Origin of the sequence: Streptomyces chumphonensis, from assembly GCF_014779715.1 — a bacterium.
Classification (GTDB): Bacteria; Actinomycetota; Actinomycetes; order Streptomycetales; family Streptomycetaceae; genus Streptomyces; species Streptomyces chumphonensis.
In genome coordinates this window covers 1-57,671 of sequence record NZ_JACXYU010000020.1, presented here as the reverse complement: position 1 = coordinate 57,671, position 57,671 = coordinate 1, and the positions used below count along the sequence as shown (strand labels likewise).

The window sequence follows — 57,671 nt, the reverse complement described above, 5'->3', positions numbered from 1 at the left end:
GGCACGCTGCACCACCTCTTCGACGGTGGCTGGATGTGGGTCATCCCCTTCGACAACCACCCCCGGGCCACCAACCCGCTGTGCAGCGTCGGGCTCAACCTCGACCCGCGCAAGCACCCCCGGCCGGACTGCTCCCCGGAGGAGGAGTTCCGCCGCTTCATCGCCAAGTACCCGGACATCGAGCCGCAGTTCAGGGAAGCCCGCGCGGTGCGCGACTGGGTGAGCACCGGCCGGCTCCAGTACTCGTCCAAGCAGACCGTCGGCTACCGCTGGTGCCTCACCTCGCACGCCGCCGGGTTCGTGGACGCGCTGTTCTCCCGGGGCCTGTCCAACACGATGGAGATCATCCACGCCCTCGGCTGGCGGCTGCTGGACGCCATCAAGGACGACGACTTCTCCGTCGAGCGCTTCGCGTACGTCCAGGAGCTGGAGCAGGGCCTGCTGGACTTCAACGACGACCTCGTCGCCAACGCGTACACCTCGTTCAGCGACTGGCACCTGTGGAACGCCTGGTTCCGGATCTGGTCCCTGGGGCAGATCCTCGCCACCTTCGAGATCAACCGCGCCTACGCCCGCTTCCTGGACAGCCACGACCCCTCGGTCCTCGCCCGGCTGGAGCGGCAGGCACCCGACGGCGCCATCCCCGACTACGCGCCCGCCCGCGAACTGCTCAAGCGGGTCAGCGAGCTGACGCGGTCCGTGCACGCCGGTGACCTCCCCGCACGCGCCGCCGCCCACGAGATGATGGAGATGCTGCGCGCGGCGGACTTCGTCCCGCCCGCCTTCGGCCTCGCCGACCCGGACAACCACTGGACCGACGCCTCCACGATGAAGATCGTCGACACCCTCAAATGGGCGAAGCGGAACGCGCCGGTGGAGATCGGCGAACTCGTCCACGAAGGGCTCACCCTCTTCATCCGCAAGCGGTTCGACCGCGAGGAGTTCGACCTCGCCGAGGAGCTCAAGCACATCGTCGCGCGCTGGCCGGTCATCGGTAGGCCGCTGCGGGTGCCCCTGCCCAAGTGACCCGGCGCCCCCACCGGACCACTCCCGCCCCCGCGCGGACACGGCACCCGCCACCACCGACCGACCGGACGGCTCCAAGGAGACCCCCGTGCACGAGCAACCGAACCCCGACCCCGCACAGCCCTTCGACGTCGCCATCCTCGGCTCCGGTATCGCCGGTTCCATGCTGGGGGCGATCCTCGCCCGCAACGGCGCCAAGGTGCTGCTCATCGATGCGGCCTCGCACCCGAAGTTCGCCATCGGCGAGTCCACCATCCCCTACACCCTCGTGGCCCTGCGCACGATCTCCGAGCGCTACGACGTGCCCGAGATCAAGACGCTCGCCACCTTCACCAACAGCACCAAGGTCCTCGGCCCCAAGTTCGGGGTGAAGAAGCACTTCGGCTTCCTCCTCCACCACGAGGGCCGGCCCCAGGACCCGCGCGAGGTGAACCAGTTCGACACCCCGGGTCTGCTGCACGAGGCCAGCCACCTCTACCGCCAGGACATCGACGCGTACATGTACCACACGGCCGTGAAGTACGGCTGCGTGCCGCGCGTCAACTTCCGCGTGGAGGACGTCGACTTCGACGGCGGCGGCGTCACGCTCAGCTCCGCGGCCGGGGAGCAGTACCGGGCCCGCTACGTCGTCGACGCCAGCGGCTACCGCTCACCGCTGGCGGAGAAGTTCGGGCTGCGTGAGGAGACCTGCCGCTTCAAGCACCACTCGCGGTCGATCTGGAACCACATGATCGACGTCCCGCCCACCGACACCCTGTTCCACCACTCCCCGGAGAACACCCCGCCGGTGCCCTGGTACGAGGGCACCGTCCACCACATGTTCCGGCGCGGCTGGTTCTGGGTCATCGGCTTCGACAACCACCCGTGGTCGAGGAACCCGCTGTGCAGCGTCGGGCTCACGCTCGACCCGCGCACGTACCCCAAGGCCGGGAACATGACGCCGGAGGAGGAGTTCCACCACTACGCGCAGCGCTTCCCGGACGTCGCCCGGCAGTTCGAGGGTGCCAAGCCGATGCGCGAGTGGGTCTCCACCGGACGGCTGCAGTACTCCTCCACGCGCTGCTCGGGCGACCGGTGGTTCCTCCTCTCGCACGCGGCCGGATTCATCGACCCCCTCTTCTCCCGCGGCCTGTCCAACACGGCCGAGGCCATCAACACGCTGTCCTGGCGCCTGCTGGACGCCGTCAAGGACGACGACTTCTCCCAGGAGCGCTTCGACTACGTCGACCGCCTCCAGCAGGGCCTGTTCGACTACAACGACAGCCTCGTCAACGCCGCGTACATCTCGTGGGACGACTACGACCTGTGGACCGCCGTCTTCCGGGTCTGGGCCTGGGGTGCCAACGCGGGCACCTTCCACCTCCAGTCGGCGCTCACCAAGTACCTCAAGGACGGCCGCGACGAGCACTTCAAGCACGCCGAGGACGTCCCCCACCTGGGCCTGTACTGGCCGAACCACGACGGCTACAAGAGCCTGTACGACGAGATGGTCGAGCGGTGCGACGCCTTCGAGTCGGGCAAGAGCACGGCTCGAGAGGCGGCCGACACCATCTACGACCACATCGCCCGGGCACCGTACGTGCCCAAGCACTTCGGGTTCGCCGAACGCGACCAGCGCTTCCTGCACCCCACGCCGAAGGTCCTCCGCAAGACCATCGGCTGGGCGCGCAGGGAGGGCGACCCGGCGGTGCGGCGACTGATGTTCGGCACCGGCATCGAGGCGCTGAAGGCGAAGGCGAAGGGCCGCCGCATCTTCTAGGGCGTCCTCTCGGCGCGTTCCGTGGGCGCGCCACCGGGCCCGGCAGGGCCCACCCGGGGCGACCCGGCCCGAGCAGGCGGAGGGCGCCGCGTCCCCGAGCGGGTGCGCGGCGCCGCCCCGGCAACGCGAAAGGAATGGAAGATGAGTGTCTCCACCGGGCCCGGGCCGACGCGTCCCCCGGCCCCCGACACCGCACCGGCGCCCGACGCCGCGCAGGGCCAGGCACCGCCGGTCCCGGGCCGCTGGCTGATCCTCGTGATCGTGCTGTCCGCCGTGTTCATGCAGCTGCTGGACACCACCATCACGATCGTGGCGATCCCCTCGATCCAGGCGGACCTCGGGGCCTCGTTCGCCGACGTCCAGCTCGTCGTCGCCGTGTACGCCCTCGCCTTCGCCTGCATGCTGATCACCGGCGGCCGACTGGGCGACATCTACGGCCGCAAGCGGATGTTCCTCATCGGCATGCTGGGCTTCACCTGCGCCTCCGTCATGTGCGGGGCGGCCACCAGCGCCGACTTCCTGGTCCTCTCCCGGGTCCTCCAGGGACTCTTCTCCGGACTGATGTTCCCGCAGGTCCTGTCGATCATCCAGGTCACGTTCTTCGGCAGGGAGAAGCCCAAGGCGCTCGCCTTCTACGGCGCCTCCATCGGCCTGGCCACCGTCCTCGGACCGGTCCTGGGCGGCTGGCTCATCGAGCTGGACATCGCCGGCAGCGACTGGCGGTCCATCTTCTACGTCAACGTGCCCATCGGCCTGCTCGCCCTCGGGCTGGGCGCCGCCCGCCTGCGGGAGTCCTCCGCCGAGACCAGGACGCGGCTGGACGTCACCGGTGCGCTGATCGTCACCGCCGGGCTCTTCCTGCTCATCCTGCCCCTGGTCGTGGGCCGCGAGCACGACTGGCCGGCCTGGAGCCTGGCCATGCTGGCGGCCGGGCCGTTCGTCCTGGCCTGGTTCGCGTGGGTGGAGAGGCGCCGGACGGCCGACCCCGACGCGTCGCCGCTGGTGCCCGTCACGCTCTTCAAGGAGCGGTCCTTCACCGTCGGTCTGCTGATCAGCCTGGTCTTCTTCACCGGCATCCCGTCGTTCTTCATGACGCTGTTCATCACCCTGCAGATCGGCTTCGCGTACAGCGCCGTCTCCGCGGGCGCGGTCACGCTGGCCTTCGCCCTGCTCATCGCCATCGGCTCGGCGCGCTCGAACGTCGTCGTGCGCAAGCTCGGCACCTGGACGCTGGCCCTGGGCACCGCGCTCCTCGTGACCGGCATGGGCGGCGTCATCCTGACGCTCCACTGGGCCGGCACCGACCTGCGGGGCTGGTACCTCGTCCCGGCGCTCATGGTCGGCGGCGCCGGCACCGGCCTGGTCGTCGCGCCGATCACCGGCATCATCCTGGAGGGCATCAGGTCCGGCGACGCGGGCTCCGCCTCCGGCGTCATCGCCACGACGCAGCAGGTCGGCATCGCCGTCGGCATCGCGGTCATCGGCATCCTCTTCGCCAACCTCATCGCCGGAAACGCCGGGGACTCCCTGGCCACGGTGGAGCCGCGGCTACGGCAGGACCTGGCCGCCGCCGGACTGCCGCCGGAACGCTCGGAACAGGTCGTCGCCGGCTTCGAGACCTGCTTCGAGGACCGCACGAACCAGAAGGACCTCACGGCCGTCCCGCCGAGCTGCGAGCGGGTCGAACGGGAGGCCGAACAGCTGCCGCTGCCGCCCGAGGTGACGGAACAGGTGCGCACGGCGGTCCTCGTGGAGGCCGCGCCGGAGGCCCGCAAGGAGAACTTCAGCCGGAGCTTCCAGGGCGCCCTGGGCTGGCAGCTGGGAGTCTTCACCCTCTGCTTCCTGCTGGTCCTCGCCCTGCCGAAGGTCAAGCCCGCGCGGATCACGCCCGGCGGCGCCTGACCCGGCGCTCCGCCCGCAGCCCCTGCCCCGGTCACCGCCGACCGGGGCAGGGGCGCGTTCCAGCCACCGTCGAGGCCGCCCCGACCCCCGGCGCCTAGCGTCATCCACGGGCCCGCCCCGCGGCCCACGCGGCGATCGCGGCGGGCGGCCCGTGACCGCCGCAGCCGCATGCCGGAAGGACACAGGCGATGACTCCTGCACCCCCGACCGACGCCGGCCGGGCCGCCGATCCCGCCGAACGGTACGACGTCGCCGTGCTCGGCGGGACGCTCGCCGCCGGTCTGCTGGGCGCGGTGCTGGCCCGGCAGGGCGTGCGCGTGCTGCTCGTCGGCGCGGAGGACGACCGCCGCGCTCCCTCCGGCGAGACGACCGTGCCCTACACGGCCGAGGTCTTCCTGCTGCTCGCCAAGCGCTTCGACGTCCCCGAGATCGCCGCGTTCGGCCTCTTCTCCGACCTGCCGGAGGAGGTGCGGCGGACCAGTGGCGTCAAGAAGAGTTTGGGCTTCCTCCACCACCACGCCGGGCGCCGCCACGACCCGGCCGAGAGCGTCCAGTTCAACGTGCCCGGCGAGCACGCCGAGTGGCACCCGTACCGCCCGGAGGTGGACGCCCACGCGCTGCGGATCGCCGCCCGGCACGGTGCGGCCCTCGTCCCGCGCGGCGTCACCCTCACCGACGCCGAGGCCGGACCCGACGGGGGAGAGGTCCGGGCCTCCGACGGCCGCACGTACCGCGCCCGCTACCTCGTGGACTGCTCCGGCGACGCCTCGCCGCTGGTGCGCCGCGCGGGCGGTGACGACGCCGAGCCCCGGCTCACCCACCGCTCGGTGAGCTACACGGCGCACCTGCGGGGCGTGACGCCCTTCGAGGACGTCGTCCCCCCGCACCGGCACCCGAAGGCGACCCCCTGGTCCGAGGGCACCGTCCACCACCTCTTCGACGGCGGCTGGCTCCAGCTGGCGCACTTCGGCAACCACCGGGCCGGGGAGAACCCGCTGACGTCCGTCACGCTCAGCGTCGACCCCGAGGTCGCCGCCGAGCTGCCCGACGACCCGGAGAAGGCCTTCCGCTCCGTCGTCGAGCGCTACCCCGACCTGGCGCGCCAGTTCGACACCGCGTCCCCGGTGCGGCCGTGGACGGCCCACGTGCCGACGCAGCGCACCGCCGCCCGCACGCACGGGGAGCGCTGGTTCGCGCTCGAACGCTCCGCCGCGCGCACCGACCTGTTCCTCTCCCGCGACGTGACGACGGCGGCCGAGCTGGTCCACGCGCTGGCCGGCCCGCTGATCACGGCCGTGCGCCGGGACGACTTCGCCCCCGAGCCGTTCGCCCGGGTGGCCCGCTTCCAGGAGGAGCTCGGCGCGTGGAACGACCGGCTGCTGGCCGCCGCCCGCACCGCCTGCCGCGACTTCCGGCTGTGGAACGCCTTCTCCCGCGTGTGGCTGCTGTGGCAGATCCTCGCCGACCTGTCGCTCAAGCGCGCCCGCCTCGACTGCGAGCAGTCCGGGAGCTGGGCACCCGTCGAGCGCTTCGAGCTGGGCGGCATCTGGTTCCACGCCCCCGAGGGCCTGCGCGAACTGGTCGGCCGGAGCCTGGAGACGATCGCCCAGGTGCGCGAGGGCCGCCGGGACGCCGCCACCGCCGCTGCGGCGATCTTCGCGGACCTGCGCCGGGCCCCGTTCGTGCCGCCGCTGTACGCCTTCGGCGACCCCGCGGCCCGCGTCTACCACTTCACCTTCCCCAAGCGGTTGCGGATGCTGCTGTGGGTGAAGACGAAGGCGCCCGCGGACTTCCGGCGCCTGCTCACCCGCGACAACGTCACCTCCGTCACCTCGGCCTCCAGCCGCTGAGCCGCCGCACCGCACCGCACGCACCGACCGCGCACGGAGGGGTGGAGCATGCCCGTCCACGCCGAGGACGGCGGGGACGGCCGCCCGCGTGGCGGCCGCCGGGAGCAGCCGGCCCCTGCGACGCCCGCCCCGCCCCGGGCCGCCGCAACGAGAGGAGACACCGCATGGACGTGCAGCAGACCCCGCCGGCGCAGGAGAGCGCGCGGCACCCGGTCACCGAGGAGGCCGTGCTGGAGTGGCTCGTCGCCCGGGTCGCCCACCTGCTCGACGTCCCCGCCGAGCAGGTGCCCGTCGACCGCCACCTCGACGAACTCGACATCGACTCGGTGGACGCCGTCGTGCTGGCGGGCGAGTTGGAGGCGTGGCTCGGCCAGGAACTCGGCCGGGAGATGCTGCGCCACCGCGCCGGCCTGGCCGAGCTGGGCGCGTACCTGGCGCGCCGGTACGCGCTGGCGCCCTACGGCGTCGCCCTCTGAGCGGCCCCACCGCGTGCGGGGAGGGCGCCACCCGGCCGGGTGGCGCCCTCCCCGCACGTCCCGCCGTCCCCCGGGGCCCGGAAGGCCGGGTCGCGGAGGACGGCGTCCCCGCGTCGGCTACACCGCGACCGGGTGGGTCGTCCGGGCGCCGGGGGCCAGTCGCGCGTAGTCGCTGCGCCAGTAGGTCAGCGGGAGGGTGTCGACGCCCGCGTCACCGGCCACGACCCGGCCGAGCAGCAGGGTGTGGTCACCGGCCCGTACGACGCTGTCCAGCTCGCACTCGGCGTGCGCGGTGGTGCCCAGCAGCACCGGCATTCCGGTCGTCGCGCCCGGCTCCCACCGCACCCGGCTGAACTTGTCCTGGGTGCCGGAGGCGAAGACCTGAGAGGTCTTCTCGTCCCGCGCGCTGAGGATGTTCACCGCGAACCGGCCGCGCTCCAGTATCGCCTGGAGCGAGCCGCTGCGGCTGGCGATGCTGGACAGCAGCAGCGGCGGGTCGACGGAGACGCTGCAGAACGCCGAGCAGGTGAGCCCACGCGGGGTGCCCGCGCCGTCCACCGTGGTGACGACGGTGATGCCACTGGCGAACGAGGCCATGACCTGGCGGAACGTCTGGAGGTCGACGGAGGCCAGCTCTTCGGCGACCAGCTCTTCGGTCATCAGGTTCTGGGCGTTCATCACAGCTCCCCGGACTCGATCTGGGTGGTCATCAGCGGACGGTCGAGCTTCCCGTTGGCGGTTCGCGGGAGGTCTTCCTGGAGGTGGAGCCTGTCGATGATCATGTAGGTCGGCAACCTTTCCGCGCAGCAGCGCTTGACGTGGAGCAGGGACGGGCGTTCGCCGGGGGCGGGCACCACCACCGCGTGCAACTCGGCCTCCAGGCCCACGCCGACCACCAGCACCGCCACGTCGGCGACGGTGTCCAGCGAACCGACGGCCGCCTCGATCTCACCGAGCTCGATCCGGTGACCGCGGATCTTGACCATCTGGTCCCGGCGGCCGACGTAGCTCAGCTGTCCGTCCGCGTCCCGGCGGGCGAGATCGCCGGTGCGGTAGAGGCCCCGGTGCGGCTCGCGGCCCCAGTAGCCGAGCATCACCGTCGGGCCGCTCACGACGACCTCGCCCTCCTCGGCCCCCGGCGGGTCGAGCAGCACCTCGTCACCGGAGCACGCGGCACCGATGGGGAGCGCGCCGGTGCGCTCCAGGTCGGCGTCGGTGACCTCGTAGGAGGTGCAGACGTTGGTCTCGGTGGGCCCGTACCAGTTGAGCAGCCGCACCTTCGGCCAGCCGGCCCGCAGTTCCCGCACGTGGTGCGGGGCGAACGGCTCACCGGCGAAGAGACACGCCCGCAGCGCGGCGGGCGGCTCCCCCTCCAGCAGCCCGCCCTCGCGGATCATCAGGCTCAGGGCCGAGGGAACGGAGTACCAGACGGTGATCTCCCGCTCGTGGAGGAACCGGACGAGCTGGGCGGGCGCGTAGGCCATCTCCTGCGGCACCAGGTGCACCGAGGCGCCGGCCGCGAAGGCACCGTACAGGTCGAAGACGGAGAGGTCGAAGGTGAACGGCGCGTGCTGGGACAGCCGGTCGTCGGCCCCGAGGGCCAGCTCCGCCACGGCCCACTCCACGAAGGCCAGGGCGTTGCGGTGGCTGATGCACACACCCTTCGGCTCCCCGGTCGATCCGGAGGTGTAGAGGATGTACGCCGGCTCGTCCGGGCCGGCGTCGTACGGGGTGACGCGGGCGCCCTCCCGGGCCTCGGCGAGCAGCTCGGAGAAGGTCACCAGCGGGGTGTCGTCCCCGTCGGGACGGGGTCGCCGCGCCGCCTCCTCGTCCGCGACGACCAGCGCGGGCCGCGCGCTCGCGGTGATGCGCGCCAGGCGTGCGGGCGGGTTGGAGCCGGTCACCGGGACGTAGACGGCGCCCGTGCGCAGCGCCGCCTGCATGAGGGCGATCGTCCGGACGCCCTTGTGGCTCCACAGGACGACTCGATCGCCGGGGCGCACGCCCCGGGCCGTCAGGGCGGCGGCGAAGCGGTCGGCCAACGCGTCCAGTGCGCCGTAGCGCACCGGCCCCTCGGGGCCGTGCACGGCCACGGCCTCCGGGTTCCGCCGGGCCGAGGCCGTCAGGAGAGCGTGCAGTGTCATAGGCCCAGTTCCCTCGCGATGAGTTCCCGCTGGATGTCGGAGGTGCCGGAGAAGAGCACCGAGGGCACCGCGTCCCGCAGGGCCGCCTCGATCCCCCCGGCCGTCAGGTAGCCGCGCCCCCCGAAGGTGCGCACGGCGTCCAGCGCCGCCTGGACGACGCCCTCGGAGACGGCGAGCTTCGACAGGGCGACGGAGAGGGTCGCCGGGCGGCCCCGCTCCATCTCCCAGCAGGCGCGGTACAGCAGCAACCGGGCCGCTTCCACCCGCAGCTTCATGTCGGCGATCCGGTGCGAGACGGCCTGGAACTCCGCCAGGCGCCGGCCGAACTGCCGCCGGGCGCGGACGTGCTCGACGCACCGCTCGACCAGCCGGTCGGCCAGGCCGACGTAGCCCGCGAACAGGCACGCCCGCTCCCAGCCCATGGAGTGCTGGAAGACGGCCCCGCCCTGGCCCGGCTCCCCGAGGACGGCGGCGTCCGGCACGAAGCAGTCGGTGAACTCCACCGTCCCGGCCGGGCACTGGGTGAGCCCCATCTTGCCCATCGGCCCGCTCGCGCTCACCCCGGCGGCCGTGCGGTCCACGACGAACCCGGTCACCCCCAGATGTCCCGCCCGGGGGTCGGTGGTGGCGTAGGTGACGTAGAGGTCGGCCGCCGGGCCGTTGCTGACGAAGCTCTTGGCGCCGTTCAGCACCCAGCCGCCCTCGACCGGCCGGGCGGTGACGGCGAGCCGGGAGACGTCCGACCCGGCGCCGTCCTCGGTCATCGCGTTCCCCGCGATGAGCTCGCCCCGGCAGATGCCGGGCAGGACGCGCTCCCTGAGCTCCTCGGAGCCGAAGTCGACGACGGGCATGGCGCAGGCGAACAGGTGCGCGCTCGCGCCGAAGACCAGTCCCGTGCGGTGGCAGCCGCGCCCGAACGCCTCCACCCGGAGCGCGGTGTCCAGGGCCCCGAGCCCCTCGCCGCCGTACCGGGTCGGCACGGACAGGCCGAGGAGGCCCAGCCGGCCGAGCAGCAGCCAGTCCTTGCGGTCGTAGGTCGCCGAGGCCGCCCCGGCCGCTGTCCCGTCCTCCGGGAAGGCGTCCCGTACGGCCGTCAAGGTGTCGTGGTAGCGGGCACGTTGCCGCTCGGACCAGTCGAACTCCACGGTCTCTCCTCCGCTGCGTTCAGGGGGTGCGCTGGGAGCCGGACGGCCCGCCGCCGACGAGGGAGGCCGCGCCCGCCGGGGGGCCCGGCGGCGCCGGGAGCGGCACCGGCGCCCCACCGGCCGTCGGACCGCCGGCACCGACGCGGCGCAGCAGCCACGACAGCAGGGGAGCGGTCATGGCCGTGGTGACCAGCGCCATCATCACCATGGCCGTGAACAGTTCGGTGCTCAGCAGACCGAGGGACAGCCCCACGTTGAGGATCACCAGCTCCGTCAGCCCCCGGGTGTTCATCAGGAGGCCGAGCACGGTCGACTCCCGCCACTTCATGCCGGTCATCCGGGCCGACAGGAGCACACCGCCGAGCTTGCCGACGCAGGCCACCACGATGATCAGCACCATGTGGACCGCGCCCTGCCCCGTCATGGCCGTCAGGTCCACCGACAACCCCGTGACCACGAAGAACAGCGGCAGCAGCAGCTTGCTCACGTGCTCCAGCGGCAGGAGGGTGGTGCGCCGCAGCAGCAGCTGCGGGTCCTTGCGCGGCATGACGAGGCCGAAGAAGAACGCGCCGAAGATCGCGTGCAGCCCGATGTTCGAGGTGACGTAGGCCGAGCCCAGCGCCCCGGCGGCGGCGAGCATGGCCAGCCAGGGTGCCGCCGAGGCGGTGGCCCGCGCCGCGAGGGCCGCCAGGACCGGCCGCACGAGCGCGAGCATGACGACGACGTACAGGGCTCCCCAGCCGAGCACGCCGAGGAACCCGGCCGCGCCCGAGGCGGTGATCAGGGCGACGACCACGGCCAGCAGGCACCAGGCGAGCACGTCGTCCAGCGCGGCCAGGGCCAGGGCCAGGTTGCCCACCCGGCTCAGGTGCAGCCGCTGGTCGGTGATGATCCGGGCCAGGACCGGGAAGGCGGCGATCGAGACGGCCGTGCCCAGGAACAGGGCGAAGTCCAGGAACCGGACGCTCTCGCCGTTCACGGTGTCGTGCGCGCCGAAGAGGAGGGCGGCCAGGCCCACGCCCAGCGCCATCGGCAGGAGGGCGCCGCCCAGCCACACCGTCCCGGTCGTGCGACGGCGGTCGCGCAGGGAGGTGTGGTCGAACTCCCAGCCGATGGTGAACATGAACAGCAGCAGGCCCACTTGAGCGACGACGCCGAGATAGGGGCGCACGTCGACCGGGAAGAACAGCGCCGGCAGGTCGCCGGGGAGCAGCCCGAGGACGCTCGGGCCGAGACAGATCCCGGCGGTGATCTCGCCGATGACGGCCGGCTGTCCGAGTCGGCGCGCCAGCGCCGCGAAGCCCGCCCCCACGGCCAGCACGAGGGCGATCCCCCCGAGGGCGGTGGCGGCGATCCACTCCGCGTGTTCCGGACTGCTCACGGCTGTCCTCCGTCGTTCAGGCGTGACGCGATGCTCCGGAGCAGCTTGGGCGAGCACGCTAGAAGCCCGGTGGACGGCCAGTGCAGGTGACGCGAGCCGCGCCGGCACGCCGAGGGCCCGGTCCGGGGCACCCCCGGACCGGGCCCTCGGCCCACGCGGCGCCGGCCGCTACTGCCCGCCCCGCCGGGGCGCGGCCAGCTCGCGGCGGCCGGCCCAGTACGCGCCCGCGACCCCCAGCAGGGCGAACGCGCCGCCCCACGCCCACTGGCCGGCGGTGTAGGAACCGGCGAAGTCGTGCAGCACCGGGTTGCTCCACTCGAAGACCCGCGACGGCGGCCACCACTGCGCGATGGTCCGGGCCGTCGGGGGCATGCCGGGAACGCTGACGAACCCGCCGCCCACGAAGAACGTGGCGATGGCCACGAGGATGACCGGAGGCTGGACCGCGCGGTGCTGGCGCAGGAGCTGGGCCAGCAGGACGCCGAGCCCGGCCGCCGCGACCAGCAGCGGCAGCATGAACAGCAGGACGAGGACGAGGGAGCCCACGTCCGGGGTGAACCCGAACAGCAGCAGCCCCGTCAGATAGGTCGGTACCGCGCTCAGGTAGGCCAGCAGCGTGGCGGTGAGCACGCACCCCAGGGCCGCCGGCGCGGCCCCGAAGGGCGACATGAGCAGTTCCTTGGCCGTGCGCCCCTCCTCCTCGACGGCGAACACGTTGGCCGCCAGCAGCATCGAGCCGAGCAGCAGCGCGAGGAGCAGCACGCCGCCCGCGATGAACGCGGCCCGGGTGACGTCCTCCTCGGCGACGGTCCGCAGGTCCACGGTGGCCGGCAGCGCCCCGCGCACCTCGTCGTGGATGTTGAGCGCGTCGTCCACCCGGAAGCGCAGGTTCTTCGTCGCGTCGGTGTTCACGTTGTACGTGGAGATCCGCACCTCGTTGGTCGTGGCCACGTCCTCCGGAATGGTGATCACCAGCTGGAGGCGGCCGTCCTCCAGCATCTCCCGAGCGGCGCGCGGGTCGTCCTCGATCGTCTCGAAGTACAGATCGACGTTGGACCGGGACTGCGCCAGGGAGTCCGTGATGGCCGCGGACCTCGCGTCGTCCGCCCGGTCGATCACACCCACCGGCCAGCGGTCGCCCCAGGAGCCGAAGAGAATGGCGCACAGGACCAGCACCACCAGCGGGACGAGGACGCCCTGCGCCACCAGGTCGGGCCGGCGGCGCAGCAGCCTCACGTTGCGCCGGTGGGCGGCCAGCGCGCCCCGGATCATCTCGTTCATCACAGCCTCCGTCGTTCCTCTCACTGGCCTTGGGTGAAGCGCAGTTGACGCCGCATCCGCACCACCGCGAGCAGAGTCAGCAGTGCCGCGATCCCGGCGGTGCCGCCCAGCGCGGCCCAGTCCGTGCCGCCGTCGCCGAGTCCGGTCGCGTCCAGCCGGAGGTCCTGGGTCAGGCCCGCCGTCGGCCACCAGTGGGTGCTCGCCCACAGCCACTCGACCGCGCCGCCGTGCGCGAAGCCGCGCAGGTAGGACTCGTAGCCGCTGAGGAAGAAGTGGACGATCGCCAGCACGACGCAGAGCGGTACGAGCGGCAGCGAGCGGCGCAGCGTGACGCCCAGGAGCGTTCCGAGCGCGCTGCCGTAGGCGAAGAGCACGAACAGGCCGAGCCAGCTGGCGGCGCCGAGCGAGAGCGCGGGGAAGTCCAGCAGCCAGGCGAGCCCGGCCAGGACGAGCACCGTCCCGGCCAGCGTCTGGACGCCGGCGCTGAGCCACTTCCCGCCCAGGAGGGGGGCGTTGCCCACCGGGGAGAGCACCAGCGGCTTGGCCGTCCGGTCCTCCCACTCGCGGGCGACGAGTGTCCCGGTGTTGACCATCGAGGCGTACAGGACGGCGAACACGAGCAGGGCCGTGCCCAGGTAGGCGCTGGTGCCCATGTCCTCGCGGAAGTGGCTGTTCTCGCGGACCGCCGTGACGGGCACCCCTCCGCCCGTGTCCCGGGCGAACTCCCGTACCGCGCCCTCCGCGCGCAGTTCGAAGTTCTTCGTGCCGTCGGCGTTGATGTTGTACACGCGCAGGGGCACCTCGACGGGCACCCCGGCCGACACCCGGTCGTCGAAGTCGGCGGGGATCGTCAGCACGGCGCCGACCTCCCCGGCGGCGAACATCGCGCGTGCATCCCCGGGGTCCGTCGTGCGGATCTCGAACAGTTCCCCGTCGGTGTTGTGCATGGTTCGCAGGATCTGCAGGAGACGTTCGCTGTGCGGCCCGCCGCCCTCTTGGGCGACGGCGACGGGGGAGGTGGTGGAGACGGTGACGAGCAGCGCGTACAGCGAGACGAAGACCAGCGGTACGAGCACGGTGATGACGACGAAGACGGGGCTTCTGCGGGAGAGGGTGAGGTCCTTGCGCACCATGGCGCGGATCGCACTCCACATGGGTCCTCCAGGTTCTCGGTTCGGCGGCCGGTTCGCTGCTCAGTCGCGCAGGTCGCGGCCGGTGAAGTGGAGGAAGACGTCCTGGAGGCCCGGTTCGCTGAACCGGAAGCCGACGAGCGTCGGCCCGCCGTCCAGCCGGTCGAGCGCCGACCGCACGAACGCCACGTGGTCGGCGTCCTCGGGCACCTCGACGAGGAGTTGGTGCGCGTGCGCGCCCACCTGGTAGCCGTCGCGCAGCAGCGGTTCGGCGGCCTCGGCGGCCTCGGCGGAGGCGTAGGTCAGCTCCAGTCGCCGCCGCCGCGTCAGGGCCTTGAGCTCGTCGGGGGTGCCCGTGACGACGCGGCGGCCCCGGTCGATGATGCACACCCGCTGGCCGAGGCGTTCGGCCTCCTCCATGTAGTTGGTGGTCAGCAGCACGCTGCGGCCCTCGGCGGCCAGGCCCCGGACGCGGTCCCAGATGGACTCGCGCGACTGGACGTCCACGCCCAGCGTCGGTTCGTCGAGGAACAGCAGGTCGGGCTCGGTCAGCAGGGCGCGGGCCAGCGTCAGCCTGCGCTGCATGCCGCCGGAGAACGTGCCCACCCGGTGCCCGGCCCGCTCGGTGAGCGAGACGAGCTCCAGCACGGTGTCGATGCGCCGCCGCGCCGAGGCCCTGGGCACCCCGTAGTAGGCGGCGTGGAACTCGAGGTTCTCGCGGCCCGTCAGGTCCGCGTACAGGGCGGTCTCCTGCGGGGCGAGCGCGATACGCCGCAGCAGCCTGCTCCGCTCTCGGGACGGGTCCATGCCGAGGACGCGCACCCGCCCGTCGGTCGGTCCGAGCAGGCCGCTGAGCAGGTTGATCACCGTCGTCTTGCCGGAGCCGTTGGGTCCGAGCAGGCAGAAGACCGTCCCGGGTTCGATGCGCAGGCTCAGGTCGGTGATGGCCTGGAACGGCTCGGCTCCACGCCGCTTGAACACCAGGTCGACGTGTTCCAGTTCGGCGACGGGCGCACCGGAGGCGAGCGTCGCCGCCGGCTCCGGACTGGGGGTGGTGGCCGTGGTCATGGGGTCTCCTCTTCCGTCACCGCTGCCGGTCGGGCACTGCCGCGAAACAGCCGTGCGGCACGGCGATCCGTCTCGTCGCGGGTTCGGACGGTCGGGCCGGTCCGCGTTCCGGTTCTGTTGTCGCAAGAACTCTACAACTGTAGAGTTCATTACGTGATGAGTTACCGACATGGTCGACCACACCGGGGGATCAGTTCAAGAGAGGAGTGCCGACATGGCCACGGGAAGTGACTACGAGGTCGTCATCGCGGGGGCCGGTCCCACCGGTCTGTGCCTCGCGGGCGAGCTGGCCCTCGCCGGCGTGCGCTGCAAGGTCGTCGAGCGCCGCACGCACCGCACCGAGGAGTCCCGGGCGCTCGGCCTGCACGGCCGCACCATGGAGGTGCTCCGCGCGCGCGGCATGGCCGACACCGTCCTGGAGCGGGCCAACCCCGTCAAGCAGGTCCGGGTCAGCCTGGGCAACTCCCTGCTCAACCTCCGCCGCCTGCCCAGCGACTACGGCCAGCTCACGATCATCCCGCAGGGCGAGACCGAGGCGATCCTCGAAGAACGCGCCCGCGACCTCGGCGTGACCATCGAGCGCGGCGTGAAGCTGACGGGCTGCCGGCAGGAGGGCGAGGAGGTCGTCTACCGGCTGGAGTCCGAGGAGCGCCGGTGGGAGGAGCGCACGCCCTGGCTCGTCGGCTGCGACGGCGCGCACAGCGCGGTGCGCCACGCCATGGGCGCCGCCTTCGAGGGCGAGATGTACCCGTACACGATCATCGTGGCGGACGTGAAGCTCGGCGTGCCGCTCGACGAGCAACTGCTCATCCACGTCGGCCGGGCCGGTCTCGTCGTCTGCACCGACTTCGGCAACGGCTGGTACCGACTGGGCGTCATCGACCGCGGCAAGTCCTGGTCGGACGACCCCGTCACGCTCCAGGAGGTCCGCGAGACCCTCGTGCGCCTCTTCGGCAAGGACCTGCGCCCCAGCGAACCCCTGTGGACCTCCCGCTTCCGCATCCAGGAACGGCAGGCCGAGACCTACCGCAGGGGCCGCATGATCATCGCCGGTGACGCCGCACACGTCCACTCGCCCCTCGGCGGACAGGGCCTCAACCTCGGGATCCAGGACGCCGTGAACCTCGGCTGGAAGCTGGCCGCCGTGGCCTCGGGACGGGGCTCGGACCGGCTGATCGACACCTACCAGGAGGAGCGCCGCCGCGTCTCCCAGGGCGTCATCAAGGTCACCGACCTGGCCACCCGCATGATGACCTCCGACGCCCTGCCCGCCCGCGTCGCCCGGCTCGTCGGCGTCTCCACGGCCACCCGCGTCCCCAGGGGCCACCGACTCGCCGTCGGCCACCTCTCCGGCATCGCCACCGCCTACCCCACCACCGCCGACTCCCGCAGCCCCAAGGGCACCGCGGGCCACCGCGTCCCGGACCTCTCCTTCCGCACCGGCCCGGCCCAGGGCGACCGGCTCTTCGAGAACATGCGCGCGGGCACCTTCGTCCTCGTCGACCAGAGCGGCAACCAGCCCTCCGGCCTGCTCGACCCGTGGGGAGACCTCGTGACGGAGATGCGGGGCAGGATCGGCGGCGTCAAGGGGCCCTGGATGGACGCGGAGATGATCCTCGTCCGGCCCGACGGCTACTGCGCCTGGGCCGGCGGCCGCGAACGCGCCACCGTCGAACTGCCCGCCGCCATGCGACGCTGGGCCGGGGCGCCCACCGTCCCCGCGACGTCCCCCGCGGACGGCTGACCCGCCCCGCCGACCCCCGCCCGGCGGCCCGCCGGCGTCCCGAGCGGCCCGGGACCCCGGCCGGGGCGCCGGCCGGCCGCACCGCGGCCCGTGCCCCCAGTAGGCTCTGACCATGGCAGACGTGGAGGTGGGACCACTCGACCTGGCCGCCCGGGTGGACGAGGCGCTGGCCGTCCAGGCGCTGGCGTTCGGCCTCAACGACGAGGAGATCGGCATCCGCCGCCCCATCGTCCTGCGCCACCTCACCGTGCCCGGTGCCCGCGCCCTCGGGGCGACCACCCGCGAGGGCCGTCTCGTCGGCTTCGTGTACGGCCTGCCCAACGACCGGACCCAGTGGTGGTCCACCGTCGTGGAGCCCTACCTGACCCGCGCGGGCACCGACGCCTGGCTCGACCACGCCTTCACCATCACGGAGTTGCACGTCCACCCCGCCCACCAGCGGCACGGCCTCGGGGTGCGGCTCATCACCGCCCTCACCGACGACGCCCCGCAGTCGCACTCGATCCTGTCCGCCGTCGACACCGAGAGCCCGGCGCGCGCCCTCTACCGGCGGCTGGGCTACCACGACCTCGCGCGCGGCGTCCTCTTCCCCAGCGCACCACAGCCCTACGCCGTCATGGGCGCGCCGCTGCCGCTGCGCCGGCTGCGGCGCTGAGCACCCCCGTCACAGCCAGGCCGCGAACTCCAGCAGCAGCTCGCCGTCCTCCCGGTCCCCGGCCAGGACGTGCCGCACGCCCGACTCCACGGCCCGGTACAGCGCCCAGCCGCGCAGCCGCTCCCGGTCCACGTCCAACGAGTCGGCCAGCCGCTGCACGCGCCGCCGCGTGGCCGCCGCCGCACCGGGGGAGGCCACCAGATCGTGCAGCCGGTCGCGGGCGAGCCGGGCCAGGTCGAACGCCGGCTCGCCGACCAGCGGTTCCGGACCGACGGCCAGCCACGGCGAGCGGTCGGCGTCCGACGCCAGCACCGCGCCCTGCCGGAAGTCACCGTGCAGCAGCACGCCCTCCGGGGCGTCGGCCAGCAGTTCGTCCCGCACCGCCAGCGCCGCGTCCACCAGCGGACGGACGTCGTCCGGCGCCCGGCCGAGGACCCGCTCCACCTCCGCGCCGGTGTGCTCGGCCACCGTGGTGAACGCGAACCCGCCCGCCTCGGGCGGCACCCACAGCCGCCGGACCGCCGAGCTCGACTCCAGCATCGCCTTGTCCTCGGGCAGCGACCGCAGCGAGACCTCCCCGTGCAGCCGCTCCAGCAGCAGGGCCCCCGCCGCCGTGTCGGAGCGCAGCGACCGGACCGCTCCCAGGCCGTCCCAACGGGTCAGCGCCGCGGCCTCCGCACGGGCCCCCGCGCCGCTCGGCGCACACAGCTTCAGCGCCGCCGGACGGCCGTCGGCCTGCCGCACCAGCACCACCACACTGGTCCGGCCCCCCGGCAGCACCGTCCGCTCCGGCGTCAGCTCCCACTGCTCCAGCAGCCGTTGCGACAGCGCCGGAAGTCCGGCGAGCCAGGGGTGGTCCGGGCCCAGGGCGCGGACCAGCCGCTGTGGCGGGGGCGGGGGAAGAACGGAGGCCATGTGCTGGCGGTGCCTTTCCGTCGGTCGTCGAATCGCCCGTCGCCGGGCCACCGCGGGGTGGTCACCGGCCGCCGTCCGCACCGCCCCCGCTCCGGGCGTCGGCCGTGCGTTCGGCAAGACCAGGGAAGGCTACGCCGCCACCGCGCCAGCGCGCCGCCCGGAGGGCCGCTTCGCGCAGCGCCCCGGCGGCCTCCCGCCGCCGCTCCCCGGTTCCCGCACGCACCAGATCCGCGTACACCCCGGCGACCCGGTCCTCCAACTCGGCGGCGAACCGCGCCGCCGTCGCCGCGTCCGGCACCGCGTACGGCAGGACGTACCCGGCCGCCGCCGCCGTCGGTGTCCCGCCCAGCTCCCGCACGGCCCGGGCCAGCGCGTCGCGGCGGGCCCGGTGCGCGGTGTGCGCCTCCCGCGCCGCCCGGCGTCCGTCCGCGTCCGTCCGCGCGCCCACCACGCCGTAGCCGTACACCGCCGCGTGCTCGGCCGCCAGCGCCGCCTGGAGCGCCGCCAGCACGCCCGCGTGCTCCTTCTCCGACCGCCGCGTCTCCGTCATCAGGCGCCCCCGCCCGTCGCCTCGCCCAGCAGGAACGCGTGCACCTCGCCGGACGCCGCCACGGACGCCAGCAGTCTGGCCAGCTCCGGCGGGGCGTCCGCCAGGGCCCGCATCCGCTCCCGCGCGGTGCGGCGTTCGGCACCCGCCAGCTCCGCGAGCGCCGCCGCCCGCTCCTTGGGCACCTCCGCGCCGGGCGGGGGACTCGCGTCCGGGCCGCCCCGCCGCCCGTCGCCGAACGCCTCGGCGTGCCGCAGGACGTCCGCCCGCAGCGGCGCCAACCGTGCGGCGAGGTCGGGGTGGGCGGCGCTCGTCGCGTCGTACCGGCGCAGCAGGACGGCGCTGTCCGCCGCCGCCGCGCGCCGCAGCCGGGCACCGCGTTCGGCCGCCCGACGTTCCCGCTCCGCGCGGTCCCCGCCCGAGCAGCCGGTGGTGAGGGCGAGCGCCCCCACCGCACCGAGGCCGGTCAGACCGGCGGCGCCGGTGCGCAGGAGGCTGCGTCTGGAGGGCGGTCCGGGCGGAAGCGGCACCACGTGACACCCCACAGGCAAGATCGTCGGCAGGAGGAGCGGGACCAGAACAGTTGATCACCGTGCCGTGAGCGTACCCGGCGCCCCCACCGGCTCCGACCGGCCTCCCCGGCGTGCCCCCGGCAGGCACCCGAGCGGCGGCGGGGCGGGCACCCGACCGGCGCCGGGCGTCCGGCACGGTCGACGCGACGCGCTAGGCTGTAGCCGGACACGCCGAGAGGCGCGCGGCGGTCGGCCCGGCCGTCACGGCGGCGTTCGACCGTCACCGAGCGTCCCCCGAGCGTCACCGAACCACCCCTGACAACAGCACACGCGGCCGAGGAGTCACCCGGATGAGCACCACCCAGATCGATCGGCTGCGCGGGCTGCTGGAGCCGCTCGTCACCGAGCGCGGGCTGGATCTCGAAGAACTCACCGTCACGCCGGCCGGCAAGCGCCGCGTCCTGCGCGTCGTCGTGGACTCCGACGCAGGCGTCCGACTCGACGCCTGCGCCGAACTGAGCCGGGCCGCCTCCGCCGCCCTGGACGAGGACGACCCGATGGGCTCGGCCCCCTACGTCCTCGAAGTCACCTCCCCCGGCGCCGACCGTCCGCTGACCGAGCCGCGGCACTACCGCCGCGCCGTCGGCCGACTGATCACCGCCCGGCTGCACGAAGGCGGCGACCTCACGGCCCGCCTGCTGGCCGTCGACGCGAGCGGCCTCGACCTGGAGGTGCCCGGAGTGAAGGGGCGCAAGCCCACCCGGCGGCGCGTGGAGTTCGGCGAGATCGCCAGGGCGCGGGTCGAGATCGAGTTCAACCGCCCCGCCGCCCCCGAGGACGCGGCACGGGGCGGCAACGACAGCAACGACAGCAACGACAACGAGAGTGACGGGGAGGCGTAGCCGTGGACATCGACATGAGCGCCCTGCGGGGACTGGTCCGGGAGAAGGAGGTCTCCTTCGACCTGCTGGTCGAGGCGATCGAGGCGGCGCTGCTCATCGCCTACCACCGCACCGAGGGCAGCCGTCGGCACGCCCGCGTCGAGCTGAACCGCGACAGCGGCCACGTGACGGTGTGGGCCAAGGAGGACGCGGCCGACCTCGCCGAGGGCCAGGAGCCCCGCGAGTTCGACGACACCCCGACGGGCTTCGGCCGGATCGCCGCCACGACCGCCAAGCAGGTCATCCTCCAGCGCCTGCGGGACGCGGAGGAGGAGGTCACCTTCGGCGAGTACGCCGGGCGCGAGGGCGACATCGTGACCGGCGTCGTCCAGCAGGGCAAGGACCCCAAGAGCGTCCTGGTCGACATCGGGAAGATGGAGGCCATCCTGCCGCCGCAGGAGCAGGTGCCCGGTGAGGTCTACCGGCACGGCACCCGGCTGCGGTCCTACGTCGTGCGGGTGGCCAAGGGCGTGCGCGGGGCCTCCGTCACCCTCTCGCGCACCCACCCCAACCTCGTGCGCAAGCTGTTCGCGCTGGAGGTGCCGGAGATCGCCGACGGCTCGGTGGAGATCGCGGCCATCGCCCGCGAGGCCGGCCACCGCACCAAGATCGCGGTGCGTTCCACCCGTGCGGGACTCAACGCCAAGGGCGCCTGCATCGGACCCATGGGCGGCCGGGTGCGCAACGTCATGGCCGAGTTGCACGGCGAGAAGATCGACATCGTCGACTGGTCGGACGACCCCGCCGAGCTGGTCGCCAACGCGCTGTCGCCCGCTCGCGTGAGCCGCGTCGAGGTCGTCGACGAGGTTGCGCGGTCGGCCCGGGTCACCGTGCCCGACTACCAGCTCTCGCTGGCCATCGGCAAGGAGGGGCAGAACGCCCGGCTCGCCGCCCGCCTCACCGGCTGGCGCATCGACATCCGCCCCGACCGGACGCCCGGCGAGGAGTCCGGTGAGGACTCCGGCACGGCTCCGGGGGAGGCGGCCGGCGTCTGACGCCGCCCCGCCGACCGGGCCGCCCCGCCGAGCGCGGAGGCGGTCCGGCAGGGCCCGGCGGCGGGGAACACTCCGCCGTCCGTATCCGCTATCGCGTCGTCACCCCCCGCCAAGGGGAACCGCACGCGGGGAGGTAGACTGAGACGGTGTCTGGCCGCACACGTGACCCAGCCTGCCCCGAGCGCACCTGCGTGGGGTGCCGGGGACGATCGGCCAAGGCCGACCTGCTGCGTGTGGTGGTGATCGAGGGCGAATGCGTCCCCGATCTTCGCGGTACGCTGCCCGGCCGGGGTGCGTACCTGCATCCCAGCCTCGCCTGCTGCGATCTGGCGCTCCGGCGCCGGGCGTTCCCGCGGGCCTTCCGGGTCACGGGAGGTCCCGGTCCGCTCGGAACGGAGCAACTGCGCCGGTACGTGGAGCGGGCGTCCCGGGAGGCCGGGGACACCGAGCACAACGCAACACCGTAAGAACGTAAAAGGTCCGCGCGGACGGTCGTGCGGACGAGGTACCTCGCGAGTCGGAAGTAGGTCGAGATTGCGATGAGCACTCGATGAGTACGCGATGAGTACGCCCATGCATAAGTAGCGAAGGTCCGGCGGACGACCACCCCGGACCGTCTAAGGAGCGAAGTGGCTAAGGTCCGGGTATACGAGCTCGCCAAAGAGCTTGGAGTGGAAAGCAAGGTCGTCATGGCCAAGCTCCAAGAACTCGGTGAATTCGTCCGTTCGGCGTCCTCGACGATCGAGGCGCCGGTGGTGCGCAGGCTGACCGACGCGTTGGACGCGTCCGGCGGCGGCGCCAGGAAGTCGCAGAAGCCCGCCGCGAAGCCGGCGGCCCCCACATCAGCGGCACCCAAGCCGGGTGCCCCCAAGCCGGGTGCCCGTCCGGGCGCCCCGAAGCCGGGTGCCCCGCGCCCCGGCGCCCCGAAGCCCGGCCCGGAGCCGGTCAAGCCCGCCGAGGCCGCCAAGCCGGCCGAGGAGGCCGTGCGCCCCAGCGCCGAGGCCACCCGCCCGGCCGCGGACGCGGGCCGTCCCGCCGCGCCCCGGCCCGGCACGGCGCCCAAGCCCGGCGGTGCCCGCCCCGGCGCCCCGAAGCCGGCGCCGTCGCGCCCCGAGTTCACCGCGCCCCCGGCGGGTCAGACGCCGCCGAAGCCCGGTGGCGCCCGTCCCGGCGCGCCCAAGCCCGGCGCCCCGAAGCCGGCGGCCTCGGGCCCCAAGTCGGGCGGACGCTCGACCGGTCCCCGTCCGGGCAACAACCCCTTCACCTCCGGCAGCAACACCGGCATGGCCCGCCCGCAGGCTCCCCGCCCCGGCGGCGGCGCCCCGAAGCCCGGTGGCGCCCGTCCCGGCCCCGGCGGCCAGGCGGGCCCGCGCCCGCAGGCCCCCGGCGGCGGCCGTGCGACCCCCGGCAACATGCCCCGTCCGCAGGGTGCCGGCCAGGGCGGTCCCCGTCCCGGCGGCCCGCGTCCCAACCCGGGCATGATGCCGCAGCGTCCCGCTGCCGGCCCGCGTCCCGGCCCCGGTCGCGGCGGTCCCGGCGGCGGTCGTCCCGGCGGCGGTCCCGGCGGTCGTCCCGGCGGCGGCGGTCGCCCCGGTGGCGGCGGCTTCGCCGGTCGTCCCGGCGGTCCCGGTGGCGGTGGCGGCGGCTTCGCCGGTCGTCCCGGCGGCGGTGGCCGTCCCGGCTTCGCCGGTCGTCCCGGCGGCCCCGGCGGCCGTGGCGGCACGCAGGGCGCGTTCGGCCGTCCCGGCGGTCCGGCGCGTCGCGGCCGCAAGTCGAAGCGGCAGAGGCGCCAGGAGTACGAGCAGATGCAGGCGCCCTCGATCGGCGGCGTGATGCTGCCGCGCGGCAAGGGCGAGACCGTCCGGCTGTCGCGTGGTGCCTCTCTCACGGACTTCGCGGAGAAGATCAACGCCAACCCGGCGTCGCTGGTCCAGGTCATGTTCAACCTGGGCGAGATGGTCACCGCCACGCAGTCCGTCCCCGACGAGACGCTCGCGCTCCTCGGCGAGGAGATGAACTACGTCGTCCAGATCGTCAGCCCGGAGGAGGAGGACCGCGAGCTGCTCGAGTCCTTCGACATCGAGTTCGGCGAGGACGAGGGCGGCGAAGAGGCCCTGGTCTCCCGTCCGCCGGTGGTGACCGTCATGGGTCACGTCGACCACGGCAAGACCCGCCTGCTCGACGCGATCCGCAAGACGAACGTCATCGAGGGCGAGGCCGGCGGCATCACCCAGCACATCGGCGCCTACCAGGCGGCGACGGAGGTCAACGGCGAGGACCGCCGGATCACCTTCATCGACACCCCCGGTCACGAGGCGTTCACCGCCATGCGTGCCCGCGGTGCGAAGTCCACGGACATCGCGATCCTGGTCGTCGCCGCGAACGACGGCGTGATGCCGCAGACCATCGAGGCGCTCAACCACGCCAAGGCGGCCGACGTCCCGATCGTCGTCGCGGTCAACAAGATCGACGTCGAGGGCGCCGACCCGACCAAGGTGCGCGGCCAGCTCACCGAGTACGGGCTGGTGGCCGAGGAGTACGGCGGCGACACGATGTTCGTCGACATCTCCGCCAAGCAGGGTCTGCACATCGACTCCCTGCTGGAGGCCGTCGTCCTGACCGCCGACGCCTCCCTCGACCTGCGGGCCAACCCGGAGCAGGGCGCCCAGGGCATCGCCATCGAGGCCCACCTCGACCGCGGCCGTGGCGCCGTGGCGACGGTGCTGGTCCAGCGCGGCACCCTGCGCGTCGGCGACACGATGGTGGTGGGCGACGCCTACGGCCGCGTGCGCGCCATGCTCGACGACAAGGGCAACAACATCGAGGAGGCCGGCCCCTCCATGCCGGCCCTGGTGCTGGGTCTGACGAACGTCCCGGGCGCGGGCGACAACTTCCTCGTCGTCGACGAGGACCGCACCGCCCGCCAGATCGCCGAGAAGCGCGCCGCCCGCGAGCGGAACGCGGCGTTCGCCAAGCGCACCCGCAGGGTCTCCCTGGAGGACCTGGACAAGGTGCTCAAGGCCGGCCAGGTCGAGCAGCTCAACCTCATCATCAAGGGTGACGCGTCCGGTTCCGTCGAGGCACTGGAGTCCTCGCTGCTCCAGCTCGACGTCGGCGAAGAGGTCGACATCCGCATCCTGCACCGCGGCGTCGGCGCGGTCACGGAGTCGGACATCAACCTCGCCTCCGGCTCCGACGCCATCGTCATCGGCTTCAACGTCCGCGCCGAAGGCCGCGCGACGCAGATGGCCGAGCGCGAGGGCGTGGACGTCCGCTACTACTCGGTCATCTACCAGGCGATCGAGGAGATCGAGGCGGCCCTGAAGGGCATGCTCAAGCCCGAGTACGAAGAGGTCGAGCTGGGCACGGCGGAGATCCGCGAGGTCTTCCGCAGCTCCAAGCTGGGGAACATCGCGGGTGTCCTCATCCGCTCCGGCGAGGTGCGGCGCAACACCAAGGCCCGCCTCCTGCGCGACGGCAAGGTCGTCGCGGAGAGCCTCAACATCGAGGGCCTGCGCCGCTTCAAGGACGACGTCACCGAGATCCGCGAAGGCTTCGAGGGCGGTATCAACCTCGGCAGCTACAACGACATCAAGGTCGACGACGTCATCGCCACCTACGAGATGCGGGAGAAGCCCCGCGTGTGACGTGGTGCGTGTGACCCACCCGCCGGACGCCCCGGGGCGTCCGGCGCGGTGCGGCCACCGGCCCGGGGCCGCCGGCCGAGCCACCCGCTCGGCCGGCGGTCCCGGGCCCTCCGCCGCACACCCCGCGCCCCCGGTGCGCGTCCGGCGAATATCCCGTCGAGGCACCACCCCGGGTGCGTGTACGGTTTCAGGTGTTCCGCACGGACCGTTGACCAACGGATGAGGCCTCACGGGTCGGCTCTGACCCGCACCGCATGTATGTAGGGACCCTGTCCTTCGACCTCCTGCTCGGCGACGTCCGCTCGCTGAAGCAGAAGCGCTCCGCCGTGCGCCCGATCATCGCGGAGCTCCAGCGCAGGTTCGCCGTCAGCGTCGCCGAGGTCGGCGACCAGGATCTGCTGCGCCGGGCCCGGATCGGGCTCGCCGTCGTCTCCGGGGACGCCGCGCACGCCGGCGCGGTCATGGACGACTGCGAACGCCTCGTGGCCGGCCGGCCCGAGATCGAACTGCTGTCCGTACGTCGGCGCTTCCACGGCGAGGACGATGAGTGACCGCCCGACAGCCCGACCGCCCTGCCGGGCCGCCCGCCCGGCCCGGCACGCACACGAACTGACCGAACGGAAAGAGTGATCACATGACCGACACCGCGCGGGCACGCAAGCTGGCTGACCGCATCCGGGTCGTCGTCGCGGAGACACTGCAACGGCGCATCAAGGACCCGCGGCTCGGCTATGTCACGATCACCGACACCCGGGTCACCGGCGACCTGCGGGAGGCCACCGTCTTCTACACCGTCTACGGTGACGACGACGAGCGCGCCGCCTCCGCCGCCGCCCTGGAGTCCGCCAAGGGCGTCCTGCGCTCCGAGGTCGGGCGGCAGACCGGGGTCCGCTTCACGCCCAGTCTGACGTTCGTCCCGGACGCCCTGCCGGAGAACGCCCGCACCATCGACGACCTCCTCGCCCGCGCCAAGGAGTCGGACGCCCAGGTCCGGGCCTCCGCCTCCGGAGCCCGCTTCGCCGGGGAGGCGGACCCGTACCGCAAGCCCGGCAGCGAGGACGGCGCGGACGACGCCGAGGGCGCCGAGGGCGACGCCGTGGAGGACGGCGTCGACGGGGAGCCCGGCAGCCGGCACGGCGAGGGCGTCTGACCGTGACCGACACCCCCGACACCCCCGCGGCCGCCGGGCGCACGGACCGTCCGGCCCCGCCCGACGGCCTCGTCGTCGTCGACAAGCCCGCCGGGTTCACCTCGCACGACGTCGTCGCGAAGATGCGCGGCATCGCCCGCACCCGCCGCGTCGGGCACGCCGGCACGCTCGACCCCATGGCCACCGGCGTCCTCGTCCTCGGCCTCGGCAAGGCCACCCGGCTGCTGGGCCACCTGGCCCTCACCGAGAAGGAGTACCTCGCCACCATCCGGCTCGGGCAGACCACCGTCACGGACGACGCCGAGGGCGAGCCCACGGACTCGACCCCCGCCGACGGCGTCGACCGCGCCGCCGTCGACGCCGCCGTCGCCCGCCAGACCGGCGACATCCAGCAGGTGCCGTCCAAGGTCAGCGCCGTGAAGGTGAACGGCAAGCGGTCCTACGCCCGGGTCCGCGAGGGCGAGGACGTCGAGCTGGCGGCCCGGCCCGTGACGGTCTCCTCCTTCGCCGTGCACGACGTCCGGCAGGAGACCGCCGAGGACGGCACCCCCGTCCAGGACCTGCTGGTCTCCCTCGTCTGCTCCTCGGGCACCTACGTCCGGGCCATCGCCCGGGACATCGGCGCCGAGCTCGGCGTCGGCGGCCACCTGACCGCACTGCGCCGCACCCGCGTCGGTCCCTACACCGTCGCCGCGTCGCACACCCTGGACGCCCTGCAGCAGACGCTGACCGTCCTGCCCATCGGCGAGGCGGTCACCCGCGCGTTCCCCCGCTGGAACGTCGGGGAGAAGCAGGCCAAGCTCATCTGCAACGGCGTCCAGCTCGACATGCCGCCGCTGCCCGCCGGGCCCGTCGCCGTCTTCGGCCCCGGCGAACGCTTCCTCGCGCTCGTCGAGGAGCGCCGAGGGCGCGCGAAGTCCCTGGCGGTCTTCGCCTGAGACCGGCTCGACACGGGGTGTGATCCTTGTCCGACCGTGCCGGGCAGCGGCCCACGAGCGCCGCATGGCACCCTTGGACCCGACGGAACATCGGCAGCACCGAGGAGCGGGCACAGTGCAGCGCTGGCGTGGCTTGGCGGACATCCCCGAGGACTGGGGGCGCAGCGTCGTCACCATCGGCTCGTACGACGGCGTCCACCGAGGACACCAGGTGATCATCGGCGAGGCGGTGGCCCGGGCCCGGGAGCTCGGCGTCCCCGCCGTCGTCGTCACCTTCGACCCGCATCCGCGCGAGGTGATCAAGCCGGGCAGCCACCCGCCGATGCTCGCCCCGCACGACCGCCGCGCCGACCTCATGGCCGAACTCGGCGTGGACGCCGTCCTGGTGCTGCCCTTCACCACGGAGTTCTCCAAGCTGCCGCCCGCCGAGTTCGTCGTGAAGGTCCTCGTCGACCGGCTGCACGCCCGAACCGTCGTCGAGGGCCCCAACTTCCGCTTCGGCCACCGGGCCGCGGGGGACGTCGCCCTCCTCACCGAACTCGGCGAGAGCTACGACTACGACGTGATGCTCGTCGACCTCTTCGTGCAGGGGGAGGCGGGCGGCGGCGTGCCGTTCTCCTCCAGTCTGGCCCGACGCCTCATCGGTGAGGGGGACATGACCGCCACCACCGAGGTCCTCGGCCGCCCCCACCGAGTGGAGGGCACCGTCGTGCGCGGCGCGCAGCGCGGCCGCGAACTCGGATACCCGACCGCCAACGTCGAGACGCTGCCCTTCACCGCCGTCCCCGCCGACGGTGTCTACGCGGGCTGGCTGATCGTCGGCGACGAGGCCATGCCGGCCGCCATCTCCGTCGGCACCAACCCGCAGTTCCACGGCGTGGACCGCACGGTGGAGGCCTACGCCATCGACCGCGTCGGCCTCGACCTCTACGGACAGCACGTCGGGGTGGACTTCCTCGCCTACCTCCGGCCGCAGGAGACCTACCCCTCGCTGGACGCCTTCCTGGCCCAGATGGCGCAGGACGTCGACCGGGCCCGCGCCCTCGTCGCGGACGCCACCGCGCCGCCCGCTCCGGGCCGCCCGACGGCCTGACGCGCCGCCGCCCGCCCGTCCGGCGGCAGGCGGTCAGCCGCCGTGCGGCGGGCGCTGCTGCCAGTCCGGGGCCGGGCCCGGCTGACCCGGATACCCGTACCCGCCGGGCGGCGGGCCCTGGGGCGCGGCCCCCGGCTGCGGAACGCCGTGCTGCTGCGGGGCGTGCGGAGGAGCGCCGTAGGGGGCCGCCTGCCCGGGGAGCGGCGGAGCCACCTGCGGTGGCATCGCCGAACCGCTCTGCGTCCACAGCCCGTGCGACTGCTGGTGCCGCGTGATGTCCTCCGCGATCAACGCCGCGAGGTTGAAGTAGGCCTCCCGCGTGCGCGGCCGCATCATGTCGAGGTCCAGCTCCGCGCCGGCGGCCAGGTGCTCGTCGAACGGCACGACGACGACCTCCCGGCAGCGCGTCTTGAAGTGCCCCACGATGTCCTCGACCCGGATCATCTTCCCGGTCTCCCGCACCCCCGAGATGACCGTCAGGCTGCGCTGCACCAGGTCCCCGTACCCGTGCGCCGAGAGCCAGTCCAGCGTCGTGCTCGCGCTGCTGGCGCCGTCCACGGAGGGCGTCGAGATGACGATGAGCTGGTCCGCGAGGTCCAGGACACCCCGCATCGCCGAGTACAGCAGCCCGGTCCCGGAGTCGGTGAGGATGATCGGGTACTGCTTGCCGAGGACGTCGATGACGCGGCGGTAGTCCTCGTCGTTGAACGTCGTCGACACCGCCGGATCCACGTCGTTCGCCAGGATCTCCAGCCCGGAGGGCGCCTGCGAGGTGAACCGGCGGATGTCCATGTAGCTGTTGAGGTGCGGGATGGCGGTGACCAGGTCGCGGATGGTCGCGCCCGTCTCCCGCCGCACGCGGCGGCCGAGCGTGCCCGCGTCCGGGTTCGCGTCGATGGCGATGACCTTGTCCTGCCGCTCGCTGGAGAGCGTCGCACCGAGCGCGGTCGTGGTCGTCGTCTTGCCGACGCCGCCCTTCAGGCTGATGACGGCGATGCGGTAGCAGGACAGCACCGGCGTGCGGATGAGGGCCAGCTTCCGCTGCCGCTCGGCCTCCTCCTTCTTCGCACCGAGCCGGAAGCGGGAGCCGCCCCGCCCGCTGCTCTGCGGCTTGGGCTTGCGCTTCTGGTTCAGCAGCCGGTCCGAACTCAGCTCCACCGACGCCGTGTAGCCGAGGGAGCCCGGCTGCGCGTGCGCCTGCCGGGGGTCGGGCCAGGAGTGCCCCGCGCGCGGGTCACCGGGCGCCGACGCGGCCGGGTTCGGACCCGGCTCGTGCGGCGGCTGCGGCGCGGGCCCCTGCTGGTGCGGCACGGGGGGCTGCGGCGCCGGGTGGTACGGCTGCCGAGCCTGCGGCGGCGGGAAGCCGTAGCCGCCGCCCTGACCGCCCTGCGGGCCACCGTAGTTCGGCTGCGGCTGCGGCTGCGGCTGCGGCTGCGGCTGGGCCTGCGGCGCCGGAGCGGGCGGCTGCGGTGCCGCCGGAGGGGTCGGCCCGGGAGCGGGCGCCGCGGGATAGCCCGGCCCCGCCTGCGGCGTGGTGGGCGGGGGCGGTCCGGCTTCGTGCGGTGCGCCCTGCGGGGGAGCGGCCGACCGGTACTGCGGGGGCAGCGGGGGCAGCGGCGCGGCCGTCCCTCCGGCGGGCGTGCTGCCCGGCCCCTGCCCCCAGGGCTGTGCCGCGGGAGCCGCCGGGCGCGATGGAGCCGTGGGGGGCGCGTCCTGCGGCCGGGCGGCCTCCTCGGGCGCGGAGGACGGTTCCGGCACCGCCTGTTCCCCGGCGTCCCCGCTGCCCGGAGCAGCGGCGCCGGCGGCGGGCTTCGGGTCCCGTCCCTCCACGGAGTGGCCCACCTCGGCGCCCGGCTCGGCCCGTTCCGCGTCCCGCCGGGCGAACTCCCGGCGCAGCGCGGACGCGGAGATGCGCATCGTCTTCCCGCTGAGCTCCTCCTCGGGCTCCGCCCGCTCCGCGTCGGTCGGCCGGGCGGGCGCGTCGGCGGGCGCGGGCGGAGCGTCCTGCGGCACCTCGCGGGCCACCGGCCCCGCGTCCTCGGGTGCCCCCTGCGGCCCCTGCCGGGCCGGCACGGCAGGCGGCACGGAAGGCGGCGCGGGCGGCGACACGGGCGGGGCGGGCGGCGACGCGGGCGGGTCAACGGGCTCGGGCCGCCGCGTGGTTCCGTGGTCGCCGGGCACGGCGTCCTGTGGCTCGGCGGGCGCGGGAGCCGGCGTCGGCGGGGGAGCGGCGCTCTGCGGAGCGGCCGGTCCGTACCGCTGCGGCTGCGCGGGCATCCGGCCGTACTCCGGTGCGGGCGGCGCGGGCGCTGCGGGCCCCGGGGAGGGCGCCGCGCCGCTGTTCTGCGTGTACCAGGCCGGCGGCGTGTAGTCGATGGTGAACTCGCCCGTGTTCTCCAGATCCGATTCGGGCTCGTCGCCGGGGGTGATCCCGTCGCCGCGGATCTCGTCCCGGTCGCTGCTCACAGTGCCTCCTGCTGATCTGGTCACTCACCCCGGCCACCGGTGCCCCCGGTCGCGAGGCTCCCTCCGGCCCGCGAGCCGCACGCCTCCCCAGCCTAAACGCCGCGCGCCGCTGTGCGGCAGGCCGGGCCCGCCTCGTGACCCCGCGGTCCTCCCGCGCGTTGGGTCCGGTATATGAGGACGTGGACCGCAGGCGCGGTCCACGTCTCAGCCGACCCCGGGAGTGCCGCACCGTGACCGTCGCCCTTCGCCGAGCCCACACCTCGCTCGCCCTGACCGCAGCCCTGCTCGCCGCCCTCACCGCGTGCGGGGGGTCGCAGGACCGGACGCCCGACGACGCCGGTCCCACCGGCGGCGACCCCGCCTCCCAGGCCCTGATCGAGAAGGTCAACGAGGCCATGCGGACGACGACCTTCCACTCCTCCGGCACCACCACCGCCTTCGCCGAGGGGGACCAGGAGACGACCTGGGACCCCGACAAGGGCCTGCGCACCGTCGCCTCCGGCACCTATACGGGTGAGATGTACTGCAAGGACGGCGTCAACTACCTCAGCTCCGGACTGCTCGCGGCCTCCCTCGGCCAGTCCGGCCGGCAACTCGACGTGCCCGAGGCCCTGGCCGACAAGTTCGTCTACACCGACACCGGCCGGCAGTGCACCGCCATGTTCAGCATCGACCCGTCGGGTCGGCTCACCCCGGACCAGGACACGGAGGTCGACGGCCGACCCACGAAGGCCGTCACGGTCGAGGGCGCGGGAGGCTCGGACGTCTACCAGGTCGCCGCCTCCGGCACGCCCTACATCCTCCAACTCGTCTCCGACCGCGGCGGACGCACGAGCACCACCACCTTCGACGCCTTCGGTGAACCCACCGACATCACCATGCCCCCGGACTCCCTGCTCGTCCCGCTGGAGGACTTCCAGAAGCAGGCGACACCCGCCGAGTGACCCGGCCATCACGCTGCGCGGCCCCCGGCCGTCCCCGTAGAGTGGCCGAGCGGCGACCGCCCGTGGGCGGGTGGCCGAGGCGATGACCGAGCGCAGAAGGGACACTCCGCAGATGGCGACCGAGCAGGAGAAGGACGAGCTGTACGCCATGGACATCTCGGGTGTCGAGTGGCTCAGCGCACCCGACAGCCCCGCCGACGAGCGGGTGGAGATCGCCTACCTCCCGGGCGGCGGCGTGGCGATGCGGAACTCCAAGGACCCCGACACCGTCCTGCGCTACACGGCCGCCGAGTGGAAGGCCTTCGTACTCGGCGCCCGCGACGGCGAGTTCGACCTCAAGCACTGACCGGCCGGGACGGTGGACGACGGGCGGACGCGCGTCGCCCGTTCCGCCACCCGTGCCGTACCCCCACGGGGCCGCCCGGCTCAGTCCAGACGCCGTGCCACACCGAGCAGACCCGTCTCGGCGTCCGTCGCCTCGATCTTCGCGAACTGACGGTCCTTCGGAGCGCACCACAACGTGACGCCGTCGCCCAGGGAGGGCAGCGCACGGACCTCGGGCTCGGACAGGGCCAACACCGTGCCCAACTGCCGCGCCTCCTGCGGCGACACCCGCTGGACGCCCGTCAGCGCGGCGCCACGCGACAACCGGCGCGCGGCCGGGCTGAGGTACGGGAGCAGCGTGAGGACCGACTGCCACGGTGCGGACGTCACGCGCCCGCGCGGCGGCTTCATGCCGCAGTCCCGTACGACGACGACCGGGCTGCCCATGCTCGCGCCGAGCACCGGAACCCGCCCCACGTCGTGCACCGACATGGCGCCCCGCGTCCCGCCCTCACCCCCGACGGCGTGCAGCAGCGCCGCCCACACCTGCGGACGCCCCGTTTCCACCGCGATCCGCGCCCCCGTCGCCGCGAGCCGCAGCGCGAGGACCTGCGCCGTCCACAGCCCCCCGATCAGGAGCACGTCGAACGGCCGGGGGTGGTGGAACCCGATGACCGCCGCCGCGCCCCGGGCGTCCACTCCGGCGACCACGCCGTCGTCTCCGACCGGCAGCGACAGGGCGTCGCACTCCTCGGCCGACACGGCGTGGCGCACCAGCCGTGGCCCTCGCGCACGCCACGTCATCGCATCCCTCCGAGGGGAATCGACGCCAGGACACCGGGCGTCTGCCGGTGGTCGAGCGGGACCAGGCCGACGCGTACCCGCCGGGCCGCCTCCTCAAGCCCCCGGCGCAGCGGCACGAGCTCCTCCGGGCTGCGCCCGGTGATCCGCACGTGGCCCGCCACCGCGACCGACTCCCGTGCGCACGGTGCCAGCGTGACGCTCAGCGTGCTCGCCGACGCCGGCACGGCCGACAGGACCCCGGCGACGTCCGCGAGCGGAACCCCGCCGACGCCCATCCCGGGCCAGGCAGCGACCCCGTAGACCGTGTGCCACCGGTCGTCGCACCGCCAGTGGCGCACCGACTCGGCCGTGCGGCGCCCCGGCGGGGGGCCGGGCGCACCGGCCTGCGCCGCCACCGACACCTCCGCGCCGACGGACGTGGCCAACGCCGTCACGACCTCGTCCTCCGACAGCACCGTGGCACGGAACCCCGCGCCGACCAATCTGCTGGCCAGGTGGTCGGCCGCCCGCACCACCGCGCGCCGCGCACCCTCGACGCCGCCACCACGTGCCTCGACGGCCTCCGGACACACCTCGGGGTCCAGTTTGAGAGCCACCCAGGTCACCCGCACCGCCGGTGCCCCGGCGGACGCCTGCAGCGGGCCGTAGCTCGACGCCGCCACCGAACGGGGCGACAGCGTGGGAGCGGGCGCCGGCTGCGTGTGCTGCACCACCTGCACGGACTCCAGCCGGACGCCGTCCACCTCCAGCGCGTCCGCCACCAGGCCGAGCGACAGGGGCTGTCCGGCGGACCTGCCGTTCAGCGCCCGCGGCCGCTGCTCCACACGGACCACGGCCGTCGCGAACGTCGCGTCCCCGACGATGCCGATGGACCGCCCGTCGCGGTGAACGAACGTGGCCGTGTGCACCCCGGGCGCGCACTCGACGACCGGCGCCAGGCCCGGCGGGACCCGACGGGCCGACACCGCGGCAGCCGCCCTGGCGCGGCGGCGGAAGCCCACAGCGTCCGCCAGCCGTTCCGGAAGGGAACGCCGCCCCCATCGCACCGTCAGAACGAGAAGCACGGCCCCGGTTGTCCCACACGCGACCAGGAAAACGCCGCCGACCACCCAGCCCGTCAGGGCGAGACACCCGGCGACCTGCACGAGGACGACCTGATACAGGTGAACAGGCCCGAAACGCCCCGGGGTTGACACTCTGACCGGCCTCACGGGGACCTGACGACGTCGCCGGACGTCCGGCTCTCGCGACGGGGAGGCGTGTGAGCCCTCCGGACCGCTGCGTTCGGTGGTTCGGGTCCGGGTGGCGGTCCGCCCCATTCCCCAACGCCCCCTCGTGTCCGAATGCGACCGCACAGCGGACGCGGCTGACCGGGGGCTCACCCTACCCGAGCGACCACCACGGCCGGTCCGCAGACAGGGTAGAACCCGCGCGCCGGGCACGCCGCCGAGGTCGTAGTCTGTGACCGCTGATCGCAGGGGAACCGGTCAGCGAGGAGGGGCGATCGGACATGGCATCCAGGCGCGACGAACTCAACGCCTACACCTTTGCGAAGAAGCGGACCGTCGCGTCCTTCCTGCAACCGTCCCCCACCGGTTCGGAAGAGGGGGCACCGCGACCCCTGCGGGCCGTTCTGCCCGGGCTCGTCGTGGGAGTCGTCATCATGGCGGGGTTCGGTGCCTGGGGCATGTTCAAACCCAAGGTCCCCAAGGGCTGGGACGAGCCCGGGAAGAACGTCATCGTGGCGAGCGAGTCCACCACGAGGTACGTCGTCCTGGAGACGGACGGGCAGCCGCAGCTGCACCCCGTCCTCAACTTCGCGTCGGCCAAGCTCCTGCTGGACGGCGAAGGGACCGAGATCGTCGAGGTCGACGAAGCCGTCCTGGACGGTGGCGACGTCCCGATCGGACCCACGGTGGGCATCCCCTACGCACCCGACCGCCTGCCCGACCCCGGCGAGGCGGGCGCGGCCAAGCGCTGGGCCGTGTGCGAACAACCCGGTGCGGCGGACCGATCGGTCCAGAGCGCGACCTTCGTGCTGGCCGACCGGGACGCGGACGCCGTCGAGGGCGAGCACCGGCTCACCGGCGACGACGTGATGTACGTGCGGAACGAGGAGGGGAAGCGCTTCCTCGTCGACGCCCGGGGCAGCAGGTACGAGATCGGCACCGCGGACAGCGAGCTGCTCCTGCGCTCCCTCGTCGGAGAGGGGCGTCGTCCTCAGCGGGTCACCGACACCTGGCTCGCCACCTTCCAGGAGGGCAGCCCGATCGCCTTCCCGGAACTCCCCGACGGACTCGGCACCCCGGCCGGAATGGACGAGCTGGACGACTCCGCCAACCGGGTCGGGATGGTGCTCATCGCTCCCACCGGTTCCGGGCCGCAACACTACGTCGTCCTGCGCGGCAAGGTCGTCCCGATCAGCGACTTCAGCGCTCGTCTCCTGCTCGACCACCCGGGCTCCCTCGAACTGGGCCAGAAGAGCCGGGCCATGGAGGTCGCGGCACAGTCGTTCACCGCGGCCCCGGCCTCCGAAGGCCCCACCGTCGACCGGGACTGGCCCGAGCTGGAACCCGACCACGTCAACCACGCGTCCCGTGACACGGTGTGCAGCGTCCTGCGCGACGTTGACGACGACGGCTCCGCCACGTTGTCCACCTGGGCCGGCGACACCTACCCCGTCCCCGTGTCCGACGGCGCCACCAGCGCCTACGTCACGCCCGGCTCGGGCCTGCTGTACCGCCAGTTCCAGGGCACCGACACCACCACCGGCGGAACCTTCCTCGTCACCGACACCGGACTGCGCTACGCCGTGCAGTCGAACGCCGACAGCAGCGCGCAGGGCGCCGAGACCACCGGGGACAGCGAGGGCGGCGCCCCACAGAACACCGGCGACGACGTCGACCAGGCCCAGCTCCGTCTCGGCTACCAGGACGTCGAACCGGTCCCGGTGCCCGCCCACTGGTCCGAGTTCCTCCCCAAGGGGCCCCGACTCGACACCACCAGCGCCCGGCAGCCGCAGGGAGCATGATGCAGCGCCCCGCGACCCTCCTCCCCGTCCTCGCCCTCAGCCTCGGCGCGCTTGCGGGCCCACCCGCCCAGGCCACCGAACCCGGCGCCCGCACCGACCTGGCGGCAGTGGGAACCTGCACGTACCCCGCCGAGAGCTTCGCGGGCCGGCCCTGGTACCTCCAGCGCGTCCTGCTGGACGAACTGTGGGACCGATCCCGCGGCGAGGGCGTGCGCGTCGCCGTCATCGACACCGGTGTCGACGCCGAGCACCCCCAGCTCGCGGGCGCCGTCGACGTCGCCGCCGGGGCCGACCTCATCCCCGAGGACAAGCAGCGTGACGGCGCACCCCAGGGCCCGACCGCCGACCTCGTCGGCCACGGCACCAAGGTCGCCGGCATCATCGCCGCACGCCCCGCCGAGGACACCGGGTTCGTCGGCATCGCTCCCGAAGCCACGATCATCCCCATCCGCCAGAACGACGCCGACGGTGCCGGCAACACCGAGACGCTCGCCCAGGGCATCCGGCACGCGATCCGGGAGAAGGCCGACGTCATCAACATCTCCCAGGACACGGCCAAGCCACTGCCCGACGACCACCCGCTCAAGGCGGCGGTCGACGAGGCGCTGGCGGCCGACATCGTCGTCGTGGCCTCCGCCGGCAACGACGGGGCGGACGGCCAACTCAAGAACACCTTCCCCGCCTCACTTCCCGGCGTGCTCGCCGTCGCCGCCTCCGACCGGAACAACGAGCGTGCCCTCTTCTCCCAGCGCGGTGAGTTCGTCGGTGTCGCGGCGCCGGGCGTCGACATCGTCTCCACCGTGCCCGGGGGCGGACACTGCGCGGACAACGGGACCAGTTTCGCCGCTCCGTTCGTCGCCGGTGTCGCGGCCCTCCTCCTGGCCGAGCACCCCGACTGGGAGCCCCACGAGGTCGTGGCGCAGATCCAGCAGACCGCCGAACGGGCGGTCAGCGGCGCCGACCACCACGTGGGCTGGGGCGTGATCGACCCGGTCCGCGCCGTCAGCCAGGCCGACCGGCCGATCGAGAAGCCCGTCGCCCACGATGGCGTCCGACCCGCGCCCGCACCGCGGGCGGCGCCGCTCCACCTCGGTGAGTCCTACGCCGAACGCAACGAGCGTCTGGGCACCTACGTGTTCCTGGCCGGGGCCGTCCTCGTCGGCATCGTGGTCGGCACATCGGTCGTCGTGCGCGACCACCGGAGGCGTCGGCCCGAGGACGAACCGTCGATCGGGTAGCAGATTCGGCCAACGTCGCCGTAGTCAGCTGATGTTGCACTTGTGACAAGACTCTACGGGGCGTCAACTAGCGGCGCGCACTATGATTTCCGACGCTCTGCCTTGCAGTTGGAACCGACTGCGCAAAGAGATAGAGTGACCACTACACGTGAACGGGGTTGGCCAGGGGGGGCTTGCCATGGTTGACGCCCATCAGGGCGGCGGGGGGACTCCGAGCGACTTCAGACGCGCCGCGGAGTCGTTGAAGGACTTCAAGAAGCGCGTCGACGGCATCATCGAGAACCTTGAGAAGTCCGCCGCGTCCAGGACCAGCATCAGCGCCAACGCCGTGGTACCCAAGGCGTCCTACGGCACGGGCTTCAGCGAGGCCGAGGACCTTTCCTATGAGTACGAGCGGATTCACGAGCATCTGACGGCCCTGTCGCAGACGTTCACCGACCAGATCGACGCGATGGGCATCGCCGTCCTCGGCGCCGACATCGGCTTCGACAACCTGGAAGAAGACCTGAAGCGTCGCTTCTGGGAAATTCGTGACCGGGCGAAGCTGCGGTACGAGGAGGATCAGACCGTCAAGGAAGGCGGCGACAAGCCCACCTCCGACGTGAACCAGGGTCTGTAGCAGTGGGGGCAGGAACCGATGAGTGACGACGAGTTCTCGTTCGACGAGACGCAGGCGAATCTGCAGGTGTCCCTGACCGACACGAACCGGCGGCAGCGCGCCGCCTTCACGTGGGCGGGGGTCAACGCCTCACTCGGGCGGACGGACTTCGAGGGTTACCAGCTGAACGCCATGCTCGACATGATCGAGAGTGCGAGGCCCGGCGATCTGGAGGCCGCTGCGGACGCCCTGGCCAGCGCGTCGGACGCGATCGAGGGCGTCGGCGAGGACATCAAGAAGTACGCGGCCAACGTCGACTGGGAGGGTGAGTCGGGGGACGCCTTCCGCACCTGGGCGGACAACCTGGGGAAGAACACCCTCAAGCTGGCCACGTACACCGGTCAGGCAGGTGTCCAGATGCGCGCTGCCTCCATCGGTCTGGCGTCGGTCAAGAGTGGGATGCCCCCGCGCGAGCGGGGCCCGTACCTGCCCATGGACATCGAGAAGGCGAACGCGGCGGAGGACCCGAGGGAGAAGAACCGCCAGGAAGCCATCACCCAGATGAACCGGCTCAGCTCCTTCTACACGGTGTCCCGCGACACCATGGCCGCCCAGGAAGAGCCCACCTTCGCCCCACCCCCCGACGTCGGCGTGCCGAAGGCAGATTCGTCAGGCAGAGGTGGATTGGAGAACGGCGGTGCAGCTCTGTCGCCGGAAGCCGCAACGGAGCAGGTCCTTCGTGGGGGTTCCAGTAGCAAGGAACCCAGTGTGGCGATGCCTTCATGGGAGGGGCCCACTGAAACTCCCAGTTGGACGCAGCCCGTCGTGACGGAAATCAACAACGCGAGTCCCATGCCCACGGCGCCTGTCGAGAGGTTCGTCGCTACTCCTAACCTGACGGCCGGTGGCCTGCAATCTGTGCCGAACGGCCTGCCTCTTGTACCACCTGCGATCGCACCCCAGCGGGCCCCGGAGCAACGAACCCGAAGCTTCTCGACTGGAGGCGGTTCAAGTGGCAGCTCACGACGCCACGATGGAACGCCAGCTTCGGCCGGGCGCCCTCCGGGGCCGTCGGTAGGTAGCACTCCTCCTGCGGGTCCTGCACGACATGCGAACTTGCCTTCTAGAACCGGGCGAACAGATCCGGTGCTAGGAGGGATGCCGTACCGTCCGGCTTCTGCCGCTCCCACATCCATCCCTCAAGGCACGGTGGCTGGAACTGAACGTGGATCAATGGGGCGATCGCCCATGGTCGGACAGCCTGGTGGGGCTGGGCCTGCCAGAAGTGCGGAATCGGATAGTGCGAAGCGCCGCCAGAGCCTTGGTGGTGGTTCTGATGCTCCCCGTGTAGCCAACCAAGCTCAGCGTAGCGGGTCCTTCACGTCTGGAGGCATGGGTTTGGTCAATCGGCCGGTCTCGGGGGCAGCTGAAAAGCGTGAGATTACAAGGGACTGCGGCCAGTCGAACTATCTAACCGAAGACGAGGAAACGTGGAAGTCGCGGCGAGGAATCGTCCCCCCAGTGGTTGATTGAGTCAAGCGAGAAATTTTAACTGCGGAGAATCGGTGAAGGGTGGCATCTTGTCGGTGGGATTCCCGCGTTGTCTTCATCTGTTGGTCGCTTCGATTCTCTTTATCGGGTCGATGGCTTGGCTAGCGCCTGCGGCAGTTGCTGGCGACATAAGCGAGCGTCAGTGGTACCTCGGCCCTATGAAGGCTGAGGAAATGTGGCAAATTAGCCGAGGTGAGGGAATTACTGTAGCAGTTATCGATTCCGGCGTCACTTCTACCGGGGCGCTCGAGGGCCGACTGCTGCCTGGCGTGGATTTCACTGACCGCCCTGGCGGTGCCACGAAAGATTACACCGGTCATGGAACATCGATGGCTGAGTTGATCGCTGGAGCTGATAGCGGCGCTGGCATTAGGGGATTGGCCCCTTCAGCGAATATCCTGCCACTTCGTGTGAGTATAACTCTGGGAGAAGAGATCGAGTGGAGCAACAGTGACGAGGATCCTGTCGCTGACGCTGTGCGAGTGGCAGCAGATAGCGATGCGCGCATCATCAGTATGTCAATCAGTGCGGCTCCCACGCGCGCCCTGGATTCGGCAATCGAGTACGCAGTCGATAAGGGTAAACTGATTTTTGCAAGCACTGGAAATAACGGGGACAAGGATAATAATCCAGAGTTTCCAGCTTCCTATGCGGACGTCGTTGGGGTGGGGGCTGTGACTCAGCAAAACAGAGTTGCCCAGTATTCTCAGCACGGTCACACGGATCTAACGGCCCCGGGGTCGGACATTCCGAATTGGTGTGACGCCAACTTTACCCGCTACTGTACTGGTAATGGGACTAGTAATGCGACGGCAATTGCCTCTGGTTCGGCGGCCCTGATTTGGTCGAGGCACCCGGACTGGACTGCAAATCAAGTTCTCCGCGTGATGATGGAGACGGCCAGTAAGGCCGCTGACGGCAGTGATTACACCACTAAGCTCGGATACGGAACCGTCCGGCCTCGGAAGGTGCTTCTTGACGGGGAGGGCGACCCGGGGGATCCGGACCAGCACCCGCTTCTCAAGCAGGAGGAGTCCCCGTCACCCTCGGCGCAGCCGGAGGGCGGGTCGTCCGACGGCGACGAGTCGCCATCCGAACGGGTGAAGGTCGCTGATCAAGGCGAAGACGGTCCACCCACTGGGTTGCTGGTCGGCTCGGGGGTTGCGGTGGTCCTGCTCGCGGCGGGAGTGATCGGGTTCCTGGTGCTGCGTCGCAGGTAGTCCGCCGGCATCTGTCGTTTCGAATCAACGCTCATGCAACCACGCGCTCTGGAGGAGGAGCATATGGCCGAGGGAAGTAGCCCGGGCACCGGTTTCAGGTCGGAGGACGGAGACCTCGCGGGGCTGATCAAGGACGTCGAGGAGATGCAGGGCACGCTGCAGGGTCGCATCTCCGCGCTGAACGCGGCGGTGGACACCATCGAGACGGGGTGGAAGGGGTCGGCTGCCGGGGCCTACAACCATCTCCAGCGTCAGGCGAACGAGTACGCGCGCAAGCTGTACGACAAGCTCCGCTTCATGGAGGAGGCCCTCCAGATGAGCAAGGACGGCTTCACCGCGAACGAGTTGGAGCAGATGGAGAACTTCAAGAAGATCCAGGGTCAGAGCCCGATCAGCGACTTCATCGACGCTTCGCCGACCGTCAAGTAACGAAGAGGGGGAACGATGACCATCGAGGTCACGTACGGGACGGTCACCGCGGCCGCCAGCGACATCCGGAAGGCGGCGGGCGAGATCGGTACTCAGCTCACGACCCTGCAGGGTCGGGTGGCGAACGTCGTCGCCGGTTGGGACGGTGAGGCCAAGGAGGCCTTCCACGCCAAGCAGCGGGGCTGGGATCAGGAGGTCCAGGGTCTCAAGGAGACGCTCGACGCCATCGCCACCGCGCTCGACAACTCCACGGCCGGCTATCAGGGGACTGACAAGAGGGCTTCACTGCAGTTCGACTTCTGAGTCAGCGTGCGTAGGGGTGTGAGGGGGCGGGCCTTCCGGAAGGCCCGCCCCCTCACGTCTACCCGGCCGGCGCCGGACCGGGTGCCGCTGCCCTGCCCTGCGTAGCCGCAGGCCGAGCGCGCGTCGCGCAGCACTCCGGGCGTGACGCCCCTCCCGTCGTCAGGTCTCGTTGTTCGGCAGCCAGCCGACCTGGACGAGCGGCGCACCGCGTTTGCGGGAGGCGAAGACGCCGCGTCCGGGCGGCATGGCCCGGGCGCGGACGCTGCCGAGGATGTCGCCCTCCATCGGGTCTCCGGACAGGACGACTCCCTGGGCGCCGAGTTCCTTGACACGCTGCATGAAGGCTTCGTAGAAGGACCGGGAGGCGCCGGACGCGTTGCGGGCGATGATGAAGCGGACGCCGATGTCCCGGGCGAACGGCAGGTGCTCGGTGAGTGCGGCGAACGGGTTGCCGGTGGAGTTGGCGACCAGCTCCCAGTCGTCGACGACGATGAAGATGCGCGGCCCCGACCACCAGCTCCGGTCCCGCAGCTGCTGGGGCGTGACGTCGTCCGGGGGGATGCGCTTCTCCATCAGGTCCCGCAGCGCGGCCACGTGCGTCTCCAGACCGTTGGACATGGCCGCGTACACGATGAGGTGGGAGTCGGGGACGCTGTTCAGCAGCCCGCGCCGGTAGTCGGCGACGACGATCCTGGCCTCGTCGGGGGTGTACCGCTCGGTGATCTGCTTCGCCAGCAGCCGGATGAGCGCCGTCTTGCCGGATTCGCTCTCCCCGAAGATGAGGAAGAACGGGTCGGTGTCGAAGTCCACGTACACCGGTTCGAGGTTGGTCTCGTCGAGGGCGAACGCGACGCCGCGCTCCGGGTGCTCGTTCCCCTTGGGAAGCCGCCGGGCGGGGATGTCGCGGGGCAGCAGCCGCACGGCGGGTGCGGGGTCGCCCGGCCAGGCGTCCCGCACCCGGGTGACCAGGGCCTCGGTGCCTTCGGAGAGCGTCTCCGCGTCGCTGCTTCCGTCGATGCGCGGCAGCGCCGCCATGAAGTGCAGTTTCTGCGGGGTCTGGCCGCGTCCTGGAACGCCGGGGGGCACGTTGGCGGCGACCTTGCGGTCGAACTCCGAGTCCATCGTGTCGCCCAGGCGCAGTTCCAGGCGGTTCATGAGCTGATCCTTCAGCGCCGGTCGCATCTCCATGCTGCGCGACGACGTGGCGATGACGTGGATGCCGTAGCCCAGGCCCCGTCCGGCGATGTCCGTGACGACGTCGGTCAGCAGGTCGTACTCCTGCTTGAAGCTCGCCCAGCCGTCGATCACGAGGAACACGTCGCCGAAGGGCTGGTCGGTGATCTCGCCTCGGGCCCGACGGCGCCGGTAGGTGCCGACGGAGTCCACGGAACGCGCGCGGAAGTACTCCTCGCGGCGGGCGAGGACGCCGGCCACCTCGGAGACCGTTCGCCGGACGCGTTCGGGGTCCAGCCGTGAGGCGACGCCTCCGACGTGGGGGAGGCCCGACACCGCCGACATCCCGCCACCACCGAAGTCGAGTCCGTAGAACTGCACTTCGCTCGGAGTGTGGGTCAGGGCGAAGGAGGAGATGATCGTGCGCAGCAGTGTCGACTTGCCCGACTGGGGGCCGCCGATGATGAGCATGTTGCCCGCCGCGCCGGAGAAGTCGCCGTAGAGCACCTCGCGGCGTTGCTCGAACGGCTTGTCGACGAGCCCGAGCGGGACGACGAGTCCTCCGGGACGCGGTTGCTCGGGGACGGTGAGCCCGCGCCCCTCCACCGGGGTCAGCCCCGGGAGCAGTTCGTCGAGCGGTGCGGCCTCGTCCAGCGGCGGCAGCCACACCTGGTGGGCCGACGGCCCCTGGCCGTCGAGGCGCCGGACGATGACGTCGAGCACCGTGTCGGCCAGTGCGTCGTCCTCCGTCCGCGCCACGGCTTCGGACGGCTGCGCCTGAGGGTCCGGGGCCGCGTACCGGAGGGGCACCGGTGCGGCGGTGAACGGGACCGGGCGTCGGTCGACGGCCGGCCCTCTTCCGGGGTCCACCGGGCGCGAACCGGTCGCCCGGTAGACCCCGGAGACGTAGGCCGCCTTGAACCGCGTCATCTCGTCGGTACCGAACTTCAGGTAGCCGGAGCCGGGGACGGACGGGAGGTGGTAGGCGTCGGGAACGCCGATCGCGGTGCGGGACTCGGCGGCCGAGAAGGTGCGCAGACCGATGCGGTAGGACAGGTACGTCTCCAGGCCGCGCAACCGCCCCTCCTCCAGCCGCTGCGAGGCCAGCAGCAGGTGCACGCCCAGCGAGCGGCCGATGCGGCCGATCTGGATGAACATGTCGATGAAGTCGGGTTTTGCGGTGAGGAGTTCACTGAACTCGTCGATCACGATCACCAGCGACGCGATCGGGTCCAGTGGAGCGCCGGCCGCCCGGGCCTTCTCGTAGTCGTGGATGTTGGCGTAGTTGCCCGCGTCGCGCAGCATCTCCTGGCGGCGGTTGAGTTCCCCGCGGATCGAGTCGCCCATGCGGTCGACCAGTGTGAGGTCGTCGGCGAGGTTGGTGATCACAGCGGCGACGTGCGGCATGTTCGACATGCCGGCGAACGTCGCGCCGCCCTTGAAGTCCGCGAGAACGAAGTTCAGCGTCTCGGAGGAGTGGGTGACGGCGAGTCCCAGGACCAGTGTCCGCAGCAGCTCCGACTTGCCGGAGCCGGTCGCGCCGACGCACAACCCGTGCGGGCCCATGCCGTCCTGCGCCGCCTCCTTGATGTCGAGCATGACGGGCCGGCCGTCCTCGCCGACGCCGATCGGCACGCGGAGCCGGTCTCCGTGGGAGCGGGGCCGCCAGGTGCGGGAGACGTCGACCGACGTGGCGTCGCCGAGGGCGAGCAGGTCGGTGAACTCGAGGTTCGCCAGCAGCGGCTCCTCGTCCTCCCCGCCCGAGGACGCCGACAGCGGGGCGAGCTGGCGGGCCAGGGCCTCGGCCGGCTCCGTCGCCAGGATGTCCGGCTCGCCCTCGTAGACGAGGCCGTTCGCCGACTCCATGCGCAGCTCGCGTGGGCGGACGACGACGGACAGCCCTCCGCGCGGCTCTCTCAGCTCACCCGCCACCACCTCGACGACCGTCACCCCCTGAAGCCCTTCGGCGGATGCGAACACCGACGTGGGCGGCACCGTCGAGCCGTCCAGTACGAGGACGACGTGCGGTTGGTCCGGCACGGGCCGGCCCTGGGGGTGGAAGCGTGCCCGGTTCTCCAGCCGGGGGCCGAGCATCTCCTCCAGCTCGATCAGGTTCTCGCTGATCATGCGACGTGTGCCGGCGCCGTCGGTCGATCCCGGGAGCTGGAGGTGCGGGAGCCACTTGGACCACTCCCACCGCTCGGCGGCGTCCGGGCCACCGGCCGCGACGGCGACCAGAAGATCGTCCGGCGAGTGCAGGGCGGCCATCTGGGCGACGAGCGCCCGTACGGAGCCGTGCACGGAGTCGGAGTGGCCGGAGACGGTCAGGTGGTAGAAGGCGCGCAGGGAGATCGCCATGGGCAGGCCGTCGACGGTGCTGTGCGTGGTGATGAACCGCTGCATCGCGCCGGCCGTCAACGGCTCCAGTTCGTCGACCGGCGCCGTCTCGGGGGCGACGAGCTGAGAGGCGAGCTGCTGCGTCCCGAGCCCGACGCGGACCTGCCCGAAGTCCGCGTCCCCGGCCCGGCGCTCCCAGAGCCGACTGCCCTCGGCGACGAGCGCCCACAGCTGGTCCGGCGCCGGATGGAGGTAGTGCTGCGCGTCCCGCTGCCGAGCGGCGTTCCGCCGGACCGTACGCCGGGTCTGGGCCAGGTACTTGAGGTAGTCACGGCGAAGCTGCGCCATCTGCCCCTGGGTGCCCCGGCGGAAGCGGATGATGGTGAACACGACCATCGCGACCGTCGAGACCGCCATCACCGCGCCCATGATCCGCATGAAGGGCATCGGCGACATGAAGAAGAAGACCACCGAGCCGCCCATGCCGAGCATGGGCACCACCTGCATGAGGACACCTTCCTGAGGCCCGCGCGGCAGCTCCGGTGGAGGTTCGAGACGCACGTCGTCGCCGGGCACTTCGGGCGGCAGTGCCCGTGGGGGGCGCTTGACGACGATCTGGCTCACGAACGCATCAGTCCCTCATGACGAACGGAGGCCGGTCTGTGACCCGTCGCCCCCGTGGCAGCGGTCTCCCTCCGCGCTGGCCGATCCTACTCGCCGGGCCGCCCGCGGAGTCCGGATAGGGTGTCGCACGCCGCGTGGGCAACTGGGATGAGGGGGCCGAGAGATGAGTACGGCAGCGAGCGCGTCGGCCCCTGCGCCGACCGCCTCCGCGACGGGGTTCTGCCGGGTGACGATCGTCGGGCCGGACAGCCGCATCGACGTGGCACTCCCCGAGGACCTGGCGCTCGCGGACCTCTACCCCGAGATCCTGAGGCTGAGCGCGCAGACCCCGACACCGGGAGCGCCGGTCGGGTACAACCTGGTCCGTCGGGACGGGGCGGTGCTGGACAGCTCCCGCTCCCTGCTCGCCCAACGCGTCCTCGACGGGGAGGTACTGAGCCTGCGTCCGTTCGCGGAGTCGCTGCCGCCCGCCGTCTTCGACGACGTGTCCGACGCCGTCGCCTCGGCCGTCAGCCGTGACCGCACGCTCTGGAACGACCGGCTCATGCGCCTGGCCGGGCTCGTCGGCGGCGTCGTCCTGCTGACGCTGATGGCGGGCGTCGTCTGGTTCGCGGACCCGGCGGGGCACGACATGCACGGCCCCGCCGGTGTCGTCGCGGCCGTCACGGCCGTGCTGCTGCTGGCCCTGGCGGGTGTCCGGGCCCGGGTGTACGACGACCGCGCCGCGGGGCGGGCCCTGGGTCTGGCCGCCCTGCCGCACGCCATGGTCGCCGGCTCCGGTGTGCTGCCGCTGATGGAGGGCCACGGCATCGGCAGACTGCAGTTCCTGCTCGGCTGCGTGGCCGTGCTCCTCGCGTCGACCCTGCTGATCGCCGTCATGCCGGGGGGCGACGCCCCCTTCGTCGCCACGGCCTTCGCGGGAGCGGTCGGCACCCTCGCCGTCTTCGGCATGATCCTCTTCGACGCGGACGCCCTGAGGGGCGCCGCCGTCTGCGCACCCTTCGCCATCGGGATCATGGCCTTTCTCCCCGGCCTGTCGGCCCGCTTCGCACGGCTGCCCATCGGGTACGCCCCGCCGCGTCCCAGCCAGGAGGCGACGGCGGTGACGGGGGAGGACCCGTTCGCGCCCGCCGACCCCGGGCCGGTCGATCCGGAGCGCGTCGCCGGCCAGGTGCGCCGAGGCCACGAGATGCTGCTCGGGCTCGTCGGAGGCTGCGCCCTCGTCGTCGCCGGTGCCGCGGCGACCCTCGGCTTCTCGGACGACGTGTGGGCCCAGGTCCTCGCACTCGTCTCCGGGGTGGCGCTGCTGCTCCGCGCCCGCCTGTTCCGCTACACGTCGCAGATCGCCTGCGCGCTGACGGCCGGGCTGGTCGCCGTCACGCTGCTGGTTCTCGCTCTCGCGCTGAACTCGCCGCTCGCCCAGGACGGGGGCGGCGTGCGGACGCTGTGGCTCGCGGCGGCGCTCGCCGCGGGGGCGGCGCTCGTGACGGGGATCGGGCTGGTCGTGCCGAGGACCGGGCTCACCCCCTTCTGGGGCCGGTCCCTCGACCTCTTCGACGCCCTCGTCCTGCTCTCCCTCACCCCCCTGTGCCTCGCCGTGCTGGACGTCTACGAGGCCGCCCGCTCCATGACGAGCTGACCCGGGCGGTGACGCGCCGGCCCCGGACGGGCGGGCGTCACGGAGGGTGTAAGCTACGGGCGGCCGTTTGTGTGCGCTGCCCTCCGGATCACGGATCCGAGGACGGCGCCCGGCGCGCCCCACGAAGCCTCCCGAGTTCCGGAAGCTCCCCTGTGCAGTGGACCAGGGGCACTCGGCGGCCCTGCATCCGCAGGATGACATCACAAGGAGTGCGTGTGTCCTCTCTCGACGCCGCGACGAAGAAGCAGATCATGTCCGAGTACGCCACCAAGGAGGGCGACACCGGCTCCCCCGAGGTCCAGGTGGCCCTGCTCACGCAGCGCATCAAGGACCTCACCGAGCACCTGAAGACCCACAAGCACGACCACCACTCGCGTCGTGGTCTGCTCCTCCTGGTCGGCCAGCGCCGTCGGCTGCTGCAGTACCTGGCCAAGAAGGACATCCAGCGTTTCCGTGCCCTGGTCGACCGCCTCGGCATCCGCCGTGGCGCGGCGGGCGGCGCGCGCTGATCCATGAGGGAGGGAGCGGTTCCCTGACCGGGGGCCGCTCCCTTCGTCGTACCCCGCGCGGCGGCCGATCTTTGTAGGCTGTCCCCAGGGAACGACACAACAGCATGAGGCGGGGCGCGCCCGCACGACGCCGGTCCTCGGTAGTGGCCCCCGGACGACGGACGCAGACCGTCCGGGAGCTTCGATCGAAGACCGGCCCGCACAGGGAGCGCTCCACCTGCCGCAGTCCGCCGCGACACGCGCGGTGGACGAACGTACGAGGAGACATTCCTGGTGGAGAACGAGACCCACTACGCCGAGGCCGTCATCGACAACGGCGCCTTCGGCACCCGCACCATCCGCTTCGAGACGGGCCGCCTCGCCCGCCAGGCCGCCGGTTCCGCCGTGGCCTACCTGGACGACGACACCATGGTGCTGTCGGCCACCACCGCGGGGAAGCACCCGAAGGAGCAGCTCGACTTCTTCCCCCTGACGGTGGACGTCGAGGAGCGCATGTACGCCGCGGGCAAGATCCCCGGCTCCTTCTTCCGGCGGGAGGGTCGTCCCTCGGAGGACGCCATCCTCACCTGCCGCCTGATCGACCGCCCGCTGCGGCCGTCGTTCAAGAAGGGCCTGCGCAACGAGATCCAGATCGTCGAGACGGTCATGGCCCTCAACCCCGACCACCTCTACGACGTGGTCGCCATCAACGCCGCCTCCTGCTCCACGCAGCTGGCCGGCCTGCCGTTCTCCGGCCCGATCGGTGCCACCCGCGTCGCCCTCATCAAGGGCCAGTGGGTCGCCTTCCCGACGCACACCGAGCTGGAGGACGCCGTCTTCGACATGGTCGTGGCCGGCCGGGTCCTGCCCGACGGCGACGTCGCGATCATGATGGTCGAGGCCGAGGCCACGGAGAAGACCGTCGAGCTCGTCCGCGGTGGCGCCGGCGCGCCGACCGAGGAGGTCGTCGCCGCCGGTCTGGACGCCGCGAAGCCCTTCATCAAGACCCTGTGCAAGGCCCAGTCGGACCTCGCCGACAAGGCCGCGAAGCCCACCGGCGAGTTCCCGGTCTTCCTGGACTTCCAGGACGACGTCCTGGACGCGCTGAACGCCGCCGTCCGCGACGAGCTGACCCGGGCGCTGACCATCGCCGGGAAGCAGGAGCGCGAGGCGGAGCTCGACCGTGTCAAGGCGGTCGCCGCGGAGAAGCTGCTCCCGCAGTTCGAGGGCCGGGAGAAGGAGATCTCCGCCGCCTACCGGTCCCTGACCAAGGAGCTGGTCCGCGAGCGCGTCATCAAGGAGAAGAAGCGCATCGACGGCCGCGGGGTCACCGAGATCCGCACGCTGGCCGCCGAGGTCGAGGCCATTCCGCGGGTCCACGGCTCGGCCCTCTTCGAGCGCGGCGAGACGCAGATCCTCGGCGTCACCACGCTCAACATGCTGCGCATGGAGCAGCAGCTGGACACCCTCTCCCCGGTGACCCGCAAGCGCTACATGCACAACTACAACTTCCCGCCCTACTCCACCGGTGAGACGGGCCGCGTCGGCTCGCCCAAGCGCCGTGAGATCGGCCACGGCGCGCTCGCCGAGCGGGCGCTGGTGCCGGTCCTGCCGACGCGCGAGGAGTTCCCCTACGCGATCCGTCAGGTCTCCGAGGCGCTGGGCTCCAACGGCTCCACGTCCATGGGCTCGGTGTGCGCCTCCACCATGTCGATGCTGAACGCCGGTGTGCCGCTCAAGGCGCCCGTCGCCGGCATCGCCATGGGTCTGATCTCGCAGGAGATCGAGGGCGAGACGCACTACGTCACCCTGACCGACATCCTCGGCGCCGAGGACGCCTTCGGCGACATGGACTTCAAGGTCGCCGGCACGCGGGAGTTCGTCACCGCGCTCCAGCTCGACACCAAGCTCGACGGCATCCCCGCCTCGGTGCTGGCCGCCGCGCTGAAGCAGGCCCGTGACGCGCGCCTGCACATCCTGGACGTCATGGGCGAGGCCATCGACGTGCCGGACGAGATGTCCCCGAACGCCCCGCGGATCATCACCGTGAAGATCCCCGTGGACAAGATCGGTGAGGTCATCGGCCCGAAGGGCAAGATGATCAACCAGATCCAGGAGGACACCGGCGCCGACATCACGATCGAGGACGACGGCACCATCTACATCGGTGCCGCCGACGGTCCGGCCGCCGAGGCCGCCCGCACCACGATCAACGGCATCGCCAACCCGACGATGCCCGAGGTCGGGGAGCGCTACCTGGGCACGGTCGTGAAGACGACGACGTTCGGCGCGTTCGTCTCGCTCCTCCCCGGCAAGGACGGACTGCTGCACATCTCGCAGATCCGCAAGCTGGCCGGCGGCAAGCGCGTGGAGAACGTCGAGGACGTCCTCGGCGTGGGCCAGAAGGTCCAGGTCGAGATCGCCGAGATCGACCAGCGCGGCAAGCTCTCCCTCATCCCCGTCCTGGAGGACGAGGAGGGCGCGAAGGGTGACGACGGCGAGAAGGCCGACGCCGCCGCGGACGCCCAGTGACGCGTACGCACCGTGCGACGGCCCGCCCCTCCCGTGTGGAGGGGCGGGCCGTCGCCCGTACCACGACGCTCCTGAGCGGCGGGAACGGTGCCGGCACGGTCCGGCGCACCGTGCTCCCCGGCGGCCTGCGCGTCGTCACCGAGACGCTGCCGACCGTCCGCTCGGCCACGTTCGGCATCTGGGCGCGGGTCGGCTCCCGGGACGAGACGCCCGCGCTGAACGGCGCCACGCACTACCTGGAGCACCTGCTCTTCAAGGGCACCAAGCGGCGCAGCGCCCTGGAGATCTCCGCGGAGCTCGACGCCGTCGGCGGTGAGATGAACGCCTTCACCGCCAAGGAGTTCACCTGCTACTACGCACGGGTGCTCGACGACGACCTGCCGCTGGCCGTCGACGTCGTCTGCGACATGCTCACCGGATCCCTGATCCGCCCCGAGGACCTGGACGCCGAGCGCGGCGTCATCCTCGAGGAGATCGCCATGACCGAGGACGACCCGGGGGACTGCGTCCACGACCTGTTCGCCCAGACCCTCTTCGGTGACACGCCGCTCGGACGCCCGGTCCTCGGGACCGTGGAGACGGTCGAGGGCCTCACCCGCGACCAGGTCGCCCGCTTCTACCGCAGGCACTACGACCCGACCCGCCTCGTCGTGGCCGCCGCGGGGAACCTGGACCACGACGCGGTGGTCCGTCAGGTCCACGACGCGTTCGAGCGGGCGGGCGCCCTCACCCGCGCCGACGCCGAACCGCTGCCCGCGCGGACGGGCACCCGCCGCGTGACGACCGCGGGCCGGCTCGACGTCGTCCGCCGCCGCACCGAGCAGGCCCACCTCGTCCTCGGCATGCCCGGCGTCGCCCGCACGGACGAGCGCCGCTGGGCGCTCGGCGTCCTCAACGCCGCGCTGGGCGGCGGCATGAGCAGCCGACTCTTCCAGGAGATCCGCGAGAAGCGCGGGCTCGCCTACGCGGTGTACTCCCACAGTTCCGGCTACGCCGACTGCGGACTCTTCGGCGTCTACGCCGGCTGCCGTCCGGGGCAGGTCCACGACGTCCTGCGGATCTGCCGGGAGGAACTCGCCGACGTCGCGGAGAACGGGCTGCCGGAGGAGGAGCTGCGGCGCACCGTCGGCCAGCTCGCCGGCTCCACCGTCCTCGGCCTGGAGGACACCGGAGCCCTGATGCACCGCATCGGCAAGAGCGAGCTGTGCTGGGGCGAGCAGCTCTCCGTCGACGACATGCTGGCCCGCATCTCCGCCGTCACCCCCGACGACGTGCGCGCCGTCGCCGCCGACGTGCTCGGCCACCGTCCGTCCCTGGCCGTCATCGGCCCGCTCACCGAGAAGCAGACCGCACGTCTCGACACCGCCGTGGCCTGACGTATCTTTGCGGACGCCGTCGCCCGTACCGCCCCGAACCCGAAGGAAGCACCGAACCATGAGCAAGCTCCGCGTGGCCGTGATCGGCGCCAAGGGCCGGATGGGCGCCGAGGCCGTCCAGGCCGTCGAGGCCGCCGAGGACCTGGAGCTGGTCGCCGCCGTCGACCGCGACGAGGCCCTGGAGACGTTGACCGGGGCCGGCGCGCAGGTCGCCGTCGACCTCACCCACCCCGACGCCGTCATGGGGAACGTCGAGTTCTGCGTCCGCAACGGCATCCACGCGGTCGTGGGCACCACCGGCTGGACGGACGAGCGGCTGGACGCCCTGCGGGGCTGGCTGGCCGACGCTCCGGGCACGGGTGTCCTCATCGCCCCGAACTTCGGCATCGGCGCCGTGCTGACCATGCGCTTCGCCCGTCAGGCGGCGCGCTTCTTCGACTCCGTCGAGGTCGTCGAACTGCACCACCCCGGCAAGGCCGACGCCCCCAGCGGCACGGCCGTCCGCACCGCGCAGCTCATCGCCGAGGCCCGGCGCGAGGCCGGCTGCCCGCCGCAGCCCGACGCCACCAGCACGGCGCTGGACGGTGCGCGCGGCGCCGACGTCGACGGCGTCCCCGTGCACGCCGTCCGGCTGCGCGGCCTCGTCGCCCACCAGGAGGTCCTGCTCGGCGGAGAGGGCGAGATGCTCACCATCCGCCACGACTCGCTGCACCGCTCGTCGTTCATGCCCGGTGTCCTGCTCGGCGTCCGGCGCGTGCCCACCGCTCCCGGTCTGACCTTCGGCCTGGAGCACTTCCTCGACCTGGACGACTAGGAGGGCCCACCCATGCGGGCCAAGATCACGTACTTCGTCCTGGCGGCCGTCCTCGTCGTGTACTTCGTGCTGGTCGGCAGCCGGGGCGTGCTGCTCATCCAGCAGGGCACGCTGGTCACCGTCGCCTTCGGCGCCGCCGTGCTCGTCCTGCCGCTCATCGGTGCCTGGTTCCTGTGGCACAACACGCGCTTCGCGCTGTCGGCCGGACAGCTCGCGCGGCAGCTGGAGGCCGAGGGCGGCCTGCCCGAGGACGACCTCGCCCGCACCCCCGGCGGCCGCATCGACCGCGACTCGGCGGACGCGGCCTTCGCCCGACGGCAGGCGGAGACCGAGGCGCGACCGGAGGACTGGCGGAGCTGGTTCCGGCTCGCCGTCGCCTACCACGACGCCCGGGACACGCCCCGGGCCCGCAAGGCCATGCGGCACGCGATCGCCCTGCGGCGTGCGGAGCGGTCCGGGCCCGTGCCGTCCGCCGACGTGGGCGGCGCGGGGGAGCCTCAGGCGCCCTGACCGCGCCGGTGGTCGGCCGCCCAGCCCTCCAGCACGTCCGCCGCCCGCTCGAACGCCTCGGGCTTGCTGAGGAAGTCGGCGCTGCGGTCGGTGACGAGCACCCGCAGCGGGTCCCCGGAACGTCGCTCGACGAGGAGTGCCTGCCCCTGCACCGTGCGCGGCAGCCCGAGCCAGCGCACCGGCTGCTGAACCGTGCGGACGGCCGCGACCTGCGACCAGGCGAGCGTCACGGTGCGGACCAGCGTCACCTGACGCAGGCCGTGTGCGCTCACCCAGATGCCGATCCGCAGCGTCCGCAGCGCGACGGTGAGCAGGAGCGCCGCCCCGACCAGACACGCGGCGGCGCCCGAGAGCGTGCCGGCGAGCGTGATGACGAGGGCGGAGATCAGCAGGTAGGCGGCGAGCAGGAGCAGCAGGGCCGCTCCGCCCACGCGCCACGGCCCCGGCCGGTAGGGGCGGCGCCAGCGCCCCCGGTCGGCGTAGGGAAGCGGTTCCTCGGAGATCTCCGCGGAAGCACTCAGCTGATGGTCGGCCGACAGGAAGGTCAGGGGCACGACGGGTCCTCGCTCGCGATCCGGGTCAGTGCGACAGGGCGGGGCGCCCGCCCTGTGACGGGTGAGATTATCCGGAACGCGTGCGACCGGTCACCCCAGGGCGCACGACCCGGCGCGCCCGGCGTCGCAGGCGTCGCGGCCAGGAGCTCGGCTCAGCGGTTCTCCGTGGCCTCCTGCTGCTGCCCGTGAGGCTCCTCCAGCCGCACGTCCAGGGCGGGAGCGGCCAGGAGGAGCGAGCCTATGATCCCTCCGACGGCCACCAGTGTCAGCAGCACCCGGCCCGCCACCTCACCGGCGCTCGCCCGCTCCCGGGGCGGCGGCGTCACGTTGGAGCGGAACCCGTCGGCCTCGGAGACGAAGGCGAACGGCACGGGCTCTCCGCGACGGAACATGGCGAGGCGCTCCTTCTGGAAGTGATCGGCTGCTACGGGCTGAACGTCCGGTGACTCGCCCACGTGCCCGATTATGGGTGACTTCCTCAAACATGTGGACGATCGGGCCCGGTCTGAGGTTGCTTGCCCGGGGGTGGTCGCCGCAAACACCGTCCGAACCGGGCCGTAGGCTGGTCGCCGCCCGGCCCCCCGTACCCGGAAGGACCCTTGGTGACCGACGAACCCCGCTTCCGCAGCGACATGACCGTCGAGCTGGTCAAACACAGCGCCGCCGACACCGACGTGCTGTGGGCGGCCAGGGTCTCCACCGCCGGCGAGCAGTCGCTGGACGAGCTCGACAAGGACCCGGAGCGCTCGAAGGGCCTGATCAACTACCTGATGCGGGACCGGCACGGGAGCCCCTTCGAGCACAACTCGATGACGTTCTTCGTCAGCGCCCCCCTCTTCGTCTTCCGCGAGTTCCACCGCCACCGCGTCGGCTGGAGCTACAACGAGGAGAGTGGGCGCTACCGCGAGCTGGAGCCGGTCTTCTACGTTCCGGACGCCGAGCGGAAGCTCGTCCAGCGGGGCCGCCCCGGCAAGTACGAGTTCGTCCAGGGCACGCCCGAGCAGCTGGAGCTGGTGGAGCGGACGATGAGTGATGCCTACGAACGGTCGTACGCGGCCTACCGCGAGATGCTGGACTCCGGCGTGGCGCGGGAGGTCGCCCGGGCGACGCTGCCGGTCGGCCTGTACTCGTCCATGTACGCCACCTGCAACGCCCGCTCACTCATGCACTTCCTCGGGCTGCGCACCCGGCACGAGCTGGCGAAAGTGCCCTCCTTCCCGCAGCGGGAGATCGAGATGGTCGCCGAGCTGATGGAGGCCGAGTGGGCGCGTCTGATGCCGCTGACGCACGCGGCCTTCGACGCCAACGGGCGCGTCGCACCCTAACGGTCCGTTGTGTCCGGATTGCGGCACTTCATGGGCTTCCTCTACGCTGGCAGCACGGACCCGGCACTGCTTGAACCCCCGAGCAGGCAGTGCCGGGCTCCCCATGTCCCCGCCCCGAGGGAGCATCGGACCCGCACCTGCGAGTAGCGTGGACCCCATGGCTCCGACCTCCACACCGCAGACGCCCTTCGGGCGGGTCCTCACCGCCATGGTCACGCCGTTCACCGCGGACGGCGCGCTCGACCTGGACGGCGCCCAGCGCCTGGCCGCCCACCTGGTGGACGCCGGCAACGACGGCATCGTCGTCAACGGCACCACCGGTGAGTCGCCCACGACCAGCGATGCGGAGAAAGCCCAGCTCGTGCGGGCGGTCGTGGCGGCCGTCGGAGACCGCGCCCACGTCGTGGCCGGAGCCAGCACGAACAACACGGCCCACAGCCTGGAGCTGGCCCGCGCCGCGGAGCAGGCCGGGGCCCACGGGCTGCTGGCCGTCACGCCGTACTACAGCAAGCCTCCGCAGGAGGGCCTGTACCGTCACTTCGCGGCCATCGCGGACGCCACCGGGCTCCCCGTGATGCTCTACGACATCCCCGGCCGCTCGGGCGTGCCGATCAACACCGAGACGATCGTCCGGCTGGCGGAGCACCCGCGCATCGTCGCCAACAAGGACGCCAAGGGGGACCTGGGCCGCGCCAGCTGGGCCATCGCCGCCTCCGGTCTGGCCTGGTACTCCGGCGACGACATGCTGAACCTGCCGCTCCTGTCCGTGGGCGCGGTCGGCTTCGTCTCCGTCGTCGGGCACGTCGTCTCACCCGAACTCCGCGCGATGCTCGACGCCTACACGAGCGGCGACGTCGCCAAGGCGACCGAGATCCACCAGAAGCTGCTGCCCGTCTTCACCGGCATGTTCCGCAACCAGGGCGTCATCACGACCAAGGCCGCCCTCGCCCGCCAGGGCCTGCCCGCCGGGCCGCTGCGCCTGCCGCTGGTGGAGCTGACGGACGAAGAGGTCGCGCAGCTCAGGCGGGATCTGGCCGCCGGCGGGGTACAGCTGTAGACACCACCTACTTGACCAGCACAGAGCGACACAACTGAACCGCACGACCAACGCGCGCGCCACGTGCCCCGTCGGGTGCGTGGCGCGTGTGGTGAGGAGACTTTCTTGAGCCATCCACATCCAGAGCTCGGCCCCCCGCCGCCGCTGCCGAAGGGCGGCCTGCGCGTCACCCCGCTCGGCGGACTCGGCGAGATCGGCCGCAACATGACCGTGTTCGAGTACGGCGGCCGTCTGCTGATCGTCGACTGCGGCGTCCTCTTCCCGGAGGAGGAACAGCCCGGCATCGACCTGATCCTGCCGGACTTCAGCTCCATCCGGAACCGTCTCGACGACATCGACGGCATCGTCCTCACGCACGGCCACGAGGACCACATCGGCGGCGTCCCCTTCCTCCTCCGGGAGAAGCCCGACATTCCGCTGATCGGCTCCAAGCTGACCCTCGCGCTGATCGAGGCGAAGCTCCAGGAGCACCGCATCCGCCCGTACACACTGGAGGTGCGGGAAGGCGAACGGGAGCGGATCGGCCCCTTCGACTGCGAGTTCATCTCCGTCAACCACTCGATCCCCGACGCCCTGGCCGTCGCCATCCGCACCCCGGCCGGCCTGGCCGTGCACACCGGCGACTTCAAGATGGACCAGCTTCCGCTGGACGGCCGCCTCACGGACCTCCGCGCCTTCGCCCGGCTCGGGGAAGAGGGCATCGACCTCCTCCTCTCCGACTCGACCAACGCGGAGGTCCCGGGGTTCGTCCCGCCGGAGCGCGACATCTCGCAGGTCCTGCACCAGGTCTTCGGGCGGGCCAGACGGCGCATCATCGTGGCGAGCTTCGCCAGCCACGTACACCGCATCCAGCAGATCCTCGACGCCGCACACGAGCACGGCCGCCGGGTGGCGTTCGTGGGGCGGTCGATGGTGCGCAACATGGGCATCGCCCGTGACCTCGGCTACCTGAAGGTCCCGGCGGGGCTGGTCGTGGACGTCAAGACCCTCGACGACCTGCCCGAGAGCGAGGTCGTCCTGGTCTGCACGGGCTCCCAGGGCGAGCCGATGGCCGCGCTGTCCCGCATGGCCAACCGCGATCACCAGATCCGTATCGTCCAGGGCGACACCGTCATCCTGGCCTCGTCGCTCATCCCGGGCAACGAGAACGCCGTCTACCGCGTGATCAACGGGCTCACCCGATGGGGGGCCAACGTGGTGCACAAGGGCAACGCCAAGGTGCACGTCTCCGGACACTCCTCGGCGGGCGAGCTGCTGTACTTCTACAACATCTGCCAGCCGCGCAACCTCATGCCGGTCCACGGCGAGTGGCGGCATCTGCGCGCCAACGCGGAACTGGGCGCCCAGACGGGCGTCCCCCACGAGCGCTGCGTCATCGCGGAGGACGGCGTCGTCGTCGACCTCCACAAGGGCAAGGCGAACATCGTCGGCAAGGTGCAGGCGGGTTACGTCTACGTCGACGGCCTGTCCGTCGGTGACGTCACGGAGGCCGCGCTCAAGGATCGGCGCATCCTCGGCGACGAGGGCTTCATCTCGATCTTCGTCGTGGTGGACAGCACCACCGGCAAGATCACCGGAGGCCCGCACATCCAGGCCAGGGGATCGGGGATCGACGACGCGAACTTCGGCGCGCTGACGCCACGCCTCGACGAGGCCCTCGCCAAGGCCGCTCAGGACGGTGTCGCCGAGGTGCACCAGCTTCAGCAGCTGGTGCGGCGCACCGCCGGCAAGTGGGTGTCCGACACCTACCGGCGTCGGCCGATGATCCTCCCGGTCGTCGTGGAGGTCTGACGTCCCGTCAGTCAACGGTTCGGAGGGGGCGCCCTGGATTTGCGTCCGGGCGCCCCGCTCCAGTACGTTTACGGCTCCACCTCAGAGGGAAGCGGATGCCGTTCGGCATCAGGGCAGAACTCCAGTGGGTGGAACTCCCGGCCTGGCAGATCTGCTACGGTCGGGTCCGCCGAAAGGCAAAGGGAATCCAACTCCTTCGAGATGGAAACCGGTCGGGAAAACAGGCCGGAAAACATCTGGTAAA

At 72.2% G+C, this 57,671-nt stretch carries 49 protein-coding genes (1 of these 49 running past the window's edge); 33 read left to right on the top strand and 16 right to left on the bottom strand.

All coding sequences use genetic code 11. The features are described 5' to 3' along the window. The 5 genes from IF129_RS24970 to IF129_RS24950 form a co-directional block, all read left to right on the top strand. Positions 1-1,026, top strand: partial view of an NAD(P)/FAD-dependent oxidoreductase gene (locus IF129_RS24970; protein ID WP_191212099.1) — the 3' portion only. The gene continues 738 nt to the left of window position 1, outside the view; only the last 1,026 of its 1,764 coding nucleotides appear in the window; its start codon lies off the left edge, out of view; its stop codon occupies positions 1,024-1,026. A gap of 88 nt (positions 1,027-1,114) precedes the next feature. Next, positions 1,115-2,785 carry an NAD(P)/FAD-dependent oxidoreductase gene (locus IF129_RS24965; RefSeq protein ID WP_318153932.1) on the top strand — a complete coding sequence of 557 codons (1,671 nt, stop codon included), beginning with the start codon at positions 1,115-1,117 and terminating at the stop codon, positions 2,783-2,785. Between the two features lie 141 nt (positions 2,786-2,926). Continuing rightward, the gene (locus IF129_RS24960; RefSeq protein WP_191212098.1) at positions 2,927-4,687 is read left to right on the top strand and encodes an MFS transporter; all 1,761 of its coding nucleotides are present in this window, start codon (positions 2,927-2,929) and stop codon (positions 4,685-4,687) included. A 188-nt stretch (positions 4,688-4,875) separates the two neighbouring features. Next, complete coding sequence (locus IF129_RS24955) at positions 4,876-6,537, top strand: NAD(P)/FAD-dependent oxidoreductase (protein WP_191212097.1); 1,662 nt, start codon at positions 4,876-4,878, stop codon at positions 6,535-6,537. Positions 6,538-6,701: 164 nt separating this feature from the next. After that, on the top strand, positions 6,702-7,013 hold the full coding sequence (locus IF129_RS24950) for an acyl carrier protein (protein ID WP_191212096.1): 312 nt from the start codon (positions 6,702-6,704) through the stop codon (positions 7,011-7,013). 117 nt (positions 7,014-7,130) lie between these two features. Here the strand turns inward: IF129_RS24950 and IF129_RS24945 are convergent, their stop codons facing one another. The 7 genes from IF129_RS24945 to IF129_RS24915 form a co-directional block, all read right to left on the bottom strand. Then, positions 7,131-7,691, bottom strand: a complete 561-nt coding sequence (locus IF129_RS24945) for a flavin reductase family protein (RefSeq protein ID WP_191212095.1) — start codon at positions 7,689-7,691, stop codon at positions 7,131-7,133. Continuing rightward, complete coding sequence (locus IF129_RS24940; protein WP_191212094.1) at positions 7,691-9,157, bottom strand: amino acid adenylation domain-containing protein; 1,467 nt, start codon at positions 9,155-9,157, stop codon at positions 7,691-7,693. The genes IF129_RS24945 and IF129_RS24940 overlap by 1 nt, the downstream gene beginning before the upstream one ends. Then, positions 9,154-10,302 (bottom strand): acyl-CoA dehydrogenase family protein, encoded by a 1,149-nt coding sequence (locus IF129_RS24935; protein WP_191212093.1) that lies wholly within the window; start codon positions 10,300-10,302, stop codon positions 9,154-9,156. The genes IF129_RS24940 and IF129_RS24935 overlap by 4 nt, the downstream gene beginning before the upstream one ends. A gap of 19 nt (positions 10,303-10,321) precedes the next feature. Next, positions 10,322-11,683, bottom strand: coding sequence for a cation:proton antiporter domain-containing protein (locus IF129_RS24930; RefSeq protein WP_191212092.1), 1,362 nt, complete (start codon positions 11,681-11,683; stop codon positions 10,322-10,324). Between the two features lie 168 nt (positions 11,684-11,851). After that, entirely contained in the window at positions 11,852-12,964 is a 1,113-nt protein-coding gene (locus tag IF129_RS24925; protein ID WP_191212091.1) for an ABC transporter permease, read from the bottom strand. Between the two features lie 20 nt (positions 12,965-12,984). Beyond that, positions 12,985-14,118 (bottom strand): ABC transporter permease, encoded by a 1,134-nt coding sequence (locus tag IF129_RS24920; protein ID WP_191212090.1) that lies wholly within the window; start codon positions 14,116-14,118, stop codon positions 12,985-12,987. A gap of 39 nt (positions 14,119-14,157) precedes the next feature. Next, the gene (locus IF129_RS24915) at positions 14,158-15,162 is read right to left on the bottom strand and encodes an ABC transporter ATP-binding protein (RefSeq protein ID WP_191212089.1); all 1,005 of its coding nucleotides are present in this window, start codon (positions 15,160-15,162) and stop codon (positions 14,158-14,160) included. Between the two features lie 214 nt (positions 15,163-15,376). Between IF129_RS24915 and IF129_RS24910 the strand changes: the two genes are divergently transcribed. Next, positions 15,377-16,906 (top strand): FAD-dependent monooxygenase, encoded by a 1,530-nt coding sequence (locus IF129_RS24910; protein WP_191212088.1) that lies wholly within the window; start codon positions 15,377-15,379, stop codon positions 16,904-16,906. Positions 16,907-17,018: 112 nt separating this feature from the next. Further along, positions 17,019-17,561: a GNAT family N-acetyltransferase gene (locus tag IF129_RS24905; RefSeq protein ID WP_191212087.1), complete on the top strand. Its 543-nt coding sequence runs from the start codon at positions 17,019-17,021 to the stop codon at positions 17,559-17,561. A gap of 9 nt (positions 17,562-17,570) precedes the next feature. Here the strand turns inward: IF129_RS24905 and IF129_RS24900 are convergent, their stop codons facing one another. From IF129_RS24900 to IF129_RS24890, 3 genes are all read right to left on the bottom strand, one after another. Beyond that, entirely contained in the window at positions 17,571-18,476 is a 906-nt protein-coding gene (locus IF129_RS24900; protein ID WP_191212086.1) for an aminoglycoside phosphotransferase family protein, read from the bottom strand. Between the two features lie 61 nt (positions 18,477-18,537). Then, on the bottom strand, positions 18,538-19,026 hold the full coding sequence (locus IF129_RS24895) for a DUF4439 domain-containing protein (protein ID WP_191212085.1): 489 nt from the start codon (positions 19,024-19,026) through the stop codon (positions 18,538-18,540). Further along, positions 19,026-19,553: a hypothetical protein gene (locus IF129_RS24890; protein ID WP_318153931.1), complete on the bottom strand. Its 528-nt coding sequence runs from the start codon at positions 19,551-19,553 to the stop codon at positions 19,026-19,028. Before IF129_RS24890 ends, IF129_RS24895 begins: the two co-directional genes overlap by 1 nt. A gap of 332 nt (positions 19,554-19,885) precedes the next feature. On the opposite strand from IF129_RS24890, the gene rimP reads away from it, so the two are divergent. The 8 genes from rimP (at position 19,886) to IF129_RS24850 (ending at position 28,299) form a co-directional block, all read left to right on the top strand. Further along, positions 19,886-20,437, top strand: a complete 552-nt coding sequence (rimP, locus tag IF129_RS24885) for a ribosome maturation factor RimP (protein ID WP_191212084.1) — start codon at positions 19,886-19,888, stop codon at positions 20,435-20,437. A gap of 2 nt (positions 20,438-20,439) precedes the next feature. Then, positions 20,440-21,471, top strand: a complete 1,032-nt coding sequence (nusA, locus tag IF129_RS24880; RefSeq protein WP_191212083.1) for a transcription termination factor NusA — start codon at positions 20,440-20,442, stop codon at positions 21,469-21,471. A gap of 146 nt (positions 21,472-21,617) precedes the next feature. Next, positions 21,618-21,938, top strand: a complete 321-nt coding sequence (locus IF129_RS24875; protein ID WP_191212082.1) for a YlxR family protein — start codon at positions 21,618-21,620, stop codon at positions 21,936-21,938. 162 nt (positions 21,939-22,100) lie between these two features. Then, the gene (gene infB, locus IF129_RS24870; protein ID WP_191212081.1) at positions 22,101-25,118 is read left to right on the top strand and encodes a translation initiation factor IF-2; all 3,018 of its coding nucleotides are present in this window, start codon (positions 22,101-22,103) and stop codon (positions 25,116-25,118) included. 254 nt (positions 25,119-25,372) lie between these two features. Continuing rightward, on the top strand, positions 25,373-25,669 hold the full coding sequence (locus tag IF129_RS24865) for a DUF503 domain-containing protein (protein WP_191212080.1): 297 nt from the start codon (positions 25,373-25,375) through the stop codon (positions 25,667-25,669). Positions 25,670-25,752: 83 nt separating this feature from the next. Then, positions 25,753-26,268, top strand: a complete 516-nt coding sequence (gene rbfA / locus IF129_RS24860; RefSeq protein ID WP_191212079.1) for a 30S ribosome-binding factor RbfA — start codon at positions 25,753-25,755, stop codon at positions 26,266-26,268. A gap of 2 nt (positions 26,269-26,270) precedes the next feature. Beyond that, positions 26,271-27,206: a tRNA pseudouridine(55) synthase TruB gene (gene truB / locus IF129_RS24855; RefSeq protein WP_191212078.1), complete on the top strand. Its 936-nt coding sequence runs from the start codon at positions 26,271-26,273 to the stop codon at positions 27,204-27,206. A 115-nt stretch (positions 27,207-27,321) separates the two neighbouring features. After that, entirely contained in the window at positions 27,322-28,299 is a 978-nt protein-coding gene (locus IF129_RS24850; protein ID WP_191212077.1) for a bifunctional riboflavin kinase/FAD synthetase, read from the top strand. A gap of 33 nt (positions 28,300-28,332) precedes the next feature. Here IF129_RS24850 and IF129_RS24845 read toward each other — a convergent pair whose 3' ends face one another. Beyond that, a complete protein-coding gene (locus IF129_RS24845; protein WP_191212076.1) occupies positions 28,333-30,765 on the bottom strand; it encodes an SCO5717 family growth-regulating ATPase in 2,433 nt (810 codons plus the stop codon). A gap of 230 nt (positions 30,766-30,995) precedes the next feature. On the opposite strand from IF129_RS24845, the gene IF129_RS24840 reads away from it, so the two are divergent. Then, positions 30,996-31,709: a hypothetical protein gene (locus tag IF129_RS24840; RefSeq protein WP_191212075.1), complete on the top strand. Its 714-nt coding sequence runs from the start codon at positions 30,996-30,998 to the stop codon at positions 31,707-31,709. 112 nt (positions 31,710-31,821) lie between these two features. Next, positions 31,822-32,055 carry a DUF397 domain-containing protein gene (locus IF129_RS24835; protein ID WP_191212074.1) on the top strand — a complete coding sequence of 78 codons (234 nt, stop codon included), beginning with the start codon at positions 31,822-31,824 and terminating at the stop codon, positions 32,053-32,055. 80 nt (positions 32,056-32,135) lie between these two features. On the opposite strand, the gene IF129_RS24830 is transcribed toward IF129_RS24835, so the two are convergent. Together IF129_RS24830 and eccE are read right to left on the bottom strand one after the other, a co-directional pair. Then, a complete protein-coding gene (locus tag IF129_RS24830) occupies positions 32,136-32,837 on the bottom strand; it encodes a hypothetical protein (protein WP_191212073.1) in 702 nt (233 codons plus the stop codon). Continuing rightward, entirely contained in the window at positions 32,834-33,946 is a 1,113-nt protein-coding gene (eccE, locus tag IF129_RS24825; RefSeq protein ID WP_318153935.1) for a type VII secretion protein EccE, read from the bottom strand. Before eccE ends, IF129_RS24830 begins: the two co-directional genes overlap by 4 nt. Before the next feature lie 401 nt (positions 33,947-34,347). On the opposite strand from eccE, the gene eccB reads away from it, so the two are divergent. From eccB to IF129_RS24790, 7 genes are all read left to right on the top strand, one after another. Then, entirely contained in the window at positions 34,348-35,868 is a 1,521-nt protein-coding gene (gene eccB, locus IF129_RS24820; RefSeq protein ID WP_191212072.1) for a type VII secretion protein EccB, read from the top strand. Beyond that, complete coding sequence (gene mycP, locus IF129_RS24815) at positions 35,868-37,106, top strand: type VII secretion-associated serine protease mycosin (RefSeq protein WP_191212120.1); 1,239 nt, start codon at positions 35,868-35,870, stop codon at positions 37,104-37,106. Before eccB ends, mycP begins: the two co-directional genes overlap by 1 nt. 178 nt (positions 37,107-37,284) lie before the next feature. Next, on the top strand, positions 37,285-37,725 hold the full coding sequence (locus IF129_RS24810) for a hypothetical protein (protein ID WP_191212071.1): 441 nt from the start codon (positions 37,285-37,287) through the stop codon (positions 37,723-37,725). Positions 37,726-37,743: 18 nt separating this feature from the next. After that, positions 37,744-39,237: a hypothetical protein gene (locus IF129_RS24805; RefSeq protein ID WP_191212070.1), complete on the top strand. Its 1,494-nt coding sequence runs from the start codon at positions 37,744-37,746 to the stop codon at positions 39,235-39,237. Positions 39,238-39,347: 110 nt separating this feature from the next. Beyond that, the gene (locus IF129_RS24800; RefSeq protein ID WP_191212119.1) at positions 39,348-40,475 is read left to right on the top strand and encodes a S8 family serine peptidase; all 1,128 of its coding nucleotides are present in this window, start codon (positions 39,348-39,350) and stop codon (positions 40,473-40,475) included. A gap of 63 nt (positions 40,476-40,538) precedes the next feature. After that, positions 40,539-40,904 carry a WXG100 family type VII secretion target gene (locus tag IF129_RS24795; protein WP_191212069.1) on the top strand — a complete coding sequence of 122 codons (366 nt, stop codon included), beginning with the start codon at positions 40,539-40,541 and terminating at the stop codon, positions 40,902-40,904. Between the two features lie 15 nt (positions 40,905-40,919). After that, positions 40,920-41,207 carry a WXG100 family type VII secretion target gene (locus IF129_RS24790; RefSeq protein WP_191212068.1) on the top strand — a complete coding sequence of 96 codons (288 nt, stop codon included), beginning with the start codon at positions 40,920-40,922 and terminating at the stop codon, positions 41,205-41,207. Between the two features lie 159 nt (positions 41,208-41,366). On the opposite strand, the gene eccCa is transcribed toward IF129_RS24790, so the two are convergent. Continuing rightward, positions 41,367-45,341, bottom strand: a complete 3,975-nt coding sequence (gene eccCa / locus IF129_RS24785) for a type VII secretion protein EccCa (protein WP_191212067.1) — start codon at positions 45,339-45,341, stop codon at positions 41,367-41,369. A gap of 163 nt (positions 45,342-45,504) precedes the next feature. On the opposite strand from eccCa, the gene eccD reads away from it, so the two are divergent. From eccD to IF129_RS24755, 6 genes are all read left to right on the top strand, one after another. Then, positions 45,505-46,980, top strand: coding sequence for a type VII secretion integral membrane protein EccD (gene eccD / locus IF129_RS24780; RefSeq protein WP_191212066.1), 1,476 nt, complete (start codon positions 45,505-45,507; stop codon positions 46,978-46,980). Positions 46,981-47,195: 215 nt separating this feature from the next. After that, entirely contained in the window at positions 47,196-47,489 is a 294-nt protein-coding gene (gene rpsO / locus IF129_RS24775; RefSeq protein ID WP_318153930.1) for a 30S ribosomal protein S15, read from the top strand. Positions 47,490-47,762: 273 nt separating this feature from the next. Continuing rightward, the gene (locus tag IF129_RS24770; RefSeq protein WP_191212064.1) at positions 47,763-50,000 is read left to right on the top strand and encodes a polyribonucleotide nucleotidyltransferase; all 2,238 of its coding nucleotides are present in this window, start codon (positions 47,763-47,765) and stop codon (positions 49,998-50,000) included. Then, positions 49,997-51,376 carry a M16 family metallopeptidase gene (locus IF129_RS24765; RefSeq protein ID WP_191212063.1) on the top strand — a complete coding sequence of 460 codons (1,380 nt, stop codon included), beginning with the start codon at positions 49,997-49,999 and terminating at the stop codon, positions 51,374-51,376. The genes IF129_RS24770 and IF129_RS24765 overlap by 4 nt, the downstream gene beginning before the upstream one ends. Positions 51,377-51,434: 58 nt before the next feature. Further along, positions 51,435-52,190, top strand: a complete 756-nt coding sequence (dapB, locus tag IF129_RS24760; protein ID WP_191212062.1) for a 4-hydroxy-tetrahydrodipicolinate reductase — start codon at positions 51,435-51,437, stop codon at positions 52,188-52,190. 12 nt (positions 52,191-52,202) lie between these two features. Further along, positions 52,203-52,700 (top strand): hypothetical protein, encoded by a 498-nt coding sequence (locus tag IF129_RS24755; protein ID WP_191212061.1) that lies wholly within the window; start codon positions 52,203-52,205, stop codon positions 52,698-52,700. On the opposite strand, the gene IF129_RS24750 is transcribed toward IF129_RS24755, so the two are convergent. Continuing rightward, on the bottom strand, positions 52,688-53,254 hold the full coding sequence (locus IF129_RS24750; RefSeq protein WP_191212060.1) for a PH domain-containing protein: 567 nt from the start codon (positions 53,252-53,254) through the stop codon (positions 52,688-52,690). The genes IF129_RS24755 and IF129_RS24750 overlap by 13 nt on opposite strands. Positions 53,255-53,406: 152 nt before the next feature. Continuing rightward, positions 53,407-53,646: a hypothetical protein gene (locus IF129_RS24745; protein ID WP_191212059.1), complete on the bottom strand. Its 240-nt coding sequence runs from the start codon at positions 53,644-53,646 to the stop codon at positions 53,407-53,409. A 240-nt stretch (positions 53,647-53,886) separates the two neighbouring features. Between IF129_RS24745 and thyX the strand changes: the two genes are divergently transcribed. From thyX to IF129_RS24730, 3 genes are all read left to right on the top strand, one after another. After that, positions 53,887-54,579, top strand: a complete 693-nt coding sequence (thyX, locus tag IF129_RS24740) for an FAD-dependent thymidylate synthase (RefSeq protein WP_224755549.1) — start codon at positions 53,887-53,889, stop codon at positions 54,577-54,579. 157 nt (positions 54,580-54,736) lie between these two features. Beyond that, entirely contained in the window at positions 54,737-55,636 is a 900-nt protein-coding gene (gene dapA / locus IF129_RS24735) for a 4-hydroxy-tetrahydrodipicolinate synthase (protein ID WP_191212057.1), read from the top strand. A gap of 105 nt (positions 55,637-55,741) precedes the next feature. Further along, positions 55,742-57,427 carry a ribonuclease J gene (locus IF129_RS24730; RefSeq protein ID WP_191212056.1) on the top strand — a complete coding sequence of 562 codons (1,686 nt, stop codon included), beginning with the start codon at positions 55,742-55,744 and terminating at the stop codon, positions 57,425-57,427. Positions 57,428-57,671 lie beyond the last annotated feature (244 nt).

Excerpts from the sequence above, each read along its gene's own strand:
- IF129_RS24960 (WP_191212098.1), top strand. The coding sequence starts at position 2,927 with ATGAGTGTCTCCACCGGGCCCGGGCCGACGCGTCCCCCGGCCCCCGAC.
- IF129_RS24955 (WP_191212097.1), top strand. The coding sequence starts at position 4,876 with ATGACTCCTGCACCCCCGACCGACGCCGGCCGGGCCGCCGATCCCGCC.
- IF129_RS24950 (WP_191212096.1), top strand. The coding sequence starts at position 6,702 with ATGGACGTGCAGCAGACCCCGCCGGCGCAGGAGAGCGCGCGGCACCCG.
- IF129_RS24945 (WP_191212095.1), bottom strand. The coding sequence starts at position 7,691 with ATGAACGCCCAGAACCTGATGACCGAAGAGCTGGTCGCCGAAGAGCTG.
- IF129_RS24940 (WP_191212094.1), bottom strand. The coding sequence starts at position 9,157 with ATGACACTGCACGCTCTCCTGACGGCCTCGGCCCGGCGGAACCCGGAG.
- IF129_RS24925 (WP_191212091.1), bottom strand. The coding sequence starts at position 12,964 with ATGAACGAGATGATCCGGGGCGCGCTGGCCGCCCACCGGCGCAACGTG.
- IF129_RS24920 (WP_191212090.1), bottom strand. The coding sequence starts at position 14,118 with ATGTGGAGTGCGATCCGCGCCATGGTGCGCAAGGACCTCACCCTCTCC.
- IF129_RS24915 (WP_191212089.1), bottom strand. The coding sequence starts at position 15,162 with ATGACCACGGCCACCACCCCCAGTCCGGAGCCGGCGGCGACGCTCGCC.
- IF129_RS24910 (WP_191212088.1), top strand. The coding sequence starts at position 15,377 with ATGGCCACGGGAAGTGACTACGAGGTCGTCATCGCGGGGGCCGGTCCC.
- IF129_RS24905 (WP_191212087.1), top strand. The coding sequence starts at position 17,019 with ATGGCAGACGTGGAGGTGGGACCACTCGACCTGGCCGCCCGGGTGGAC.
- IF129_RS24900 (WP_191212086.1), bottom strand. The coding sequence starts at position 18,476 with ATGGCCTCCGTTCTTCCCCCGCCCCCGCCACAGCGGCTGGTCCGCGCC.
- IF129_RS24895 (WP_191212085.1), bottom strand. The coding sequence starts at position 19,026 with ATGACGGAGACGCGGCGGTCGGAGAAGGAGCACGCGGGCGTGCTGGCG.
- rimP (WP_191212084.1), top strand. The coding sequence starts at position 19,886 with ATGAGCACCACCCAGATCGATCGGCTGCGCGGGCTGCTGGAGCCGCTC.
- IF129_RS24865 (WP_191212080.1), top strand. The coding sequence starts at position 25,373 with ATGTATGTAGGGACCCTGTCCTTCGACCTCCTGCTCGGCGACGTCCGC.
- rbfA (WP_191212079.1), top strand. The coding sequence starts at position 25,753 with ATGACCGACACCGCGCGGGCACGCAAGCTGGCTGACCGCATCCGGGTC.
- IF129_RS24835 (WP_191212074.1), top strand. The coding sequence starts at position 31,822 with ATGGCGACCGAGCAGGAGAAGGACGAGCTGTACGCCATGGACATCTCG.
- IF129_RS24830 (WP_191212073.1), bottom strand. The coding sequence starts at position 32,837 with ATGACGTGGCGTGCGCGAGGGCCACGGCTGGTGCGCCACGCCGTGTCG.
- eccB (WP_191212072.1), top strand. The coding sequence starts at position 34,348 with ATGGCATCCAGGCGCGACGAACTCAACGCCTACACCTTTGCGAAGAAG.
- mycP (WP_191212120.1), top strand. The coding sequence starts at position 35,868 with ATGCAGCGCCCCGCGACCCTCCTCCCCGTCCTCGCCCTCAGCCTCGGC.
- IF129_RS24810 (WP_191212071.1), top strand. The coding sequence starts at position 37,285 with ATGGTTGACGCCCATCAGGGCGGCGGGGGGACTCCGAGCGACTTCAGA.
- IF129_RS24805 (WP_191212070.1), top strand. The coding sequence starts at position 37,744 with ATGAGTGACGACGAGTTCTCGTTCGACGAGACGCAGGCGAATCTGCAG.
- IF129_RS24800 (WP_191212119.1), top strand. The coding sequence starts at position 39,348 with ATGGCTTGGCTAGCGCCTGCGGCAGTTGCTGGCGACATAAGCGAGCGT.
- IF129_RS24795 (WP_191212069.1), top strand. The coding sequence starts at position 40,539 with ATGGCCGAGGGAAGTAGCCCGGGCACCGGTTTCAGGTCGGAGGACGGA.
- IF129_RS24790 (WP_191212068.1), top strand. The coding sequence starts at position 40,920 with ATGACCATCGAGGTCACGTACGGGACGGTCACCGCGGCCGCCAGCGAC.
- eccD (WP_191212066.1), top strand. The coding sequence starts at position 45,505 with ATGAGTACGGCAGCGAGCGCGTCGGCCCCTGCGCCGACCGCCTCCGCG.
- dapB (WP_191212062.1), top strand. The coding sequence starts at position 51,435 with ATGAGCAAGCTCCGCGTGGCCGTGATCGGCGCCAAGGGCCGGATGGGC.
- IF129_RS24755 (WP_191212061.1), top strand. The coding sequence starts at position 52,203 with ATGCGGGCCAAGATCACGTACTTCGTCCTGGCGGCCGTCCTCGTCGTG.
- IF129_RS24745 (WP_191212059.1), bottom strand. The coding sequence starts at position 53,646 with ATGTTCCGTCGCGGAGAGCCCGTGCCGTTCGCCTTCGTCTCCGAGGCC.
- thyX (WP_224755549.1), top strand. The coding sequence starts at position 53,887 with ATGACCGTCGAGCTGGTCAAACACAGCGCCGCCGACACCGACGTGCTG.
- dapA (WP_191212057.1), top strand. The coding sequence starts at position 54,737 with ATGGCTCCGACCTCCACACCGCAGACGCCCTTCGGGCGGGTCCTCACC.